The organism is Actinoplanes sp. NPDC049599 (assembly GCF_044465625.1).
Classification (GTDB): Bacteria; Actinomycetota; Actinomycetes; order Mycobacteriales; family Micromonosporaceae; genus Actinoplanes.
Map to the genome: position 1 here is coordinate 476,859 of NZ_JBITLX010000001.1, position 42,387 is coordinate 519,245.

At 72.8% G+C, this 42,387-nt stretch carries 40 protein-coding genes (1 of these 40 cut by a window edge); 22 read left to right on the forward strand and 18 right to left on the reverse strand.

From position 1 onward, the window contains the following. The 6 genes from ACIBQZ_RS02225 to ACIBQZ_RS02250 form a co-directional block, all read right to left on the reverse strand. Nucleotides 1-136, reverse strand: the start of a protein-coding gene (locus ACIBQZ_RS02225) for a discoidin domain-containing protein (protein WP_396086611.1). It extends 809 nt beyond the left edge of the window; 136 of the gene's 945 nt are visible here — the first part of the coding sequence; its start codon is at nt 134-136; the stop codon falls past the left edge of the window. Between the two features lie 74 nt (nt 137-210). Continuing rightward, nucleotides 211-1,155 carry a zinc-binding alcohol dehydrogenase family protein gene (locus tag ACIBQZ_RS02230; RefSeq protein WP_396086612.1) on the reverse strand — a complete coding sequence of 315 codons (945 nt, stop codon included), beginning with the start codon at nt 1,153-1,155 and terminating at the stop codon, nt 211-213. Next, nucleotides 1,155-1,514: a hypothetical protein gene (locus ACIBQZ_RS02235; RefSeq protein WP_396086613.1), complete on the reverse strand. Its 360-nt coding sequence runs from the start codon at nt 1,512-1,514 to the stop codon at nt 1,155-1,157. The genes ACIBQZ_RS02230 and ACIBQZ_RS02235 overlap by 1 nt, the downstream gene beginning before the upstream one ends. Continuing rightward, nucleotides 1,511-2,446, reverse strand: a complete 936-nt coding sequence (locus ACIBQZ_RS02240; protein WP_396086614.1) for an extradiol ring-cleavage dioxygenase — start codon at nt 2,444-2,446, stop codon at nt 1,511-1,513. The genes ACIBQZ_RS02235 and ACIBQZ_RS02240 overlap by 4 nt, the downstream gene beginning before the upstream one ends. 13 nt (nt 2,447-2,459) lie before the next feature. Then, a complete protein-coding gene (locus ACIBQZ_RS02245; RefSeq protein ID WP_396086615.1) occupies nt 2,460-3,239 on the reverse strand; it encodes a citryl-CoA lyase in 780 nt (259 codons plus the stop codon). After that, the gene (locus tag ACIBQZ_RS02250) at nt 3,221-4,345 is read right to left on the reverse strand and encodes a CaiB/BaiF CoA transferase family protein (protein WP_396086616.1); all 1,125 of its coding nucleotides are present in this window, start codon (nt 4,343-4,345) and stop codon (nt 3,221-3,223) included. The genes ACIBQZ_RS02245 and ACIBQZ_RS02250 overlap by 19 nt, the downstream gene beginning before the upstream one ends. A gap of 189 nt (nt 4,346-4,534) precedes the next feature. Between ACIBQZ_RS02250 and ACIBQZ_RS02255 the strand changes: the two genes are divergently transcribed. The 4 genes from ACIBQZ_RS02255 (at nt 4,535) to ACIBQZ_RS02270 (ending at nt 8,578) form a co-directional block, all read left to right on the forward strand. Beyond that, nucleotides 4,535-5,965 (forward strand): amidohydrolase family protein, encoded by a 1,431-nt coding sequence (locus ACIBQZ_RS02255; RefSeq protein WP_396086617.1) that lies wholly within the window; start codon nt 4,535-4,537, stop codon nt 5,963-5,965. 29 nt (nt 5,966-5,994) lie between these two features. Beyond that, nucleotides 5,995-6,792 carry an IclR family transcriptional regulator C-terminal domain-containing protein gene (locus tag ACIBQZ_RS02260; protein WP_396086618.1) on the forward strand — a complete coding sequence of 266 codons (798 nt, stop codon included), beginning with the start codon at nt 5,995-5,997 and terminating at the stop codon, nt 6,790-6,792. 70 nt (nt 6,793-6,862) lie between these two features. After that, complete coding sequence (locus ACIBQZ_RS02265) at nt 6,863-7,474, forward strand: GNAT family N-acetyltransferase (protein ID WP_396086619.1); 612 nt, start codon at nt 6,863-6,865, stop codon at nt 7,472-7,474. 12 nt (nt 7,475-7,486) lie between these two features. Continuing rightward, the gene (locus ACIBQZ_RS02270) at nt 7,487-8,578 is read left to right on the forward strand and encodes a DNA glycosylase AlkZ-like family protein (protein ID WP_396086620.1); all 1,092 of its coding nucleotides are present in this window, start codon (nt 7,487-7,489) and stop codon (nt 8,576-8,578) included. Between the two features lie 23 nt (nt 8,579-8,601). Here ACIBQZ_RS02270 and ACIBQZ_RS02275 read toward each other — a convergent pair whose 3' ends face one another. From ACIBQZ_RS02275 to ACIBQZ_RS02290, 4 genes are all read right to left on the reverse strand, one after another. Beyond that, on the reverse strand, nt 8,602-8,901 hold the full coding sequence (locus ACIBQZ_RS02275) for a DUF3040 domain-containing protein (protein WP_396086621.1): 300 nt from the start codon (nt 8,899-8,901) through the stop codon (nt 8,602-8,604). Nucleotides 8,902-8,989: 88 nt separating this feature from the next. Continuing rightward, the gene (locus tag ACIBQZ_RS02280; RefSeq protein WP_396086622.1) at nt 8,990-10,270 is read right to left on the reverse strand and encodes a glycosyltransferase; all 1,281 of its coding nucleotides are present in this window, start codon (nt 10,268-10,270) and stop codon (nt 8,990-8,992) included. Between the two features lie 116 nt (nt 10,271-10,386). Continuing rightward, nucleotides 10,387-12,543: an ArnT family glycosyltransferase gene (locus ACIBQZ_RS02285; RefSeq protein WP_396086623.1), complete on the reverse strand. Its 2,157-nt coding sequence runs from the start codon at nt 12,541-12,543 to the stop codon at nt 10,387-10,389. Between the two features lie 94 nt (nt 12,544-12,637). Further along, entirely contained in the window at nt 12,638-13,699 is a 1,062-nt protein-coding gene (locus ACIBQZ_RS02290) for a 3-deoxy-7-phosphoheptulonate synthase (RefSeq protein ID WP_396086624.1), read from the reverse strand. A 274-nt stretch (nt 13,700-13,973) separates the two neighbouring features. On the opposite strand from ACIBQZ_RS02290, the gene ACIBQZ_RS02295 reads away from it, so the two are divergent. Further along, nucleotides 13,974-14,384: a hypothetical protein gene (locus ACIBQZ_RS02295; RefSeq protein ID WP_396086625.1), complete on the forward strand. Its 411-nt coding sequence runs from the start codon at nt 13,974-13,976 to the stop codon at nt 14,382-14,384. Here ACIBQZ_RS02295 and ACIBQZ_RS02300 read toward each other — a convergent pair. Then, the gene (locus ACIBQZ_RS02300) at nt 14,350-15,912 is read right to left on the reverse strand and encodes a sensor histidine kinase (protein ID WP_396086626.1); all 1,563 of its coding nucleotides are present in this window, start codon (nt 15,910-15,912) and stop codon (nt 14,350-14,352) included. The two genes, ACIBQZ_RS02295 and ACIBQZ_RS02300, sit on opposite strands and share 35 nt — an antisense overlap. After that, entirely contained in the window at nt 15,890-16,627 is a 738-nt protein-coding gene (locus ACIBQZ_RS02305) for a response regulator transcription factor (protein WP_396086627.1), read from the reverse strand. The genes ACIBQZ_RS02300 and ACIBQZ_RS02305 overlap by 23 nt, the downstream gene beginning before the upstream one ends. Before the next feature lie 130 nt (nt 16,628-16,757). Here ACIBQZ_RS02305 and ACIBQZ_RS02310 point away from each other — a divergent pair, with 130 nt between their 5' ends. After that, nucleotides 16,758-17,018 (forward strand): hypothetical protein, encoded by a 261-nt coding sequence (locus ACIBQZ_RS02310; RefSeq protein ID WP_396086628.1) that lies wholly within the window; start codon nt 16,758-16,760, stop codon nt 17,016-17,018. A 57-nt stretch (nt 17,019-17,075) separates the two neighbouring features. Beyond that, nucleotides 17,076-18,713, forward strand: a complete 1,638-nt coding sequence (locus tag ACIBQZ_RS02315) for a hypothetical protein (RefSeq protein ID WP_396086629.1) — start codon at nt 17,076-17,078, stop codon at nt 18,711-18,713. Here the strand turns inward: ACIBQZ_RS02315 and ACIBQZ_RS02320 are convergent. Further along, nucleotides 18,708-20,861, reverse strand: a complete 2,154-nt coding sequence (locus tag ACIBQZ_RS02320) for a hypothetical protein (RefSeq protein WP_396086630.1) — start codon at nt 20,859-20,861, stop codon at nt 18,708-18,710. The genes ACIBQZ_RS02315 and ACIBQZ_RS02320 overlap by 6 nt on opposite strands. 138 nt (nt 20,862-20,999) lie before the next feature. Between ACIBQZ_RS02320 and ACIBQZ_RS02325 the strand changes: the two genes are divergently transcribed. Together ACIBQZ_RS02325 and ACIBQZ_RS02330 are read left to right on the forward strand one after the other, a co-directional pair. Then, nucleotides 21,000-21,401, forward strand: coding sequence for a tetratricopeptide repeat protein (locus tag ACIBQZ_RS02325; RefSeq protein ID WP_396086631.1), 402 nt, complete (start codon nt 21,000-21,002; stop codon nt 21,399-21,401). After that, nucleotides 21,398-21,682, forward strand: a complete 285-nt coding sequence (locus tag ACIBQZ_RS02330; RefSeq protein ID WP_396086632.1) for a Smr/MutS family protein — start codon at nt 21,398-21,400, stop codon at nt 21,680-21,682. Before ACIBQZ_RS02325 ends, ACIBQZ_RS02330 begins: the two co-directional genes overlap by 4 nt. 6 nt (nt 21,683-21,688) lie before the next feature. Here ACIBQZ_RS02330 and ACIBQZ_RS02335 read toward each other — a convergent pair whose 3' ends face one another. After that, nucleotides 21,689-24,061 (reverse strand): M28 family peptidase, encoded by a 2,373-nt coding sequence (locus tag ACIBQZ_RS02335; protein WP_396086633.1) that lies wholly within the window; start codon nt 24,059-24,061, stop codon nt 21,689-21,691. Between the two features lie 96 nt (nt 24,062-24,157). On the opposite strand from ACIBQZ_RS02335, the gene ACIBQZ_RS02340 reads away from it, so the two are divergent. The 10 genes from ACIBQZ_RS02340 (at nt 24,158) to ACIBQZ_RS02385 (ending at nt 34,493) form a co-directional block, all read left to right on the forward strand. Beyond that, nucleotides 24,158-24,505: a hypothetical protein gene (locus ACIBQZ_RS02340; RefSeq protein WP_396086634.1), complete on the forward strand. Its 348-nt coding sequence runs from the start codon at nt 24,158-24,160 to the stop codon at nt 24,503-24,505. Between the two features lie 147 nt (nt 24,506-24,652). Then, nucleotides 24,653-25,849: a PP2C family protein-serine/threonine phosphatase gene (locus tag ACIBQZ_RS02345; protein ID WP_396086635.1), complete on the forward strand. Its 1,197-nt coding sequence runs from the start codon at nt 24,653-24,655 to the stop codon at nt 25,847-25,849. Next, nucleotides 25,846-27,441, forward strand: a complete 1,596-nt coding sequence (locus ACIBQZ_RS02350) for an ATP-binding protein (RefSeq protein ID WP_396086636.1) — start codon at nt 25,846-25,848, stop codon at nt 27,439-27,441. The genes ACIBQZ_RS02345 and ACIBQZ_RS02350 overlap by 4 nt, the downstream gene beginning before the upstream one ends. Nucleotides 27,442-27,561: 120 nt before the next feature. Then, nucleotides 27,562-28,017 (forward strand): response regulator, encoded by a 456-nt coding sequence (locus ACIBQZ_RS02355; protein WP_360551624.1) that lies wholly within the window; start codon nt 27,562-27,564, stop codon nt 28,015-28,017. Continuing rightward, a complete protein-coding gene (locus ACIBQZ_RS02360) occupies nt 28,010-28,816 on the forward strand; it encodes an inositol monophosphatase family protein (protein ID WP_396086637.1) in 807 nt (268 codons plus the stop codon). Before ACIBQZ_RS02355 ends, ACIBQZ_RS02360 begins: the two co-directional genes overlap by 8 nt. 9 nt (nt 28,817-28,825) lie before the next feature. Further along, the gene (locus tag ACIBQZ_RS02365) at nt 28,826-29,599 is read left to right on the forward strand and encodes an SDR family NAD(P)-dependent oxidoreductase (protein WP_396086638.1); all 774 of its coding nucleotides are present in this window, start codon (nt 28,826-28,828) and stop codon (nt 29,597-29,599) included. A gap of 64 nt (nt 29,600-29,663) precedes the next feature. Beyond that, nucleotides 29,664-30,680: a coiled-coil domain-containing protein gene (locus ACIBQZ_RS02370; protein ID WP_396086639.1), complete on the forward strand. Its 1,017-nt coding sequence runs from the start codon at nt 29,664-29,666 to the stop codon at nt 30,678-30,680. 27 nt (nt 30,681-30,707) lie between these two features. Next, nucleotides 30,708-32,219 (forward strand): fused MFS/spermidine synthase, encoded by a 1,512-nt coding sequence (locus tag ACIBQZ_RS02375; protein ID WP_396086640.1) that lies wholly within the window; start codon nt 30,708-30,710, stop codon nt 32,217-32,219. A 112-nt stretch (nt 32,220-32,331) separates the two neighbouring features. Beyond that, on the forward strand, nt 32,332-34,047 hold the full coding sequence (locus tag ACIBQZ_RS02380; RefSeq protein ID WP_396086641.1) for a serine/threonine-protein kinase: 1,716 nt from the start codon (nt 32,332-32,334) through the stop codon (nt 34,045-34,047). A gap of 17 nt (nt 34,048-34,064) precedes the next feature. Further along, on the forward strand, nt 34,065-34,493 hold the full coding sequence (locus ACIBQZ_RS02385; RefSeq protein ID WP_396086642.1) for a hypothetical protein: 429 nt from the start codon (nt 34,065-34,067) through the stop codon (nt 34,491-34,493). On the opposite strand, the gene ACIBQZ_RS02390 is transcribed toward ACIBQZ_RS02385, so the two are convergent. After that, nucleotides 34,490-35,164, reverse strand: coding sequence for a potassium channel family protein (locus tag ACIBQZ_RS02390; protein ID WP_396086643.1), 675 nt, complete (start codon nt 35,162-35,164; stop codon nt 34,490-34,492). The genes ACIBQZ_RS02385 and ACIBQZ_RS02390 overlap by 4 nt on opposite strands. Then, entirely contained in the window at nt 35,157-36,458 is a 1,302-nt protein-coding gene (locus tag ACIBQZ_RS02395; protein WP_396086797.1) for a TrkH family potassium uptake protein, read from the reverse strand. The genes ACIBQZ_RS02390 and ACIBQZ_RS02395 overlap by 8 nt, the downstream gene beginning before the upstream one ends. A gap of 219 nt (nt 36,459-36,677) precedes the next feature. On the opposite strand from ACIBQZ_RS02395, the gene ACIBQZ_RS02400 reads away from it, so the two are divergent. Next, nucleotides 36,678-37,895, forward strand: a complete 1,218-nt coding sequence (locus tag ACIBQZ_RS02400; RefSeq protein WP_396086644.1) for an MFS transporter — start codon at nt 36,678-36,680, stop codon at nt 37,893-37,895. Between the two features lie 113 nt (nt 37,896-38,008). Then, on the forward strand, nt 38,009-38,734 hold the full coding sequence (locus ACIBQZ_RS02405; RefSeq protein WP_396086645.1) for an SDR family NAD(P)-dependent oxidoreductase: 726 nt from the start codon (nt 38,009-38,011) through the stop codon (nt 38,732-38,734). A 59-nt stretch (nt 38,735-38,793) separates the two neighbouring features. Here the strand turns inward: ACIBQZ_RS02405 and ACIBQZ_RS02410 are convergent, their stop codons facing one another. Further along, a complete protein-coding gene (locus ACIBQZ_RS02410; protein WP_396086646.1) occupies nt 38,794-39,192 on the reverse strand; it encodes a hypothetical protein in 399 nt (132 codons plus the stop codon). Between the two features lie 45 nt (nt 39,193-39,237). After that, nucleotides 39,238-39,966, reverse strand: a complete 729-nt coding sequence (locus tag ACIBQZ_RS02415; RefSeq protein WP_396086647.1) for a hypothetical protein — start codon at nt 39,964-39,966, stop codon at nt 39,238-39,240. A gap of 136 nt (nt 39,967-40,102) precedes the next feature. Between ACIBQZ_RS02415 and ACIBQZ_RS02420 the strand changes: the two genes are divergently transcribed. Next, complete coding sequence (locus ACIBQZ_RS02420) at nt 40,103-42,259, forward strand: DEAD/DEAH box helicase (protein WP_396086798.1); 2,157 nt, start codon at nt 40,103-40,105, stop codon at nt 42,257-42,259. The last annotated feature ends 128 nt before the right edge of the window (nt 42,260-42,387 follow it).

The window sequence follows — 42,387 nt, forward strand, 5'->3', positions numbered from 1 at the left end:
CCTGCGCCGGTGACTCGGTGTGCACGGAAGGCGCCGGCCGGTCCGGCCCGACCGTGCCGGGGTGCGGTCCCGCGAAGGGGATCCTGGTCGGCAGCCCGGTCGCATCGCCGGGTTGCTGCTCGGCAGGGTTCGGCATCGTGGGCTTCCTCCGCGGGGACACGCTCGGTGAGTCCGAGCGACCCACCCTAGTGGAGGGTCATGCCGCCCGGGCTACGGAATCACCACGACGCGGTGGTCGGTGCGGTGCCAGGCGGTGGTGATGTCGGTCAGCCGTACCGTGGTGTGGTCGACCGTCAGGTGGCCGGCCGCCGCGTGGGTGGCGATCAGGGTGAGGGCCGCCGAGCGTGCCGCCGGGGTCAGTTCGTTGTTCGTGTAGCCGAGGATGCGCAGCGAGCCCGCGCGCAGCGGCGCCGATTCCAGCGGCGCGGTCTCGCCCGCCGCGCTGCCCAGGTTGACCAGCCGGCCGCCCGGGCGCAGCGTGCGCAGCGCGGCCGCCGCCGGGATGCCGAAGAGCGGGTCCAGGACCAGGTCCACCGGTCCGCCGGCGGCGGACCGCAGCCGGGACGCCAGCCCGGCGACGTCGTCGCCCTGTTCCAGCGGTACGACCACAGCCGCCCCCGCCCGCGCCGCCCGCTGCTGTCCGGCGGACGACCGGGCTGCCGCGATCACGGAGCCCGCACCGGCCAGCAGGGCCAGCTGGACGGCCGCCTGCCCGACCACCCCGCCCGCACCCAGCACCAGCACGCGCTCGCCCGGCTGGAGCTCGCCGCGCCAGGTCAGGGCCAGCTGGGCGGCCACCGCGGAGAGCCCGAGCGCCGCGATCAGCCGGTGGTCGACGCCGTCCGGCAGTTCCACGGTGTCGGCGGCGCGCACGGCTGCGTACTCGGCCAGGCTGCCGTCGCCGGGGCGCATGCCCGCGCTGGTCGGGAACCACACCGCGGTGCCGTCGTCCCGGACACCGACCCCCTGCACGCCCGGGACGTACGGGGTGGCCGGCGCACCGAAGTAGGAGGTGCCGCTCGCGCACAGCCGGTCCAGCGGGGTGATCGACGCCGCCGTGACCCGGAGCAGCAGCTCGCCCTCCCCGGGCACCGGCACCGCCCGTTCCCCGGCCACCGGCGGGGCGCCGCACGTGTGCACCAGCGCGGCCCGCATCAGGTGGCGATGTCCGGGTACGGCAGCGCGAAGTGCGCGAGCCGCGCGCCGAACGCCTTCTGGTACTCCAGCGGCCCGTGGTCGCGTTCGAACATCGCGATGAACAGGGTCAGGGTCAGGAACGGGTGCGCGCCCAGCGTGAACAGCGCGACGTGGTCGTGGGCGGCCAGCGCCTCGCGTTCGGCGTCGGTGAAGCGCAGCCAGGTGCTGGCCTCACCGGCGTGGCAGTTCAGCACCTTGTTGGCACACTCGGCCTCCCACCAGGTGACCGTGCCCCGCGGGTCCTCGCGGTAGCGCTCGACCAGCTCGGGGTCGCGGTCCACGTAGTACAGGAACTTGTCGAGCAGGTACTTGCTCATCTCTGCCCCCGCTCCGCGGCTCGGCGATCATCCGCCGTCGTGGTCCGGACCGTAGCCTCTCCGCTCCCGCTCATGTCCACCCCGTTCGGGTACCAGGTGAAGTAGGCCTCCATGGTGTGGAACAGGTCCAGGGTGTCCACGTGGTCGGCCTTCTGGCCGGCGCCCGCGACACCCATCATCAGCATGAAGTCCATGAAGCCGTGCGTGGCGTTGCCGGGGGAGTGCAGGCTGTCCAGGGTCACCTCGGCCAGGCAGCGTTCCAGGTCGCCGGTGGCGATCCACTCCACCGCCTTGCGGTCGAACTCCGGGTCCGGGCCGTGCGGGCCGAACTGCCGCGGTCCGCCCAGCTCCAGCGAGAGGTGGCCGGTGCCGATCACCGCGACCCGCAGGTGGCTGGGCCACGACTCGACGATCTCCCGGATGGTCTTGCCGAGCTGCACGAAGCGCTTCGGCTGCGGCAGCGGCGGCGCGAAGATGTTGGTGTAGATCGGCACGATCGGCAGGTCGGCCTCGGGCCGCAGGGTGATGATCGGGCAGGTGATGCTGTGGTCGATCCGCAGTTCGTTGCTGAACGCCAGGTCGAAGCCCTCGTCGAGGCCCGCCCGCAGGATGTGCGCGGACAGGTCTTCCTGGCCCTTGAGCAGCATCCGGGGCAGGCCGAACTCGCGTTCCTCGTTGTAGAAGTTGGCGTCGTAGAACGGCGCCTTGCCGACCAGGAACTGCGGCATGTTGTCCAGCCAGAGCTGGTGGAAGTGGTCGGAGCCGACCATCACCAGCACGTCCGGGCGGGCCCGGGTCAGCGTCTCGCGGAAGGCGGTGATCTTGCTGACCCACTCGTCCGCGAACGGCGGGCGGTCCTCGCCGGTCGCGGTGCTGGCCTTGTAGTAGAAGGGGTGGTGGGTCGAGGCGATCACCGCGACGACGGTGGCCATGCCGGCTCCTCTCTTACTCTTCGTAGACGGCGTTGCGGTCGACGGTCAGGTAGACGTCCATGCCGATCGGGTTGCGGCGCTCCTCGGCCAGGTGTCCGAGCAGCCCGGCCGCGCGGGCCAGCAGCGCGAAGCCGCGCAGCAGGTCGACGGGCAGGCCCAGGTCGGCCAGCGCCGCGCCGCACACCCCGGCGCCGTTCAGCGGCAGGGTCTTGTTGAGCACCTGCGGGTGCACCCGGCCGATGGCCTCGAACAGCCGAAGGTGCGGCCCGCGCAGTCCTTCTTCGTCCGCGATGCGGATCAGGACGGGGGTACGCGGGTCCTGCTTCTTGTGCACCGGATGGCCCAGCCCCGGCACGAACTTCTTCGCGGCGCGCGCCCCGGTGACCACGTCCAGCGCGAGCGCGTCAAAGCCCGCGTCGTCCTCCGGTACGCCGTCGGCCAGCGCCGCCGCCAGGAACCGTCCACAGTCCTCGGTCACACCCAGGAAGCGCGAGCCGCCACCGAGCAACCCGGCGGCCAGCGCGCCCTGCAACGACTCCGGCGCACTCAGGTACGTCAGGCGCGCGGCGATCGCCGTCGGGGTGAAGCCGTGGTCGGCCAGCGCGACCAGCACCGTCTCGAAGACGCGCACCTCGCCCGGGGTGGGCCGGCGGCCGGCCACCAGCCAGTACGCCAGCTCGCCGAAGCCCACCTTGCCCATCAGGTCGGCGGCCAGATCCTGCCCGAGCAGCCGGATCTGCGTCTCGTCGGAGGTGCCGAGCGCGGTCGGGAACCTCAGTCCTTCGTCAGCCACGCGCGAATCTCCTCACCGTGTTCGTCGAGCCCGGGCGGGGGCAGCTCGTAGCTCGCCGGGGTGCCGGAGAACGTGATCGGGTTGCGGATCCCGGGCACCCCGCCGGCCTCCACCACCGGCTGCAGCCCCAGCTCGTCGGCGAGCGCCACGCCGCCGTCGATGGTGTTGATCGGCGCGCACGGCACGCCGGCCGCCAGCAGCTCGCGGAACCACTCGTCCTTGGTGCGCTTGCTGAGCCGTTCCACCAGCAGCGGGCGCAACGCCTCGCGGTTGGCCGTCCGGTCCTGGTTGCGGCCGAAGCGCGGGTCGTCCGGCAGCTCGGGCAGCCCGAGCACCTGGCACAGCTTGCGGAACTGCCCGTCGTTGCCGGCGATGACGATCAGCTCGCCGTCGGCGGTGGGCAGCGGCTCGTACGGGAACAGGCTCGGGTGCGCGTTGCCCATCCGGAACGGCACCGTCCCACCGGCGACGTACGCGCTGGAGTGGTTGACCAGCCCGGACAGCGCGGAGGAGAGCAGGTTGACCTCGACGTGCTGGCCGCTGCCGGTGGCGTCGCGGTGATGCAGCGCGGCCAGGATGCCGATGCTGGCGTGCAGCCCGGCCATCACGTCGAAGACCGAGATGCCGGCCCGGTACGGCGAACCGTCCGGGTCCCCGGTGAGGCTCATCAGGCCGGAGATCGCCTGCACCATCAGGTCGTAGCCGGGGTAGTTGGCGCCCGCGCCGGTGCCGAAGCCGCTGATCGACGCGTACACGATCTTGGTGTTCGCGACCGCGACCGTGTCGTAGTCGAGGCCGAACCGCTGGAGCCCGCCCGGCCGGAAGTTCTCGATCATCACATCGGCGCGGGCGGCCAGCCGCTGCGCCACGTCCAGGTCGTCGGGCTTCTTCAGGTCCAGCGCGATCGACCGCTTGTTGCGGTTGATGCCCAGGTAGTACGTCGACACGTCGTCGCGGACCGGGGGCATCCAGGTGCGGGTGTCGTCGCCCGCCGGGCCCTCGACCTTGATCACCTGGGCGCCGAGATCGGCGAGCAGCATGGTCGCGTACGGGCCCGCGAGGATCCGGGAGAAGTCCGCGACGAGCAGTCCGCTGAGGGGTCCCATGTGCCGCCTTCCGAGCATTGACCGCTAGACGGACGGTTGTCCGCGCTTTTGCCAGTCTCGGCGTAGGGCATTGAGCTGTCAACGGTCATCGCTGCGAAACATGTCCTTGACATGCCTGGTGAGCCGCAACACACTGGCGCCGAGACAGTGACCGCTAGACGGACGCCTGTCCGGAAGGGGCGACGGCGAATGACCGACAGTGTTCTGTTCCGCAACGGCACCGTGCTGACCATGGACGACCGGCACACCGTGCTGCCGAACGCCGACGTGCTGGTGATCGACCAGAAGATCGCCGGGGTCGGCGTCGGGCTCACCGCGCCCGAGGGCGCCACCGTGATCGACGCGACCGGCGGCATCCTGATGCCCGGCATGATCGACACCCACCGGCACATGTGGCAGACGGCGATGCGCGGCTACGGCGCCGACTGGACCCTCACCCAGTACTTCGTCTGGTACTACCTGGAGTCCGGCAAGCTGTTCCGCCCCGAGGACATCCACGCCGGCAACCTGCTGGCCGCCATCGAGGCGATCGACGCCGGGGTCACCACCACCGTGGACTGGTCGCACGGCCTGCAGACGCCGCAGCACGCGGACGCCGCGGTCGACGCGCTCCAGGCGGTGCCCGGGCGGTTCGTGCTGGCGTACGGCAACATCCAGCAGGGCCCGTGGGAGTGGTCGGCCAGCCCGGAGTTCCGCGACTTCGTCAGCCGGCGGATCACCCCCGGCGACGACATGCTCGGCTTCCAGATGGCGTTCGATGTCACCGGCGACCCGGCCTTCCCCGAGCGGGCGGCCTTCGAGGTGGCCCGCGAGCTGGGCGTGCCGGTCACCACGCACGCCGGCGTCTGGGGCGCGACCAACGACGACGGCATCCGGCTCATGCACGAGGCCGGCTTCATGACCCCGCAGACCGTCTACGTGCACTCGGCGACGCTCAACCACGACTCGTACCACCGGATCGCCGCGACCGGCGGCTCGGTCTCGGTCTCCACCGAGAGCGAGCAGAGCGCCGGGCAGGGCTACCCGCCCACCTGGACCCTGCGGGACCACGGCATTCCGGTCTCGCTGTCGATGGACACCAGCGTGTGGTGGAGCGGCGACCTGTTCTCGGCGATGCGGAGCACGCTGGGCGCTGACCGCTCCCGCGAGCACATGGAGGCGCACAGCCGGGCCGAGACGGTCACCCATGTGCACCTGCGCGCCGAGCAGGTCGTCGACTGGGCCACCCGCGGCGGCAGCAGGGCGCTCGGGCTGGACTCGGTCGTCGGCAGCCTGGAGGCGGGCAAGAAGGCCGACATCGTGCTGCTCAAGAACGACGACTCGCCGGTGATGTTCCCGATCCTGCACCCGTACGGCCACGTGGCCTTCCAGGCGCAGCGCGGGGACGTCGACACGGTGCTGGTCAACGGCAAGATCGTCAAGCGGGACCACAAGCTGGTCGGGGTGGACCTGGCTGCGGCCCGCGAGCAGGTCGGCCGGACCATCGAGCACCTGCGCTCGACCATGGGCGAGGAGGCCTGGCTGCGCGGGATGAACCCGGACGTGCCCGAGACCAAGGTGCGGGACAACCCGTACACCTACACCGAGTGGGACGCCGGCTCGGCGCAGTGGAAGCATTAGCCGGTCCGACGATCACGAAGGGGGGCTCGATGGCACGGGAGACCGGACCTGACTTCATCGAGGCCCTCGCCCGCGGGCTGGACGTGGTGCGCAGCTTCCGGCCGGGCCGCCGGGTGTCGACGCTGAGCGAGATCGCCGCCGACACCGGGCTGGCCCGGCCGACCGTACGCCGGATCCTGCTCACGCTCACCGAGCTGGGTTACGTGCGGGCGGTCGAGCGCGGGTACAGGCTGACCCCGCGGGTGCTCGAGCTGGGCATGGCGTACGTGAACTCGCTGGACATGTGGGACGTGGCGCGGCCGCACATGGAGTGGCTGGTCGCCCACACCGGCGAGTCCACGTCGATGGCCCAGCTCGACGGCTCGGACATCGTGTACGTGGCGCGGGTGGCCGTACCGAAGATCGTCACGCTCGCTGTGTCGATCGGCACCCGCTTTCCCGCCGCGCCCACCTCGATGGGCAAGGTGCTGCTGGCCGCCCTCGACCCCGCGCAGCTGGAGGCCGTGCTCGCCGAGCCCGGCCGCTCCGGGATCAACGCCCGCTGGCGGCCCGACCGCCCGGCCCTGGAGGCGGCCCTGCGCGAGGTCCGGGCCAAGGGCTGGGCGCTGGCCGACCAGGATCTCGCGCTGGGCATCCGGTCGATCGCCGCGGGCGTGCGCAACGGCGACGGCAAGGTGGTCGCCGCGCTCAACGTCACGGTGCACGCGGCGGAGACGTCTGTCGATAAATTGACAGGCGAGTATCTGCCGTTGCTGCTGCGTGCGGCCGCAGACATAAGCCACGACTGGTCATTGCTCGATACCGCGCCGATGGTGGTCCGGGGCTGAGACCGGTCACCCGGCTTTCTTAAGGCTCCCCTACTGGCCGGAACCGGGTGGTTACCGGCAGGATCGGCGCATGACGACCGCCGGCCGCCTGCCCTATCCGATCGCGCTGACCGGAGACGGCGTCTCGCTCCGGGAGTGGCGGGACGAGGATCTCGAGGATCTGGTGGAGCTGCTCGACGAGCCCGACATCGCCCGCTGGACGCCGATGCCGTCGCCGTTTGATCTCGAGGCGGGTGTCGCGTACCTGAAACGGGCCCGGCAGACCCGCGCCACCGGCCAGCGGATCCAGCTCGCGATCACCCTGGACGGCGGCAAGCCGGTCGGCGAGACGCTGCTCTTCGGGGTCGACGCCGGCCTGCGGGAGGCCGAGCTGGGCTACCTGGTGGGTGCCCCGCACCGCCGGCGCGGCCTGGCGTCGGCGGCGCTGTCGCTGCTGTCCGGCTACGCCCGCGGCCCGCTGGGCCTGCAACGGCTGCTGCTGCGCATCGACGCGGCGAACACGGCGAGCTGTGCCGTGGCCCGTCGCTGCGGCTACCGGCTCACCGGCGAACCACCCATCCTCCAGGAGGGCCCGTACGGCCCGAGCAGCCTGGACACCTGGGAACTCGTCTCGCCCGGCGGCGGCACCCGGCTCGAACGGCTGAGAAATGTCGCAGCCCGGCGCTACGGTCGTCGCGGGTGAAAGGTGGGTCCCATGGACGTGGACCGGGCACAGGTGATGGCATACCGGCTGGCCGCCCTCGGCCTGGCCACCCGGAGCAGGGCACGCCCCGGTGACCTGCCCGTGCTCGACCTGGGCGTGCAGGAATACACGCCGGGTTCGGTGCGGGTGGCGCTGGCGGCCCGCACCGACGCGGAGCTCGACGACGACCGCCTGCTGATGGTCTGGGCGACCCGGGGCGCGCCCCACCTGCACCGGCGCAAAGACCTCAAGACGCTGGTCAAGGCGCTCTGGCCGGTCAGCGACGCGGACGCGGCGGCCCGGATCAAGAGCGGCCAGACCCCCGACGCCGGCAAGCTGGGCATCCGGGCGTTCACCCTCACCGCGCAGGCGTTCCGCGAGGTCGTGCGCTCCTCGATGCCCCGCGGCGAGGTCAGCACCCAGGTCAGCGCGCGGGTCCCGAAGGAGCTGACCTACGACTGCCGCAGCTGCGCCGCCCAGCACATCGCCGGCAACGTCTGGCAGCACTCCGGGCTGGCCGGCGGCATCCAGGTCGAGTCCCGCGGCCGCGACGCCACGCTGGGCCCGATCCGCCCCGCCCCGCCGCAGCCGGCCGAGAACGAGGGCATCGCCGGGCTGATCACGGCGTACCTCCGGCTGCTCGGCCCGGCCACCCCGGCCGAGCTGGGCAGATACCTCGGCAGCTCGACCGCGGAGCTGAAGAAGGTCTGGCCCGCCGACCTCGCCGAGGTGCGGATCGACGGCCGCAGGGCCTGGCTGCCGGCGGCGGCGGTGGGGGAGCTGTCCTCGGCCGAGGCGGCGCCGGGTGTGCGGCTGGTGCCGGCGATGGACCCGCTGCTCCAGGCCCGCGACCGCGACGTGCTGGTGCCGGAGAAGGCACGGCAGAAGGAGATCTGGAAGCTGCTGGGCAACCCGGGGGTGCTGCTGGTGGACGGCGAGATCGCGGGGGTGTGGCGGGCGAAGCTGGCCGGCAAGCACCGGGTCGACCTGACGGTGACGCCGTTCGAGGGGCTGACCGCGAAGGCCCGCAAGGCGGTGGAAGCGGAAGCGGCGGTGGTCGCCCGAGCCCGCGACGCGGTCGACGCGACCGTCACCTTCGCCTGAGCAGGGGCTCGCGGAGCCCGCGGCTACCAGGTCGGGGGGAACGGGTCCGGGTTGGACTCGTCGCGGCCCGGGCGGCGGCGATAGCCCAGGGCGGCCACGATCACCGTGCCCCAGACCGCCGCGACGGCGGCCGCGCCCCACCAGCCGAAGATTCCCAGGATCAGGGCCGCGGCCCAGATCACCACCGCGGTCAGCAGCAGGGAGATCGGCCTGCGCCGGCGGACGGGCAGGTCGCCGGCCATCCGCGCGCAGAAGTCCGGGTCCTCGCGGCGGAGCTGGCGTTCCAGCTGGGCCAGTCTGCGGCTGTCTTCTTGGCTGAGCATGTCGCCACCTCCGGCGGGGCCCGGACTCAAAGGCACATCGACCGGGGCCCGTGACGCGGCCCCGATCCCTGCCATTGTTACCCGCCGGTCACCGATTTCCTACAGCCGGAGCACTTGCGTTCACACCGGCTTCATGCAAGACCGGACGTGCGGTATGGGTGGCGCGGAAGACCCAGATCCGCATCAGCAGGAAACGCACCCCGGTGGCGACCAGGTTCGCGACGACCAGCACGGCCAGCTCCACCATGGTCGGTGGCTCGGTCAGCGCGTGCAGCAGCGCCAGCGAGCCGCTGGTCAGGCCCAGTCCGACGGCGAAGACGACCAGCCCCTGGGCCTGGTGCCGCCAGGCGCCGTCGGTGCCGCGTACCCGGAAGGTGACCCGGCGGTTGACCGCCGTGTTCGCCACCGCCGTGACCAGCAGGGCGACCAGGTTGGCCCACTGCGGGCCGGCGCCGGTGCGCAGCAGCGCGTAGAGCAGCAGGTAGGCCAGCGTGCTGGCGACCCCGACGCCGGCGAAGCGCAGCAGCTGGCCGGTCAGCCCGGCCGGCACCCCGGCGACCGGCAGCGGGTTGCGGCCCAGCTGCTCGCGCAGGGCGGCCAGCGGCAGCCGCCCGGTGCCCAGCGCCCGGGTCAGCCGGGCGATGCCGCGCAGGTCGGCCAGCGCGGTGGCCACGATGTCCACCCGGCTGTCCGGGTCGTCCACCCAGTCCACCGGCACCTCGTGGATGCGCAGCCCGGCCCGCTCAGCCAGCACCAGCAGCTCTGTGTCGAAGAACCAGCCGGTGTCCTCGACCATCGGCAGCAGCCGGCCGGCCACGTCCGCGCGGATCGCCTTGAAGCCGCACTGGGCGTCGGAGAAGCGGGCCGACAGGGCGCCGCGCAGGATCAGGTTGTAGGTGCGGGAGATGAACTCGCGCTTGGCGCCGCGGACCACCCGCGAGCCGCGGGCGAGCCGGGAGCCGATGGCCAGGTCCGAGTGGCCGGAGATCAGCGGGGCGACCAGCGGCAGCAGCGCGCCGAGGTCGGTGGAGAGGTCCACGTCCATGTAGGCGAGCACGGTCGCGTCGGAGTGCGTCCACACGAACTTCAGCGCCCGGCCGCGGCCCTTCTCGGCCAGGTGCACCGCCCGGACCTCGGTCAGCTCCCCGGCCAGCCGGTCCGCCACCTCGGCGGTCGCGTCGGTGCTCGCGTTGTCCGCGATGGTGATCCGGAACCGGTACGGGAACTCGGCCCGCAGATAGGAGTGCAACCGGCGCACGCACGGCTCGAGGTCGATCTCCTCGTTGTACACCGGCACGACCACGTCCAGCACCGGGGCAACGACCCGCACCTGCTCGGCAGCGTGCGAGGGCAGCGTGGAAAGGCTCATGCCACCAAGGTCGGCTTCGCGGCTTTGCCCGGATTGTGGCGAGGCTGTGGCAGGGCTGTGAAAGCCCGCGGGGCGGCCCTCGGCATCGAGGACCGCCCGCGGCGCAGGTGGGGTTTCTATTGCGCGGTCAGGTCGTAGAGGGTGACACCGTCCACGGTCTGGGCGGTGTAGTTCGCGGTGACCCACTCGGAGATCTGCGAGCTGTAGTTGCTGCCGCCCGAGCCGGCGCCGCCACGGCCGCCACCGCCGGTGCCGCCGCCGATGAAGTAGTGGATCTTTCCGTCGGCCACGTACTGCTGGAACTGGGCGAGCGTCGGGGACGGGTCGCTGCCGTTGAAGCCGCCGATCGCCATCACCGGGTCGCCGGTGGCGAGCTGGTAGCCCGAGGCGTTCTGCGAGCCGACCGCCGCGGCCACCCAGGTGTAGCGTTCCGCGTCCGCGTCCAGCAGGGACTTCATCTCGTCGCTGACCGTGGCCGCGTTGAGCAGCCCGCCCATGCCGCCACCGCCGCGCATCCCGCCACCCTGAGCAGCACCGCCGGTCGTGCCCCCGGTCGTGCCGCCGGGCGCGGTGCCGGTGGCGCCGCCCGGGGCCGTGCCGGTCGTGCCGCCGCCGGGCATCGCGCCGGGCATCGCGCCGCCGGGGAAGCCGCCGCCGGGGAAGGCGCCGCCGGGGAAGGCGCCGCGCTGACCCCGGCCGCCGCCACCGCCGGGACCGCCCCGCCCGCCGAAGCCGCCGCCCTGCGAGGCCGGGCCGGCCGACGGGATCGATCCGGTGTGCGGTTCGGCGGCCGTCTGCACCGCGTACGCGGCGGGGCCGGCGAGCACGGCGGCCACGGCGAGACCGGCCGTGGCAAGCGCGATCCGGGCCGGCAGCCGCAACGTGGCGAGCACGCCGAGCGCCGCCAGCGCGCCGCCGATCAGCACCACCCAGCGCAGCCACGGCAGGAAGTCGGCGCTGCGGCCGAGCAGGTGGAACGACCACCAGGCGCTCACCGCGATGGTCGCCGCCAGGGTCAGCGCCGCGAAGACGTTACGCCGGTGCCGCCACAACAGCACCGAGCCCATGCCGACCACCGCGCCGATCGCCGGGGCCAGCGCCACCGTGTAGTACGCGTGGAAGATGCCCTGCATGAAGCTGAACACCGCGGTGGTGACGACCAGCCACGAGCCCCACAGGATCAGCCCGGCGCGCAGCCGGTCGGTGCGGGCCGCCCGCAGCGTCAGCACCAGCCCGGCGACCAGCGTGATCAGCGCGGCCGGCAGCAGCCAGGAGACCTGACCGCCCTGCGAGCTGTCGAACATCCGCAGGAAGCCGGACTCGCCCCACATCCCGCCACCCGCGGCGCCGCCACCGCCGCCGATGCTGCCGGTCTCCTCGCCGTTGAGCCGGCCCAGGCCGTTGTAGCCCAGGGTCAGCTCCAGCAGGCTGTTGTTCTGCGAGCCGCCGATGTACGGCCGCATCGACGCCGGCACCAGCTCCACGATGGCGATGTACCAGCCGGCCGCGACCACCACCGCCAGCCCGGCGAGCAGCAGCTGCCAGATGCGCTTGCCCAGCTTCGGCGGGCCGGCGAACAGGTACGCCAGCGCGTACGCGGGCACCACCAGCAGCGCCTGGAGCATCTTGGTGAGGAAGCCGAAGCCGACGAACACCCCGGCCAGCACCAGCCACTTCGTCGAGCCGTTCTCGATGGCCCGCACGGTCGCGTACGCGCCGGCGACCATCAGCAGCACCAGCAGCGCGTCCGGGTTGTTGAAGCGGAACATCAGCACCGCGACCGGGGTCAGCGCCGACACGGCACCGGCGAGCAGGCCGGCGGCGGGGCCGTACCAGCGGCGGACCGTGGTGAACAGCAGGCCGACCGTGGCGACGCCCATCAGGGCCTGCGGGACGAGGATGCTCCAGGAGCTGAGGCCGAAGACACGGACCGACAGGGCCATGATCCACAGGGAGCCGGGGGTCTTGTCGACCGTGATCGAGTTCGCCGCGTCGGACGAGCCGTAGAAGAACGCCTTCCAGCTCTCCGAGCCGGCCTGCACGGCCGCCGAGTAGAACGCGTTGCCCCAGCCGGACGCGCCGAGCCCCCAGAGGTAGAGGACGCCGGTGAGGATCAGCAGGGCGAGCAGGGCGGGCCGTACCCAGGCGGCGTCGTCCGCCCGGCCGCGGAAGAACGCCGACCAGCGGGACCGGGGACGGTCCACCGGTGGCGGCGTGACCGGTGGCGGGCCGGCCGGCGACACCATCGGCGGTACGGGCAACGTCGAGGTCATCGAGGTTCCTTAGGGCAGGCGGAAGCACTGACCTCGTTACTGTCTTCCGCCTGCCTGTCGGCCCGTTATGCCGTTACTGTGCGCCGCCTGTGAGTCAGGCCGATCGCCGTTTCGCCGCCGCGGTCGCGAGCCGGTCCAGCACGCCGACGGTCGGGTCCCAGCCCATGCAGGCGTCGGTGACGCTCTGCCCGTACGCCAGCTCGCCGCCCAGGTCCTGCCGGCCCGCGATCAGGAAGCTCTCCAGCATCACGCCCTTGATGCCCTGCTGCCCGGCCTCCAGCTGGCCCGCGACATCGTCGGCCACGATCGGCTGGCGCAGGTGGTCCTTGTTGCTGTTGCCGTGCGAGCAGTCGACGATGATCCGCTCCGGCAGGCCGGCCTGGCGCAGCAGCTCCAGCGCCGCGTTGACGTCGGCGGCGCTGTAGTTCGGGCCCTTGCCGCCGCGCAGCACGAGGTGGCAGTCCGGGTTGCCGGTGGTGTGCATGATCGCCGGGGTGCCGGAGACGTCGATGCCGGGGAAGACGTGCGGCGCCGCGGCGGCGTTGATCGCGTCGATGGCGGTGGTGATGCTGCCGTCGGGCCGGTTCTTCATCCCGATCGGCATCGACAGGCCGGAGGCGAGCTGGCGGTGCACCTGCGACTCGACGGTCCGGGCGCCGATCGCGCCCCAGGCGACCGTGTCCGCGATGTACTGCGGGGTGATCGGGTCCAGGAACTCGACGCCGACCGGCAGGCCCCGGCCCAGCACCTCGAGCAGCAGCGCCCGGGCCACCCGCAGGCCCTTGCCGACCTCGCCGGTGCCGTCCAGGCCGGGGTCGTTGATGAGTCCCTTCCAGCCCACGGTCGAGCGCGGCTTCTCGAAGTACACCCGCATCACGATCAGCAGGTCGTCGGCGAGCCGGGCGGCCTCGACCCGGAGCCGGTCGGCGTACTCGGCGGCGGCGACCGGGTCGTGCACGGAACACGGCCCGACGACCACGAGCAGGCGGGGATCTCGGCCGTCGAGCACGGCCTCCACCTGCCGGCGGCTGTCCAGCACGGTCGCCGACAGCTCGTGGGTCAGCGGCAGCTCGTGATGGAGCAGCGCGGGGCTCATCAGCGGCACGACGGTCTCGATGCGCTGGTCGCTGACCCGCTGCACCTCGGGGATGGTCACGGCTGTCTTCTCCTCCGCCGGTGCCCGGGGCCGGCGGCCCGGGTGAGGCCGGCTGTTTTGCGCAAACGAAAAGGCAGCGACGACTGTCGCTGCCTCGGCCGGCCCTACGGAAGGTGTCTCAGGTCATGGGATCATGGCCGAGGCACCGGCGGGAGCCGGCCTCGTAAACCACTGATACCAGAAGGACACGCGGTGAGCTTAGCCCATCGGTGCACGAGAGTGTCCGTCAGCCGGGGTATGGGCACGTGCAAGTTGCTGTGCTGCCATTGAACACATGAACAACGCGAGCGCGCCGTACCTGCTGGACGGCCTGGCCGAGCTCCCGCCGGCCCGGCGGAGACAGGCCGTCGCCGCGGTCGTGCTCCGGGTCTGGGAAACGCCGTCCGTCCTGCTGGGTGAGATACCGGCGACGCAGGCATTGATCGCGATCGCGGCTATCGCGGCCGGCCTGCCCGGCGCGGCGAACCGGCCCTGGCTGGACGACCGCCTGCTGGCCGCGGCCTGCCCGGAGGTGACCAGCGAGCTGGCCGGCCGGGCGCTGTGCGCGCTGGACGTGCTGGTGGGCCGGGACCGCGAGTCGGTGCCGTTGGAGCTGCACGTCACCGACGGCGAGGCGGCCGGCGCGCTGCTGGACGACCTGCGCGACGTGCTCATGGACGCGCTGCGACAGGGGAACCGAGCGTAGGGACCGCCGGCAGCGCCGCGGTCATCGGCAGCCGGACGGTGAACTCGGTGCGGCCCGGCCCGCTGCGCACCGCGACCGTGCCGCCGTGCGCCGTCACCACCGCGTGCACAATCGACAGACCCAGGCCGGTGCTGCCGGCCGCCCGGGACCGGGAACTGTCCCCGCGGGCGAACCGTTCGAAGATGTGCGGCTGGAGATCGGCGGGGATGCCGGGGCCGGCGTCGGTCACGGTCAGCACCGCGGCGCCGCCGCTCTCGCTCACCCCGACCGTCACCGTGGTGCCCTCCGGCGTGTGCGTCCGGGCGTTGCCCAGCAGATTCGCCAGCACCTGGTGCAGCCGCTGCGGATCGCCGGTCACGGTCACCGGCTCGTCCGGCAGGTCGAGCTGCCAGTCGTGCCGCGGGCCGGCGGCGTGCGCGTCGCTCACCGCGTCCACGATCAGCATGGTCAGGTCCACCGGGTCCTGGGCCAGCGGCCGGCCGGCGTCCAGCCGGGCCAGCAGCAGCAGGTCCTCGACCAGCGCGGTCATCCGGGTGGCCTCCGACTCGACCCGGCGCAGCACGTGGCCGATCTCGTCCGGCACCGGCCGGCGGCTGCGCCGGCTCAGCTCGGCGTAGCCGCGGATCGCGGCCAGCGGGGTGCGCAGCTCGTGGCTGGCGTCGGCGACGAACTGGCGTACCTGCATCTCGCTGGCGTGCCGGGCCTCCAGCGCGTTGCCGACGTGGTCGAGCAGCCGGTTCAGCGCCGCGCCGACGGCGCCGACCTCGGTGCGCGGGTCGGTGTCCGCGGCCGGCACCCGCTGGGCCAGATCAACTTCGCCGCGGTCGAGCTCCAGCTCGGAGACCCTGGTCGCGGTGGCCGCGACCCGGTGCAACGGCTGCAGGGTACGGCGGATGATCACCGCGCCCGCCCAGCCGGCCACGACCAGCGTCACCAGCACCGCCCCGCCGGTGACCAGGGCCATCGCCAGCAGTGTCTCCTGGGTGTCGGCCAGCGGCAGGGCGGCGACCACCACGCCGCCGTCGTTGGTGAGCCGGGAGACCACCCGGTAGTCGCCGAGCGTGCCGAGGTCGACGTCCACCGGCTGGTTGTTCGGGGCGACCGCGCTCAGCTGGGCGACCGTGGCGGCCGTGAGGCTCTCGAACTCGTTGTCGTAGATGCCGTTCGCGTCGGGGCTGAGGGCGACGATGCCGCCGCCGCTCACCTCGCCCGTTTCGGTCAGGTTGAGGAAGATGGAGTCGGTCTGGGCGCCGGGTGGGGGCTTCTGCAGGAAGTCGCCGCCGCGGAACTGGCCGTCGCCGGGGAAGTCGCGGCCGGGCCGGTTCTGCGCCCGGTTGGCGGTCTCCTGGACCTGCGAGTCGAGCCGCTGATAGAGCGTGTTGTGCAGGTACACCTCGGCGGTGGCGCCGACGACCAGCCCGAGCAGCGCCAGCAGCACGATCATGATGGCGATCAGCCGGGTGCGCAGCGGCCAGCCGACCGGGTTCCACCGGCCCGGCCGTGCCTCAGTCAGCGGGCTTGAGGACATAACCCGCTCCGCGCATGGTGTGGATCATCGGGTTCCGGCCCGCGTCGATCTTCTTGCGCAGGTACGAGATGTACAGCTCCACCACGTTCGCCTGGCCGCCGAAGTCGTAGTTCCACACCCGGTCCAGGATCTGGGCCTTGCTCAGCACCCGGCGCGGGTTGCGCATCAGGTAGCGCAGCAGCTCGAACTCCGTCGCGGTCAGCGTGACCAGGTCGCCGCCCCGGCGCACCTCGTGGCTGTCCTCGTCCAGGCTCAGGTCGCCGACGATGAGCTGGGAGTCCGTCCGCATCGGGGAGTGGCCCATCCGGCGCATCAGGCCGCGCAGCCGGGCCACGACCTCCTCCAGGCTGAACGGCTTGGTGACGTAGTCGTCGCCGCCGGCGGTGAGCCCGGTGATCCGGTCCTCCACCGAGTCCTTGGCGGTCAGGAACAGCACCGGCACGTCGGGAGTCTCGCCGCGCAGCCGGCGCAGCACCTCGAGGCCGTCGATGTCGGGCAGCATCATGTCGAGCACCACGGCGTCGGGGCGGAAGTCGCGGGCGGTCCGGACGGCGGTGTGCCCGTCGCCGGCGCTGCGGACGTCCCAGCCCTCGTATCGCAGGGCCATCGAGAGCAGCTCGGCCAGGGTGGGCTCGTCGTCCACCACGAGCACCCGGACGGGGCTGCCGTCGGGGCGCCGGAGCTCCGTGCTGCTGTCCGCGTTCGCCATCGTCATGCCCCTACTCTCGCGGGCCACGCTTTGCGCCACCTTTCCGCTCCCTGTGTAGCACCTGTGCGTCCCGGACACAGCCTGACCATGGTTTTCGCACAGCGTCGTGACACCGGCGGCGGACACAGTCGGCGGCATGACGAACCTGACGATCTCCCGGACCGCCTTCCCGACGAGCCGGGCGCGGTGGCGCCGGCGGACCACCGGCGCGGCGCTGGTCGCGACCCTGGCGCTGGCCGCCGTGCTGGGGCCGCCGCTGGCCCCGGCGACCCGGCTCGGCGCCGGTGAGCTGGTCGGCTTCTCGACGGTGAGCGCGGCGGACACGATCATCAGCAGCGGCGTGCTCGCCGACGTGCCCGCCGCGGGCCGGGGGCGCAGCGTGTCGGAATCGGACTAAATGCCGGAAACTCCGCATAATGTCCCGCGTTGTGTCGGCGGGTGAGCGGAGGAACGGGTGCGGCTTGGTCGTCTCGGAGGTGTCCTCGCGGCACTCGCCCTGGTGGTGCTGCCGGCGGTGCCGGCCGCCGCGCAGGGGCCGTACCCGCCCGGCATCAACGCCGACACGATCCGGACCGCGGCCCTGACCGCGACCGTCGCGGCGGGCGGCGCCCACTCGTGCGCGCTGACCAGCGTCGGCGAGCTCTTCTGCTGGGGCGACGACTCGTCCGGGCAGCTCGGCGACGGCGCCGCGGCGCACGCCTTCGGGCAGCCGGTGCTCGCGCTGCGCGACGCGGTCCAGGTCGACGCGGGCAAGGCGCACACCTGCGCGATCGACGTCCGGGGCGCCGCGCACTGCTGGGGCGACGACTCCGCCGGCCAGCTGGGCGACGGCGGGTACGCCGACCGGGACGCCGCGGTCGCGGTGACCCCGCCGGCCGCCCGGCATCTCGTGAAGATCACCACCGGCGCCCGGCACACCTGTGCCGTGGACGACGTGGGCAGCGCCTGGTGCTGGGGCGACGGCTCGCACGGCCAGCTGGGCGTGCCGGGGCTGCGGGGCTCGGCGGTGCCGGTCCGGGTGGGCACGCACAGCGGGATGCGCGGGGTGGTCGTCGACATCGCCGCCGGGCGCGACACCACGTGTGCGGTGACCGCCGCCGGCGCCGCTTTCTGCTGGGGCTCCGACGCGTACGAGCAGCTCGGGACCGGTGGGCACGGGGACCGGGACGAACCGGTGGCGGTCGCGACGACCGGGCCGATGCGCGGCAAGGTCCGCGAGGTGACGGTCGGCGGGACGCAGGCCTGCGCGCTCGGGGTCGAGGGGCCGGCGTACTGCTGGGGTGCCCGGGGGCTCGGGGCCGGGACCCGGGCGACCCGGACGGAGCCGGTCGGCGTGGAGCTGGGCGCGGCGCTGGCCGAGGTGACCGCCGGCGGTGAGCACACCTGTGGGCTGGACCGTGGTGGCCGGGCGTCCTGCTGGGGCGAGGGAGCGGACGGGCGGCTCGGCAACGGCCGTTCCGCCGCCGGCCCGGTGCCGGTCGGCGTCAGCGCCGGGGGCACGCTGCGCGATGTGGACGCCGGCGAGGAGCACAGCTGCGCCTCCGACACCCGGGGGTACGCGTACTGCTGGGGTGCCGGCGCCGACGGGCAGCTGGGGGCGGGGCGGAGCGCGGCGAGTGCGGTGCCCGTACCGGTGGTGGGGTTGCCCCGGCCACCCGGTGCCGTGACCGGTGTGCGGGCCCGGGCCCTCGACGGCGGCCTCCGGATCGACTGGCGGCCGCCCACGGACCTCGGCTCCGGCGCGTTCACCTACTACTGGGCGACGACCGCCGGCTACGAGTCCGGCTGCACGCTGACCGACGCCACCGCCGACGGCTGCGAGCTGACCGGGCTGCGCAACGACCGGGAGTACGACGTCGCGGTGGTCGCGCGCACCCGGGACGGCATCACCGTCAGCAGCTTCGTCACCGCCACGCCCGCCGCCGCGGCGCCCCTGCCGTCCGGCACCCCGGCGCCGCGCCCGTGGAGCGCCTCGGTCCTGCCCGGCGCGAGCGACCTGCCGGTCACCGGGCTCAGCCCGATCGCGCTGGTCGCGCTCGGCACGCTGCTGCTCGGCGGCGGCCTGACCGCGCTGCTGGTCCGGCGCTCATGAGCCGCCCGTCGCCAGGGCGGCGTCGCGGAACTGCTCGGCGCCCTGCTTGAGGCGCTCGGTGGAGTAGGTGCGGTTCCAGTTCACCCAGGTCACCGGTCCGGCGACCTGATCGGTGCCGGTCGCGGAGACGGTGACCCCCACCCCGGGGGACGCGCGCAGGGTCAGCGTGCCGCCGGCCGGCACGCCGACCATGTGCTTCGACGGGTCCGCGTAGCCCAGCAGCGCCCACGGCACCCGGACCAGCAGGTCGTCGCCGTCGCGGTGCCACAGGGCCCGGCTGTCCGCGGCCGGGTCGCCGTACCGGAGCAGACCCGCGTTCTGCAGCTCGGCCGGCAGCTTCTCGCCGGTCGTCGGCACCGTCCGGGCCCGGTCCACCAGCAGCTCGAACCGCTGCCAGCCGATCGCCGCCGGCCCGCGGGCGGCGGCCGGCACGGCCAGGTCCAGCGGCAGCGGGTCGAGCTCGGCGCGCAGGTACGCCTGCCCGGTGCGGGCCACCGTGTCGAGGAAGAACGCGGCGTCCGCGGCGCGGTTCGCGGTGCCGGGCGCGGGCGGGCCGGTCAGCCCGGGCAGCACGTCGAAGCCGAGCGTGAGCGTGCTCGGCGCCGGCGTGCCGAGCCCGATCCGCAGCCGCAGGTACGCCTCGTCGACCCGCGCGGTGACCCGCTTCGCCGGCCAGCCCCGCTCGTCGTCCAGCAGGTACTCGGTGGTCGCGTCCGGGGAGCCGGCGGCGTCGGTCGCGATCAGTCCGAAGTGCTGCTCGGCGGTGAGCGGGTCGTGCCAGAGCTGGCGGCGCTCCGGATTCTGGTGCCGCCGGGTGTTCCAGGAGCCCTTGAACCACTCGTCCGCCCAGGCGGAGAGGAAGCCGCCGGCCAGGCCCTCGTCCCGGAGCAGCCGCAGCAGCTCGGCGTTGATCCGCAGCGCCTCGCGTTCACTGTGGTCACCCTGGCCGCGGCCGAGCGGCCCGCTGTGCGCGGAGCCGATCGCCGACGGCACGCCGAACTCGGTGATCAGCGTCGGCAGGTCACCGTGGTGCCGCTTCAGCGCGGCGACGTAGCCCGCGTACGGGTCGGCCCGCCCGGCGTGCCGGTGCGCCAGCAGCGCCGGCTCATGCCGCTGGAAGTCGGGATAGTACGGATACGCGTGATAGCTGGCGAAGGTCCCGGCCGGCCAGGCCGCGGTCGCCACCACGTGGTTGGCGTCGAGCCGGACCAGGTCCTCCTCTCCTGACGGCTCCTCGGGGTGCCGCAACGGATCGGTGGTCGGCCAGTTCACGAACGCGATCGGCTGGCTCAGCCCGGCCGCCGCCTGCAGGGTGGCCAGCTCGTCCATCCGCCGGGCGTACCACCGCTCGGTCGGTGACGCGTCCGGAGTGCTCCGGAAGTACCGGCCGCGGGCGGCGGGGGCGGCGGCGTTGCGGGACTCGGCGCGGTCGGTGGTGACCGGGTCCAGCTCCGCCCCGATGATCCAGCCCACCAGCCAGGGCGTCACGTCGGTGGACCAGGTGCCGTCGGCCCGGCCCGGCCGCGGTGCCCGGGTCAGCTCGCCGCGGACGGCCTTGTCGGCATCCGTCAGTTCCTGCCGGAAGGCGGCGGTGGCGGACGCCGCGGAGAGATCGCGCGACTCGTCCGGGGGACGGACGCCCTGCATGAGGTAGAGCGGCCGGTCCGCGCTCGCCCGGTTGACGGCCGCCAGTTCCCGGTAGAAGGCGGGCGGGTGGATGGTGTAGATCCGCACCACCCGGATGCCGAGCCAGGCCATCGCCGCGAACCAGGTCCGGTACTGCCCGGCGGTGACGGACAGCTCGCCCGGCTGGTGCCCCGGTGTCGTGCCGCCCAGGTTCACCCCGGGCAGGAAGGTGACGTCCCCACCCGCCGTGTGCAGGGCGAACGTGCCCTTGCCGGCGGTCGCCAGGCTGCGCAGGCCGCCGGTGCCGGCCGGCGCCGGCGCCCAGGACCGGCCCAGCGGCGGCGAGCCGATCGCGGTCATGCCCGGGATCGCGAAGGCCGCCGAGCGCAGCGCGGGCCGCGCCGCCGCGCCGGCCAGGAACAGGCACATGGCCAGCGTGACCACGCCGATCAGCAGCGTCCTGGCGCGCCCGGAAGCCGGACGCGGAGGCGCCTGGACCAGATGGAGCGGGAAGTCCCCCACGCAGGCATTCTGTGTCGCGCAGGTTGCGGAATCGGGTGAATTGTCGGGAAGCTTGGGACGGTGGAACACTCGCCGTCCGACCGATGTTGTGCTTCCGTTGGTCTTCTGGCGCCGGCGCGAGCGTGTGGGGAGCGGGTCGTGGATCTTCTGGAGGAGTACCGCAGGGCCACCTTCTTCTTCGAGTCCGGCGACCCGCTCGGGGCGGCCCGGCTGCTGGAGCCGATCGTCGAGGCCGAGCCGCAGAACGCGGCTGTCCGCCAGTTACTGGCCCGGGCCTACTTCAACTCCGCGCAGCTCAACGGGGCTGAGGCGCAACTGCGGGCGCTGATCGACCACGATCCCTCCGATCACTACGCGCACCACGTCCTCGGCCGGACCCTCGAACGGGCCGGCCGTTTTCGTGAGGCCCTGCCGCACCTGCGCCTGGCCGCCGCGATGCACCGGCACGGCGACTACACCGAGGCGCTGCGGCGGGTCGAGACGTGGCTGGGCAAGAACGGCGGGGGCGGCGGCGACGGCGGTTTAGGATCGCAGGCGTGAAGATCAAGCTGGACCTGCACGACATCTTCAACAAGGGCACCCAGATCGACAAGGCCCTGCGGGATGTCATCGACGAGGCCATCCAGAAGAAGGCCACCCTCGTCGAGATCATCCCGGGCAAGGGCTCGGGCGCCCTGAAGAAGAAGGTCATCCGCTTCCTGGAGCAGAAGGACATCAAGCAGCTCTACCACCGGGTCGAGAAGGACGGCGACAACTGGGGGCGGCTGTTCGTGCACTTCAAGTTCGAGTCCTCGCAGGGCAAGGGCAGGCGCGGCCGCTAGCCCGGTTCACAGGGTGTCGGTGCGCGCCACGGCCAGCATCTCCGAGCTGTGTGAACCCATCACCCCCACGTCCGCCGGCCGCGCCCGGAAGCCCGGTACGGCGCCGAGCCCGTCGCTGGCGTCCATCACCCGCAGCCGGAGCGGGGTCTTCGCGGGCACGGTCAGCGTGACCTCGACGCCGTCCGGCGGCGGGGCGTGGAACCCGAAGCCGAAGCCCCAGGGGCCACCCGCCCGCCGGTCCGTGGGGACCTCACGGCCGGCCACCCGGGCCGCGGTGACCGTCGCCTCGACGTTCACGTGCAGGGTCAGCAGGCGTACCGGGCGTTGCGGGGTGAGCCGGAAGGTGACCGTCCGCAGCTCGCCGGTCGTGGTGTCGGCGGTCTTGGCCACGGTCGGGGCCGCCAGCGCGGCGGCCGGGGCCGGACCGGTGAGCAGTTCCGCCGGGCCGAAGGCGGGCAGCGTGTCGACCACCGTGGTGGGTTCGCCCGAGACGTACTGTCCGGTCCACTGCTGCGGCTTGTTCTCCTCGCTCAGCCAGCGGGCCTGACCGGTGTCCGCGTCCAGGGCGTACATGAGGTGGGTGGGTGCCGGGTGCGCCGCGTCGAAGCGGTCCACGGCCAGGCCCGTCGCCACGCAGGCGACCGCGGTCAGCAGCGCCGCCAGCGTCGGCAGCCCACCCAGCCGGCGGGCCCGGGCCGCCACCAGCCCGCGCTGGCCGCCGGCCTCCGGGTGCAGCAGGTCGACGACCGGGAGCAGGGCCAGCGCCAGCAGCGTCGTGATTCCGGCGCCGGCGCCGGCCAGCGCCAGCCCCAGGGCGGGCAGGAACAGGACCACCAGCGGCAGCAGCAGCACCACCGCGACGGCCCCGCCCGCAGTCACCGCGAGCACGGCCCACCAGCCGCGCAGCAGCACCGCCACGATGCCGGCCAGCGCCCCGGCCAGCGCGGGCAGCGCCGCGAGGTAGGAGCCGCCGGGCGCGAAGGCGGCCAGCAGGAGACCGAGCACCGCCAGCCAGCCGAGGCCGCCGACGGCCAGGGCGGCGGGGGTCAGCCGGCGGCGCAGCAGCACGTACCAGGCGCAGACGATCGTCGCGGCCAGCGCCACGATCGCCAGCCGGTACCAGAACGGGCGGTACGGGTCGATCAGCTGAGCGGCGTACCCCGGGCGGACGATTTTCAGCAGCGCCCAGAGCAGTTGGGCCGACCCGGGCACCAGGATGATCGGCGCCAGCGCCACGGCGAAGCCGCCCGCCAGCCGGCCGCCGGAGGTGAGCCCGCGGCGCCGGGTCAGCCAGGCCAGCACCAGCACCGCCACCAGCGCCAGCCCGGCCAGCGGCCAGGTCAGGCCGCCCGAGTAGACCGCCAGGCCGCCCGGCACCGGGAAGTAGGTGGCGTCGCCGGTCGAGCGCAGCGCGGGCAGGTCACGGCCGCCGAGCTCCCGGGTCAACTTCAGGGCGTTGGCGCCGAGGTGCTGCAGGCTGTCCCGGTCCATCGTCGCGGGCGTGTCGGTCGGCGCGTGATAGACCGCCGCACCGTCGATGTACGCGCTGTTGAACCCGGTGAAACCCGCCTGAAGGAACGGGGTGAAGTCCGTGTCGTTGGGCAGCAGCCGGTAGACCTCCACCGCGACCGAGGTGCCCACCGGCTTGGGCGCGGTGGCGAACACCCCGGTCAGGCCCGCGTTGTCGGCCGCGGTCTCGAACATGATCGCCGGACCGGAGCTGCCGCGCGCCTCCAGGTTGAGCACCACGCCGCCGTCGCGGGCCAGCGGGTGCTGGTCCACGAACGCCTGCGCCCCGCACAGGCACGCCTCCTCGGCGTCGGTGAGCACGAGCACCACGTCGTTGCGCAGGCGCGGCCCGCCGGCCAGCGCCCGGGCCAGCTCCAGGATCGTCGCCGTGCCCGCCCCGTCGTCGTTGCCACCGGGGGAGACCTGCGCCGAGTCGTAGTGGGCGACCAGGAAGATCCGGCCGGTCGGCGCGGTGCCCGGCAGCAGCGTCACCACGTTGCGCACCCGGGCCAGGCTGATCCCGCCCGCGCTCGACGACAGGTCGCCGCCCTGCACCGAGGCGGTGTCCTGCACCTGCGGGTCGAGGCCCAGGCCGCGCAGGGTGGCCAGGAGGTGGTCGCGGACCCGGTCGGCCGCCGCGCTGCCGGCTACGTGCGGTTCGGTGGCGATGGCTCGTACCTGCTCGAACGCCCGGCCGGCGCTGAACTCCGTGGCCGGCGCGGTGGCGCCCAGGGCCGCCGGCGAGCGGACGGACTGCAGCGCCGCCACCGCGACGACCAGCAGCACCACGATCGCGGCCGATGCCGCGCCCACCCGGTGGGAGGGCCGGGCCAGCGCCCGTGCCGCGGCCTCGATCGGTGGTACGTCCACGTGAACCTCCTACGACGGTGTGGAGGACAGCTAACCCGTTGCGGCCCCGGACGGGTACCCCGTGGATCTTCCCGGCCGGTGGCATAACTTTGTCCGGTGACCGCCCCGCTCGACCCCCCTGCCGTTTTCGCCGAGTTCATCGATCGGGTCGCCTGCTACGACCCGACGCCCGAGGCCGGCCCCGCCGCCGTGCTCGGCCTGCGCACCGCGCTCGGGGAGGCGACGTTCCAGGTCAGCGATCATGTCGTGCGGGCGATGTGCCGGGCGCTGGAGGGCTACCGCGATCCCGCCGACCGGGGCACCTGCATCGGCTGCGGCAGCCGCCGGCTGGACGAGAACCTGCACTGCGCCGACTGCGGGCGGCTGCACGGCATCCTCGGCGAGGTGATCGCCGAGCACGCCCGGCGGGTGGCCGAGGACCGGTCGTACGGGCCGCCCGGGTGAGACGTACCGCTGCCGTGGTCTCTGGTGTTGTGCGTCCGCAGCCCGTGGTGGACTATCAGCGGGTCACGCCCGAAGGAGTCGAGCCATCAACCGTTCCCACCGCGCCGGAGCCGCCGTTGCGCGCACCCCGTCGTGCGGGGTGGCGTGGTGAGTGAACGTGCCCTCGCAGCGCCACCGCCGGCGCTGAAGGCTCCCGAACGGCTGCGCATCCTGCTCGTCGAGGACGACGAGGGTGACGCCTTCCTCGTCAAGGAGCTGCTCGCCGAGGCGGGTGCGCTGTTCGACCTGCGGGTGGCGACCAGCCTGCGCGAGGCCCGGCCGATGATGCGCGGCGTGCAGTGCGTGCTGCTCGACCTGGGCCTGCCGGACGCCGAAGGCATCGACGGGCTGCGCAAGCTGCTCGCGGTGGCAGGCAGCGCCGCGGTCTGCGTGCTCACCGGCCGCTCCGACGAGCACCTGGGGGTCGCGGCGGTCGCCGAGGGCGCCCAGGACTACCTGGTCAAGGGCCAGGTCGATGGCGTCCTGCTGGTCCGGGCGCTGCGCTACGCGGTGGAGCGCAAGCGGGCCGACGAGAACACCCAGCGGCTGCGCGAGGTGGAGCTGCGGCAGGCCGAGTCGGCCCGGCTCGAGCGCGGCCTGCTGCCCCAGCCGCTGATGCAGACCACCGAGGTCGCGGTGCACACGTTCTATCGCTCCGGGCGGGCGATGGGCCTGCTCGGCGGCGACTTCTTCGACGTGGTGCAGGTCGGGCCCGACCGGCTGCACGTCATCGTCGGCGACGTCTGCGGGCACAGCGTCGACGAGGCCGCCCTGGGCGTCGAGCTGCGGGTGGCCTGGCGGGCGCTGGTGCTGGCGGGCGTGCCCGAGGACAAGGTGCTCGGCGCGCTCGAACAGGTGCTGATGAGCGAGCGGCGGGCCCGCGAGGTCTTCGCCACGGTCGCGGCGGTCGTGCTCGACCTGAGCGCCAACCGGGCGACCGTCCGGCTGGCCGGGCACCCGCCGCCGGTCCTGCTCAAGGACGGCCGGGCGGAGCCGGTCGCCGCGCGTCGCGGCATCGTGCTGGGCGTCCGGCCGACCCCCACCCCGGCGACCGACGTGGAGCTCACCGGCGATGACTGGTCCCTGCTGATGTACACCGACGGACTGATCGAGGGGCACAGCGGCGTGGGCGACGAACGGCTGGACGTGGACGGGCTGTGCGGGGTGCTCGCCGAGCCGGCCGCCAAGGAGGTGCCGCTGGCCGCGCTCCCGGCCTGGCTGGTGGGCCGGGCCGAGCAGGGCAACGGCGGCCCGCTCGCGGACGACGTGGCGATGCTGCTGATCTCCCGGGGCGGTGGCCGATGAGCCTGCTGAGCCTGCGCTCCTGGACGTTGCGGCGCCGGGTGGTCGCCCTGTCCACGACCGTCGCGCTGGTGCTGACGATCATCGGCGTCTTCGCCGCGATCACGGCGGCCAGCAGCAACGAGCACATCGACATCATCCTGAACAAGACCGGCCCGATGCGGGCGGCCGGCGAGAGCCTCAACACCGCCGTGGTCAACCAGGAGACCGGCGTCCGCGGGTATGCGATCAGCGGCAACCTGGACAACCTGAAGCCGTACAACGACGGGCTCGCGGCGCAGAACCAGCTGCTCGCCCAGATCGGCGACCTCAACGGCCCCGACGGCGACCCGGCCGTCCGCGCCGCCCTGCAGGTGGTGCAGCAGCGGGCGGACGCCTGGCGGGCCGCGGTCGCGGATCCGGTGATCAAGGCCGTCCAGGCCGACGGCCCGGAGGCCGGGCAGGCGCTGATCGACGCGGCCGACACCGCCGAGTTCGACGCGTTGCGGGCCTCGATCGCCGGGCTGCAGGACGACATCTGGGTGGTCCGCGCGGCCGCCGCGGCGGCCGCCAAGCGCACCGGCACGGTCCTGGTGGCGCTGGAGATCTTCGCCGCGGTGGTGGTCATCCTGGCCGGGGCGGCGCTGTTCCTGCTGCTCGACCGGCTGGTCAGCCGGCCGGTGACCGAGCTGGCCGAGCAGGTCCGCGAGGTGGCCGACGGCGCCTACGACAAGCGCATCACCAGCACCGGGTCGCCCGAGCTGAGAACCCTGGCCGCGGACGTCGACGGGATGCGCCGGCAGATCGCCGCCGAGCTGACCGAGGTCCGCGAGGCGCGCGAGCAGATCGAATGGGTCAACGACCAGCTCAAGCTGCAGGCCGAGGAGCTGACCCGGTCCAACCGCGACCTCGAGCAGTTCGCCTACGTGGCCTCGCACGACCTGCAGGAGCCGCTGCGCAAGGTGGCCAGCTTCTGCCAGCTGCTGCAGCGCCGCTACGCGGGCCAGATGGACGAGCGGGCCGACCAGTACATCGCGTTCGCGGTCGACGGCGCCCAGCGGATGCAACGCCTGATCAACGACCTGCTGGCGTTCTCCCGGATCGGCCGGCTCACCGCGGGCTTCACCGACGTGGACCTCAACCGGGTGCTGACCGAGGTGAAGTCGCAGCTGGAGGCGCGGGCCGGGGACGACGCCGAGATCATCTGGGCCGACCTGCCGACGGTCGAGGGCGAGGAGCCGCTGCTCACCACGCTCTTTGTCAACCTGGTCGGCAACTCGCTGAAGTTCCGCCGCCCGGACGTGCCCCCGGTCATCCAGATCACCGCCGAACGCGGTGCCGAGGAATGGCAGATCAACGTGCGGGACAACGGCATCGGCATCGAGGCCGAGTTCGCCGACAAGGTCTTCGTGATCTTCCAGCGGCTGCACGCGCGGGATGCGTACGAGGGCACCGGGATCGGGCTGGCGATCGTCAAGAAGATCGTCGAATACCATGGCGGGCGGATCTGGCTCGACCTGGACGTCGCCGAGGGTACGTCGATCTACTTCACGTTGCCCCTGCTGGCCGGCGTACCGGTGGCGGAGCCGCGGAAACAGGATGAGGTCGCGGCGTGATGCCAGGCGACGTGCCAAAGGAGGCTCAGCTATGACCGATTGCACCGAGCGTCGCCGGCCGGCGGCTGGCGGCGACCGTGACCGCGAGGGCCATGAGGGCATGGCCAAGGAGGCTCGGCCATGACGGGTGCGGTGCGGCAGGATGGCACGCCCATCGAGGTGCTGCTGGTCGAGGACGACCCGGGCGACGTGCTCATGACGCAGGAGGCGTTCGAGGAGCACAAGGTCCGCAACCGGCTGACCGTGGTGTCCGACGGCGCGGAGGCGCTGGCGTACCTGCGGCGCGAGGGCGCGTACGAGGGTGCGCTGCGCCCGGACCTGATCCTGCTCGACCTCAACCTGCCCCGCCGCGACGGCCGGGAGGTGCTGGAGGAGATCAAGAAGGACGACGATCTCTGCCGGATCCCGGTGGTGGTGCTGACCACCTCGGCCGCCGACGAGGACATCCTGCGCAGCTACCAGCTGCACGCCAACGCCTACGTGACCAAGCCGGTCGACTTCGACCGGTTCATCTCGGTGATCCGGCAGATCGACGAGTTCTTCGTCAGCGTCGTGAAGCTGCCGCCGCGTGCGTGACGACCTGATCGACGAGGTCACGGCGCTGGTCCGGGAGGTGGCGCAGACCATCGTGCTGCCCCGGTGGCGCAACCTGAGCGGCGCCGAGATCCACCAGAAGTCCCCCGGCGACCTGGTCACGATCGCCGACCAGGAGTCCGAGCGGGCGCTGGCCGCCGGGCTGACCGCGCTGCTGCCCGGCTCGCAGGTGGTGGGCGAGGAGGCGGTGGCCGCGGACCCGGGCGTGCTGGGCCGGGTCGGCGACGCGGGTGCGGTCTGGATCGTCGATCCGGTCGACGGCACCAACAACTTCGCCGCCGGCAAGACCCCGTTCGCGGTGATGGTGGCGCTGCTGCGCGACGGTGAGACGGCCGCGGGGTGGATCCTCGACGTGGTGGCCGACCGGATGACGGTCGCGGAGGCGGGCAGCGGCGCGTTCATCGACGGGCTGCGGGTCAAGACCCGCACCGACGACCCGGGCGCGGCCGGGCTGACCGGCTCGCTGTCCCGCACGTACTTTCCCGACGGCCTGCGCGAGCGGATCGAGGCGCGGATCGGCGCCGTGGGCGCGGTGACCGGCGGCCGGCACTGCGCGGGCTACGAGTATCCGGCGATCGTCTCCGACGAGCAGCAGTTCGCGACCTTCTGGCGGATCCTGCCGTGGGATCATGTGCCGGGGTCCCTGATCGTCCAGGAGGCCGGCGGCACGGTCCGGCACCTGGACGGCTCGGCGTACCGGCCGACCGACGCCGACCTGGGCCTGCTGGTGGCCGCCAACGAGGACATCTGGCGGAGCGTGCACACCGCCCTCTACGCCTGAGGCTGGACCATGTCTGCGTACCTGTCTGAGCTTTTTGGTCTGGCCGGCCGGACCGCGATCGTGACCGGCGGCAGTTCCGGGATCGGCCGCGCGATGGCCGGCGCGCTCGGCCGGGCCGGCGCGCGCGTCGTGCTGGTGGCCCGGCGCTCGGAGCCGCTGGCCGAGACCGTCCGCGAGCTGACCGCCGCCGGCGTCGAGGCCGGCGCGGTCTCCGTCGATCTCGCCGACCGGTCCGCGCTCGCGGCCGCGGCCGACACCATCTTTTCCCGGTACGGCGCCGCGGACGTGCTGGTCAACGCCGCGGCGGTGAACCGGCGCCCGCCCCTGGACGCGCTGACCGAGCAGGACTGGGATGTGACGCTGGCGGCGAACCTGACCGCGCCCTTCCTGCTCGGGCAGCGGTTCGGCCCGGCGATGGCGGCCCGGGGCTGGGGCCGGATCATCAACGTCGTCTCCCAGCAGGCCTTCCGCGCGTACGGCAACAGCGGCGCCTACGGTGTCGCCAAGGCCGGCCTGGTGGCCCTGACCCGCTCGCAGGCCGAGGCGTGGTCGGCGCGCGGCGTCTGCTGCAACGCGGTCGCGCCCGGGGTGGTGCACACCCCGCTGACCGAGCCGGTCTTCGCCGATCCGGAGACGGTCGCGGCGCACGCCCGGCGGACGATGATCGGCCGCAACGGGGTCCCGGGGGATTTCGCCGGATGCGCGGTTTTTCTGGCGAGTGCTGCTAGCGCTGCGGTGACCGGCCAGACACTCTTCGTCGACGGTGGATATTCATCAACGTGAGCGCGCTGCCGTTCTGGCGTGCGGCGCGGTAGAGTCACCGCGCTCACGACTTGGGAGGTAGACCGTGGCGGCGACTCTCCTGCGCCGGCTTCAGCCTGTCCTGGCGATCCTCATCGCCCTCGCGGTGCTGCTCGTGGCCGCACCGGCCGCGCACGCGGACCCGGATTCCGAGGGCGGCACGAAGAGCCTGCGGACGGCGCTCGAGTCCGCCGCCAAGGGCCACATCGAAGCCAAGAACAAGCTCGAGAATTCCAAGAAGCGGCAGAAGCAGCTCACGGCCACGCTGGCCGAGGCGAAGCAGAAGGCCGCCTCGCTGGAGACCCGGGTCGGCGAGGTCGCCAGCCGGTCCTACCGGCAGGGCCGCTTCAACACCATGACGCTGCTGCTGAACAGCTCCTCCCCGGACGCCTTCATGGAACGCGCGCTGCGGCTGGACCAGATGGCCCAGGTCGACGGCAAGGTGCTGACCGGCTACCAGGAGGCGGTGGTCACCACCGAGCAGGCCAAGAAGGCCATCGACCTGGAGATCAAGGAGCAGCAGAAGCAGGTCACGGTGATGGCCAAGAAGAAGCAGCAGGCCGAGCAGGCGCTGGCCATCGCCGGCGGCGGCGCGGCGCGCAGTGGCTTCATCAACGCCAACTCGCCGCTGGCCAAGCCGGCCCCGCGCAACTCCGACGGCTCCTGGCCGAAGGAGTCCTGCTCGGTCAACGACCCCTCCCCGGGCGGCGGCGGGTGCATCACGCCGCGGACGCTGCACGCGTACCAGCAGGCTCGGGCGTCGGGCTTCAAGCGGTACACGGGTTGCTTCAGCCAGCGTTCCTCCGGTGAGCATCCGAAGGGCCGGGCCTGTGACTTCTCCGCGGCCTCCGGCGGCTTCGAGAACGTCAACGCCTCCGGCGGCGACCGTACGTACGGCGACAACCTGGCCGCGTACTTCGTGAAGAACGCCGACCGTCTCGGCGTGCTGTACGTGATCTGGTACCGGCAGATCTGGCAACCGGGCCTCGGCTGGAAGTCCTACAGCGGCTCCGGCGGCCCGAGCGCCACCCACACCAACCACGTGCACCTATCAGTCATCTGACAGGCGCGCGCCGGTAGCATCCGCGCGATGGAGAACTCCGCACCGCGTGCCCTGCCCTCCGGACTGGCCACCGCGCTGGTGTTCTTCGCCAGCGGCGCCGTGCTGGTCCTGGAGATCGTGGCGCTGCGGCTGGTCGGCCCGTACGTGGGCGTGACCCTGCAGGTCAGCAGCTCGGTCATCGGGATCTCGCTGGCCGCCATCGCGTACGGCACCTGGCTCGGCGGCCGGCTCGCCGACCGGTACGACCCGCGGCTGCTGCTGGCACCGGCGCTGCTGCTGTCGGCGATCTTCACGGCGATCACCCTGCCGCTGGTCCGCTGGGGCGGGGAGGTGCTGCGCGGCGGGTCGGCACCGGCCGTGCTGCTGCTCGCCGCGCTGGCCGTCTTCCTGCCCGCGTTCCTGCTGGCCTCGATCACCCCGCTGACCGTGAAGCTGCAGCTGGGCGACCTGCGCCGCACCGGCGAGGTGGTGGGCCGGCTGTCCAGCTTCGGCACGCTGGGCGCGATCACCGCGACGCTGGGCACCGGCTTTGTCTTCGTCGCCGCGATGCCCAGCAGCTGGATCGTGCTGACCCTGGCCGCGGTGCTGGCCCTGGCCGGCTTCGGGCTCGGCTGGTGGCTGCACCGCAAGGACCCGTCGCTGCGGTTGCCGGGCAAGGCACGGACCCGGGCGGTGGTGGTAACCGTCGGGCTGTTCGGGGCGGGGCTGGGTGCTACCGCGCCGACCCCGTGCGACATCGAGACGGCGTACCACTGCGCGCGGGTCGACAACGATCCGGCCCGGTCGGGTGGGCGGACGCTGATCCTCAACTCGGCGCGGCACTCGTACGTCGACCTGAACGACCCGACCCACCTGGAGTTCGCGTACGTGCAGTGGCTCGGCGCCGTGGTCGACGTCGCCAAGGCCGGCGGCGCCCCGCTGAACGCGCTGCACCTGGGCGGCGGCGGCTTCACCGTCCCGGAGTACGTGGCGCGCACCCGGCCCGGCAGCGACCAGCTCGTCCTGGAGCTCGACGGCGGGCTGGTCGACCTGGACAAGCGGGAGCTCGGCCTGCGTACCGGTCCGAACCTGCGGGTCCGGGTCGGCGACGCCCGGGTCGGGCTGGCCGGGCAGCGCGGCGCGGGGTACGACCTGGTGGTCGGCGACGCGTTCGGCCACCTGGTGGTCCCGTGGCACCTCGCCACCCGGGAGATGGCCGCCGACATCGCCCGCGTGCTGCGCCCCGACGGCGTGTACGCCCAGAACGTCATCGACTACCCGCCGGACCGGTTCATCCGGGCCGAGCTGGCCACGGTCGCCGCCGTCTTCCCGCACGTCGCACTGGTCGCGCCGCAGGCCGCCCTGAACGGCGAGACCGGCTCGAACTTCCTCATCGTGGCCTCGAAGTCGCCGCTGGCCCTGGACGAGCTCCGTAACCACCTCGACCTGGTCGACGAGCCGGTGCAGCTGGTCTCGGGCGCCCGGCTGACCGCCTTCATCAACGGCGCCCGGGTGCTGACCGACGACTTCGCGCCGGTGGATCAGCTCCTGGCCGGGTGATCAGCGGGTTATTCCGGACAAAGAGCGATGTGCTGGTCAGACCACCGATGACGGCCCCCGCGATTTCCGGGACCCGCGGTGGGCGGGGTGTCCCTCGGGCCACAATCGGCACATGGGTTGGCTGGCGACCGGGGGACAGAACGGCCTCGTCGGCGACCGGTACCGACTGCTCGAGCGGCTCGGCAGCGGCGGCATGTCCGTCGTCTGGCGCGCCCACGATCAGGTGCTGGGCCGGGCCGTCGCGGTCAAGATGCTGTCGCCGCAACTCGCCGGCGACGACACGTTCCGCGACCGGTTGCGGCAGGAGGCGCTGGCCGCCGCGCGGCTGTGCCACCCGCACATCACCGGCATCTTCGACTTCGGGGAATCCCCGCTGGACGAGCACCGCACGGTCCCGTACGTGGTGATGGAGCTCAACGACGGTGAGTCGGTCGCCGCGCGGCTCAGCCGCAGGGGTCCGCTGCCCTGGCGCGACGCCGTGCTGATCGTGGCCGAGGTCGCCTCGGCGCTGGCCACCGCGCACGCCCGCGGCGTGGTGCACCGCGACGTGACCCCGGCCAACGTGATGCTCACGGCGACCGGTGCCAAGGTTGTCGACTTCGGCATCTCCGCGCTCGTCGGGCAACGGGACGCGGCGCCGGACGGCAGCCTGCTGGGCACGCCGGCGTACCTCGCGCCGGAGCGGCTCGGCGGCGGCCCGGTGGCGCCGGCGACCGACGTGTACGCCCTCGGCCTGCTGCTCTATCGCACGCTCACCGGGCGGCTGCCGTGGCCTGCCGGGAACACCACGCAGGCGTTGCGGGCGCATCTGTTCGTGGATCCGGAGCCCGTACCGTCGCTGCCCGGCCTGCCGGCGCAGGTGGCCGACCTCTGCCTGCGCTGCCTGGCCAAGCAGCCGGAGGACCGGCCGGGCGCGGCCACGGTCGCCGAGGTGCTGGCCGCGCTCGTCGGCTTCCAGCCGATCATCCCGCCGGTCGCCGCGGACCTGGTGCCGCGCCGGCGTCCGTCGCCGCATCCGCGGCCCCGCCCGGTCCGTGCCCCCGGGCTGCGGGTGCGCACCGGCCTGCGGGTGGCCCGGGCGCTGCGGCTCGGCGGCGCGCAACCGCTGGGCGACGGGCTGTTCCGCGCCGGTGGGCTGCTGCGCGACCTGCTGCCCGGCGGCCGGCTCGGCGCGGCGGTGCTGGCCGGCCGGCACCGCTACCAGGCCGGGGTCGCCACGGTCGTGCTGATCGCCTCGATCGGCCTGGCCTGGTCGTCGACCCGCGAACCCGCCGACGTCGGCACGGCGCAGGCGGCCGCGGCCGGCGCCGGCCCGGGCGCGGTGGTGCCGCACGGCGCGGGGTGCAAGGTCCGCTACCGGGTGCAGCGCGACTCCGGCTCGGACTTCGGCGCCCAGGTCACCGTGATCAACACCGGTGCGCACGCGCTGTCGGCATGGTCGCTGGAGTTCGCGTTCACCGGCGGCCAGCGGCTGACCGACGCGCCGAAACGGCTCACCCAGCGGGGCCGCAAGCTGGTCCTGCGTGCCAAGGACGACACGGAGCTGCGGCCCGGCCGGTCGGCCAGCGTGACGCTCAGCGGCAGCTACCGGATCAGCAACCCGCTGCCGGTGGCCTTCGCGCTGAACGGGCACGCCTGCCGGGCCGAGGTGATCGGTGCGGTGGGCGCGGCGGCGACCGAGGCGGCCGTCCCGGGCGGCACCCCGGCTGCGGACGTACGGAAGAAGCCCGCACCCCGCAAGACGACGCCACCCCCGTCACCGGCTCCGGCTCCGGCGGACTCCGGCCCGCCCACGGACAAGAAACCGGGCTTCTCCGTGACGGTGTGACGCCTTAGGGTGTCGGAGTGATCAGGCTCGCACCTCTCGCCCTGCTGTGCTCCGCCGTCCTGCTCGCCGGCTGCACGTCCGAGCCCGAGCCCGCCCCCGCCGCCGACGCCGTCCGCAGCACGAAGAGCGCGCCGATCGAACGGATGGAGCACCTCGGCGTGGTCGAGGAGGGCTACTGGCTCGACGAGCGGTCCAAGGACCTCACCACCGGCGACGAGCCGGCCGGCCGCTGGGTGCAGGGCGTGGCCCGGCTGTCGCAGGCCGACTTCGACCGGCTGTTCGCCAGCCGGCAGTGGCAGCCGTTCAGCACCGAACCGATCATGCCGGCCGCCCTCAAGGGCAAGCTGGCGGCCGGTGACACCTGGTACCTGGGCGAGAACGAGGACGGCGTCTACTACCTGGAGACCGACACCCGGTTGGTGCTGTTCATGGTCTGGCCCGGCTAGGTCACCGCCGCGAACTGCTCCACTTTGGTGGTGTCGCCGGCCACGATCAGGATGCAGCCCTGCGGCACGACGGTTCCCGGGCGCGCGTACGTGAAGTCCTTGCCGGGCAGCTTGATGCCCACCACCGTCACGCCCCACTTGCTGCGCAGGCCGATGTCGGCCAGCGTGCGGCCGGCCGCCTCCCGCGGCGCCCGGACCTTCGCGATGGCGAAGCCGTCGTCGAACTCGATGTAGTCCAGCATCTGCCCGGTGATCAGGTGCGCGACCCGCTCGCCCATCTCCGCCTCCGGGTAGACCACGTGCCGGGCGCCGACCGAGGACAGGATCTTGCCGTGCTTGGTGCTGATCGCCTTGGCCCAGACCTCCGGCACGCCGACCTCCGTGAGGGTCAGCACGGTCAGCACGCTGGCCTCAAGATTCGTGCCGATGCCGACCACCGCGCGGGCGAACTCCTGCACGCCGAGCTGGCGCAGCGCGTCGGTGTCGGTGGCGTCCGCCTCGACGACGTGGGTGAGCCGGTCGGACCAGTCCTGCACGATGCGCGGGTCGGAGTCGATGCCGAGCACCTCGTGACCGAGGTTGACCAGTGAGGCGGCGACCTGCCCGCCGAACCGGCCCAGCCCGACGACAACAACGTTGTCCGGGCTCGCGGTGAGCTTCTTGTCAGCCAACGAGGGGTCGCTCCTCCGGGTAGCGGTAGAGCCGGCTGCGGGTGTTCAACGCGATCGCCGTTCCCACGGCGATCGTGCCGACCCGGCCGACATACATCAGGATGACCAGTACGACCTGCGCGGACGGCGGCAGGGTAGGGGTGATGCCGGTGCTGAGCCCGACGGTGGCGAACGCCGAGGTCACCTCGAACAACGCCCGGTCGAACGGGATGTCCTCGGTCAACATGATCAGCGCGACGGTGCCCGTGGCCACCAGGGCCACCCCGAGCAGCGCGACGGTGACCGCCTGGCGCTGCGTCTCCTCGGCGATCCGGCGCTTGCGGATGACCACGTCCGGCTCACCCCGGATCTCGGCCCAGATCACGTACGCGAGCAGCAGGAACGTGGTGATCTTGATGCCGCCGGCGGTGCTCGCGCTGCCACCGCCGATGAACATCATCCCGTTGGTGACGGCGATCGTCTCGGTGTTCATCCCGCCCAGGCTGATGCTGTTGAAGCCGCCCGAGCGGGTCATCACGTCCTGGGTGAACGCGGCCAGGATCTTGGTCGGCGTGCCCAGCGGGCCGAGGGTCTGCGGGTTGCTCCACTCGAAGGTCAGAAAGACCAGGAAACCGACCCCGCTGAGCAGCAGGCTGCCCCACACGGTCAGGCGCGTGTGGGTGGACCAGAAGCCCGGCGAACGCCACTCCCGGGCCAGCTCGAACAGCACCGGGAAGCCGATCGAGCCGGCCATCACGCCCAGCGACAGCGGCACGCAGATCCACCAGTCGCCGACGAACCGGACCAGGCTGTCCGGGTAGAGCGCGAAGCCGGCGTTGTTGAAGGCCTGCACGGCGTGGAAGACGGCCTCCCACACGGCCCGGCCGAACGGATAGTCGTACGCCAGCCAGAACCGCAGCGTGAGCACCACGCTGATGACGGCCTCGGAGGCGAACATGACGATCGCGACCCGGATGAGCACCCCGCCGACATTGCCGCCGAGCAGCCCGGAACTCTCGGCCTGCGCCATGAGCCGGCTGCGCAACCCGAGCCGCCGCGACACCAGCAGGCTGAGCAGCGTGGCGAGCGTCATGATGCCGAACCCGCCGATCTGCGACAGCACGGTGATCAGCACCTCGCCGAAACCGGACCAGTAGGTCGGCGTATCGACCACACCCAGCCCGGTGACGCAGACCGCGCTGGTCGCGGTGAACAGCGCGGTCACGAACGGCGCGTGCCCGGGCTCGGCCCGCGCGGCGGGCAGCATCATCAGCGCGGTCCCGATGCCGATCGCGCCGAGAAAAGCGATCGGCACGATCCGCGCGGGATACCGCCACGGTGAACGACCCCGCACCCGCACCTCCTCATTTCGATCTAGAGTTCATCATCAAACGATGCGGAAGGGGTGCGTGATGCAACTCGACATGGCAACGGTCTTCGCCCCGACGCGAGGACGCGCCGCTTAGTCTCCCGCGGCCCGGGTCTCCTCGCACGGGGCGGTCGTCGACCGTTTCCCCCGGCTCGAGGAGCAATCGTGCGTGCCCTTTTCCCGCGCCTCGGCGCGGACTTCAGCAAACTCTGGACCGCGAGCGCGGTCTCCAACATCGGCGACGGCATCACCATGGCGGCCGGTCCGCTGCTGGTCGCCTCGATCACCACCGACCCGGCGGCGGTGGCCGGCGCGGTCTTCGCCCAGCAACTGCCCTGGCTGCTGTTCGCCCTGATCAGCGGCGCGTGGGCAGACCGGCTGGACCGCCGCCGCCTGGTGGTGACGGTCAACCTGATCCGCGCGGCGGCCCTGATCACGCTGGTCGCGGCGGTCTCCTGCGACCTGGTCACCGTGCCGCTGATCTACGCGGTCTTCTTCGTGCTGGGCACAGGCGAGACGCTGGCGGACACGGCGTCGTCGGCCTTCGTCCCGGCCCTGGTCCCACCGGACCGCCTGCCGACGGCAAACGCCTGGCTCGGCGCAACCTTCACGGTGCTGCACCAGTTCGCGGCAAAACCGCTGGGTGCCTGGCTGTTCGTGGTGGCCGCGGCGGCGCCGTTCGGGGCAAACGCCCTGTCGTACGCGGCATCGGCAGCGCTGATCGCCGGCATCGGCACCCTCCCGCCGCCCGAACCCCGGCCCCACCGCTCGCTCCGGACGGACATCGCGGAAGGCGTCCGCTGGCTGTGGGGCCACCGCCTGCTACGAACGCTGGCGGTGACGATGGCCTTCGGCAACATGATCTTCTGCGCGGCCTTCGCCATCTTCGTGCTGTACGCCTTCGAGCGGCTGGGCCTGGGCCGGGTCGGCTACGGGCTGTTGCTGACGGCGTTCGCGTTGGGTGGCTTGGCGGGCTCGGTGGCAGCGCCGGCTCTGCTCCGAACGGTCAGCGCGACGGTGCTGCTCCGGGGCGGGCTGGCGGTGGAGGTGGCGCTGCACGCGACCCTGGCAGCGACGCGGACGGTGTGGGTCGCCGCGGCGATGATCGTGGTCTTCAGCATCCACGCGACGGTGTGGGGGAACGCGGTGATGACGCTGCGGCAGCGATCGGTGCCGTCGGCTGTGTACGGGCGGGTGAGCAGTGTGTATGCGCTGCTGGACCTGGGCGGGGCGGCGGTCGGGTCGCTGCTGGGCGGGGCGGTGGCGCAGGCGTATGGGCTCACCGCGACGTTCTGGACGGCTGCGGGTGGGATGGGGGTGGTGTTGGTGCTGGCTTGGCGTCCGTTGTCTTCGGCGCGAGCGGCCTTCCTGCAGAGGGTGTAGCTCGACTCGTCCCGCTCTTGCCCCGCTGCTGTCACCCGGGCATCCGGGGTCGTCGGGTGGCAGTGGCGGCGGCTGGTCCGGGGTCGGCGGGCGGCTCCTCTAGAGTCGGTGGCATGTCAAGGCTTGCGGTGGTCAGCGGGGGCGGCACGGGGATCGGCCGGGCGACGGCGGGGATGCTGGCGGGAGAGGGCTACGACGTCATCATCGTCGGGCGCCGCCCCGACGTGCTGGCCGCCGCGGTGAAGTGGATCGGCCCGCAGGCGACGGCGGTCACCGCCGACCTGGCGGTGCCCGGCCAGACCGCGGCGGTGGTCGAGGCCGTCGGTGGCCGCCCGGTCGACGTGCTGGTCAACAACGCCGGCGCCTACCTGACCGGCGACGACTCCACCCCGGAAGGCCTGGCGGCGCACTGGCGGGCGAACCTCGACTCGAACGTGCTGACGGCGGTGCTGCTCACCGACGCGCTGCTGCCGTTGCTGCGCCGGCCGGGCGGACGGATCATCCTGACCAGCTCGATCGCGGCTCAGCGGGGCGGCGGCGGCCCGTACTCGGCGGCGAAGGCGGCGCTGCACGGCTATGCGCTGGACCTGGCCACCCAGCTGGGCGCCGAGGGCATCACCGCGAACGTGATCGCCCCCGGCTACGTGACGGACAGCGAGTTCTTCGACGGCCGGATGACCGAGGAAGGCCACGCGAGGCGGGTGGCGGCGACGCTGGTGAAGCGGGCAGGCGTGCCGGACGACATCGCGGAATCGGTCCGCTGGCTGGTCGGGCCGGGCGGCGGCTTCGTGACCGGCCAGATCATCAACGTGAACGGCGGGAGCGTGCTGGGCCGCTGAGCCCTTTGGCGGCGGCTGGTCGCTTGCTGCGTCCGGTCGCCGGCCGGCCCCCGCGGCCGCTACTTGGCGCCGCCGGCGAAGCGGCCCTCGCCCGGTTTGTTCGCCCGGAACCGCAGCGCCGACCAGCGGCCGTCGATCGCCACCTGCCCGTTGGGGCGCATGTCGAAGTCGGCCACGATCGGCCACAACGTGTCGCGGTTGATGTCCGCCTTGTTCCCCTTCGGATAGGCGATCCAGACCACCGCGGGCTTGGCGAGGTCTGCGGCATGCTCCTCGAGCAGCTTGCGGACCTCGGCGGCGCTGTCCGCGAACAGCACCGCGGTGCTCGCCGTTGCCGGGTTCTCGCTCTCCCGCACTCCCTCGGGCATGGGGGTCAGCAGCGGCAGGTATCCCGCGTGTGACAGCCACACCGTGGTGTGCGGCTTGATCTGCAGCTTCTCCGCAATCGTCTTCGTCATGCGGACCACGCTGCCACCGACAAATTTATTTGTCAAGGAACCGGATCAGGGCCCGTCCACCACGGCGAGGCCGGGCAGCACCGGTCCGGCCGCCGAGCTCACCCGGAACGTCCCGCCGACCCTGTCGGGCGTCCAGCCGGCCGTCAGACCCCAGGCCACGAGCTGGAGCACGATGGCGGCGCTCGGGTAGGCGTACGTCGTCTCCTCCGCCGGTGCGTGCGCGTGGTCTCCTCCGCCGGTGCGCGTCGTCTCCTCCGCCGGTGCGCGCGCTGGCGGAGGATGATCGGTGGCTGGTGAATCGCCGTGTCGGCCTCGATGGGACGGTCCTGCCCGGCTGACCGCCCGGCGGGCCTGGTCGGTCGCCGCTGGGTAGTCGTGCTGGTTCTGTTCGGGCGGCGGCTCTGCCGGGTCGGCTACCCGCTGGGTCTTGTCGGTGGCGGGTGGGTAGTCGTGCTGGCTCTGTTCGGGCGGCTGCTCCGCAGGGTCAGCTACCCGCTGAGTCTGATCGGTTGTCGCTGGGCCGTCGGGCCGGCCCCGATCGGACGGCTCTGCCAGGTCGGTGTGCCGCTGAGTCTGATCGGTGCTCGCGTGCTGCCCCGGAGCAGGCGCTTCCATCAGGTCGGCCTGCAGCACGCAGCCGGTCTTGCCCGCTCCCCAGACGCGGACCCGGATGAACCGGCGCCGCCTGCCGTCGGTGCCCGGCGCGGCTCGGATGTCTGCCTTCCACGTGAACTCCCGCCCCTCGAAGTGCAGCTTGCGTAGCCTGTCCCGCATGCGTTCATGGTGTCAGCGAAGGCCGCCCGGCCGCGCGGGCAATCTGCCGACCTGTGGATAACGAGCCCGGCCGACCCGGCCTGTGGATAACCCGGGTCTTGTCGGTCCCGGCTGGTAGACATGCTGCGTGGTCGAGATGAAGCGGGCAGCAGTGAGCGAAGCCGAGCGGGACGCGGTGCGGGAGTGCGCCGAGGAAGTGCTGCGCCGGCTCGCCGGTGAGCACGCCGTGCTCCGTGAGGATCAGTGGCGGGCGATCGAGGCTCTTGTCGTGGATCGCCGGCGGGTGCTCTGCGTGCAGCGCACCGGTTGGGGCAAGTCGGCGGTCTACTTCGTGGCCACCGCCCTGCTGCGCGACGGCATGACCGCCGAGCCCGGTGATCCTCCGGCCGGGCCGACCGTCATCGTCTCGCCGCTGCTCGCGCTCATGCGCAACCAGGTCGAGGCCGCCGCGCGGGCCGGCATCCGCGCCCGCACGATCAACTCGGCCAACCTCGACGAGTGGAGCGAGATCACCGCCGAGATCCGGGCCGGCGAGGTCGACGTCCTGCTGATCAGCCCCGAACGGCTCAACAACCCCGACTTCCGCGACAACGTGCTGCCCGGGCTCGCCGCCAGCACCGGCCTGCTGGTGGTCGACGAGGCACACTGCGTCTCCGACTGGGGTCACGACTTCCGCCCCGACTACCGGCGGCTGCGCACCTTCCTGGCCGGGCTGCCCGGTCTGACGCCCGTCCTCGCCACCACGGCCACGGCCAATTCCCGGGTCACCGCCGACGTCGCCGAGCAGCTCGGCGACGCGCTCGTGCTGCGCGGTTCGCTGGAGCGGGATTCGCTGCGGCTGGCCACCCTCGATCTGCCCAACCCGGCGCACCGGCTGGCCTGGCTCGCCGACCACCTCGACCGGCTGGCCGGTTCCGGCATCATCTACACGCTGACGGTCGCCGCGGCCACCGAGACCGCCGAGTTCTTGCGGTCACGGGGCTTCCCGGTCGCGTCATACACGGGACAGGTCGAAGACTCCGCCCGCCGCGCCGCCGAGCAGGATCTGCTGGACAACAAGATCAAGGCACTGGTGGCGACGTCCGCGCTGGGCATGGGCTTCGACAAGCCCGACCTCGGTTTTGTCGTGCACCTCGGTGCGCCGCCCTCGCCGATCGCGTACTACCAGCAGGTCGGCCGCGCCGGGCGGGCCGTGGAGCACGCCGAGGTGATCCTGCTGCCCGGCCCCGAGGACATCGCGATCTGGCGCTACTTCGCATCCCTCGCGTTCCCGCCCGAGGAGCAGGTGCGCACGGTGCTGTCCGCCCTGTCGCCCGACCGCCCACTGTCGACACCGGCGTTGGAGCCGATCGTCGACCTCCGCCGCACCCGCCTGGAACTGATGCTCAAGGTCCTCGACGTGGACGGCGCGGTCCGCCGCACCCGCGGCGGCTGGCTGGCCACCGGCGAGCCGTGGACCTATGACACCGCGCGCCTGCGCCGGGTCGCGGAGGCCCGGACCGCAGAGCAGAAAACCATGATCGAGTATGCGGCCACGACGGCGTGCCGCATGGAGTTCCTGCGCCGCTGCCTCGACGACCCCGAGGCGAAGCCGTGCGGTCGCTGCGACAACTGTGCCGAACCGCTCTTCGACGCCGAAGTGTCGACGGAGGCGCTGGCCGCGGCCCAGACCTTCCTCGGCCACGCGGGCGTGGAGATCTCCCCGAAGAAGCTCTGGCCCACCGGCCTCGCCGCGGTCGGTGTCCCGCTGAAGGGCAAGATCGGCCCGAGCGAGCAGATCCTGCCGGGCCGTGCCGTGGGACGGCTGTCCGACCTCGGCTGGGGTGACAGGTTGCGCGCGCTGGTGGCTCCGGAGGCCCCCGACGTCCCGATCCCGGACGAGATGGTGGCAGCCGTGATCGAGGTCCTGAAGGGCTGGGCCCACGGCGACGACGCCTGGGCGCAGCGCCCGGCCGCGGTCGTCTCGGTCGGTTCCCATCGCCGCCCCAAGCTGGTGGACAGCCTCGCGGAACGCATCGCGGCCGTGGGCAGACTGCCCCTGCTCGGAACGCTCACCTCCACCCACACGGGCGACGACGGGCCGAGGGGAAACAGCGCGCAGCGGGTCCTCGCGCTGCACGACGCCTTCACGGTCTCACCGGAGATGGCTGAGTCCCTCAAGGACATTCAAGGCCCGGTGCTGCTGGTGGACGACATGGCGGACTCCGGCTGGACGATGGTGCTCGCGGGCAGGGCGCTCCGCCAGGCCGGTGCGCCGGGCGTGCTGCCGCTCACCCTGGCGGTGGCAGGCTGACCGCCCGGCTTCAGCGACCGACGGAGCGGTGATTGGTGATGGGCTGATAACGCGGCGGCCCGCGGTGGGAGTGTGGGCTCGGCGGGCCTGCCGGAGGAGCATTGGCCCCGCCCGTGGTGGCCCAGCTG

Coding starts and splice junctions, on each gene's coding strand:
- ACIBQZ_RS02230 (WP_396086612.1), bottom strand. CDS start 1,155: ATGCGGGCCGCGCTGGTGCACACGTGCGGCGCCCCGCCGGTGGCCGGG.
- ACIBQZ_RS02235 (WP_396086613.1), bottom strand. CDS start 1,514: ATGAGCAAGTACCTGCTCGACAAGTTCCTGTACTACGTGGACCGCGAC.
- ACIBQZ_RS02240 (WP_396086614.1), bottom strand. CDS start 2,446: ATGGCCACCGTCGTCGCGGTGATCGCCTCGACCCACCACCCCTTCTAC.
- ACIBQZ_RS02250 (WP_396086616.1), bottom strand. CDS start 4,345: ATGGGACCCCTCAGCGGACTGCTCGTCGCGGACTTCTCCCGGATCCTC.
- ACIBQZ_RS02255 (WP_396086617.1), top strand. CDS start 4,535: ATGACCGACAGTGTTCTGTTCCGCAACGGCACCGTGCTGACCATGGAC.
- ACIBQZ_RS02260 (WP_396086618.1), top strand. CDS start 5,995: ATGGCACGGGAGACCGGACCTGACTTCATCGAGGCCCTCGCCCGCGGG.
- ACIBQZ_RS02265 (WP_396086619.1), top strand. CDS start 6,863: ATGACGACCGCCGGCCGCCTGCCCTATCCGATCGCGCTGACCGGAGAC.
- ACIBQZ_RS02270 (WP_396086620.1), top strand. CDS start 7,487: ATGGACGTGGACCGGGCACAGGTGATGGCATACCGGCTGGCCGCCCTC.
- ACIBQZ_RS02275 (WP_396086621.1), bottom strand. CDS start 8,901: ATGCTCAGCCAAGAAGACAGCCGCAGACTGGCCCAGCTGGAACGCCAG.
- ACIBQZ_RS02280 (WP_396086622.1), bottom strand. CDS start 10,270: ATGAGCCTTTCCACGCTGCCCTCGCACGCTGCCGAGCAGGTGCGGGTC.
- ACIBQZ_RS02285 (WP_396086623.1), bottom strand. CDS start 12,543: ATGACCTCGACGTTGCCCGTACCGCCGATGGTGTCGCCGGCCGGCCCG.
- ACIBQZ_RS02295 (WP_396086625.1), top strand. CDS start 13,974: ATGAACAACGCGAGCGCGCCGTACCTGCTGGACGGCCTGGCCGAGCTC.
- ACIBQZ_RS02300 (WP_396086626.1), bottom strand. CDS start 15,912: ATGTCCTCAAGCCCGCTGACTGAGGCACGGCCGGGCCGGTGGAACCCG.
- ACIBQZ_RS02305 (WP_396086627.1), bottom strand. CDS start 16,627: ATGACGATGGCGAACGCGGACAGCAGCACGGAGCTCCGGCGCCCCGAC.
- ACIBQZ_RS02310 (WP_396086628.1), top strand. CDS start 16,758: ATGACGAACCTGACGATCTCCCGGACCGCCTTCCCGACGAGCCGGGCG.
- ACIBQZ_RS02350 (WP_396086636.1), top strand. CDS start 25,846: ATGAGCCTGCTGAGCCTGCGCTCCTGGACGTTGCGGCGCCGGGTGGTC.
- ACIBQZ_RS02355 (WP_360551624.1), top strand. CDS start 27,562: ATGACGGGTGCGGTGCGGCAGGATGGCACGCCCATCGAGGTGCTGCTG.
- ACIBQZ_RS02365 (WP_396086638.1), top strand. CDS start 28,826: ATGTCTGCGTACCTGTCTGAGCTTTTTGGTCTGGCCGGCCGGACCGCG.
- ACIBQZ_RS02375 (WP_396086640.1), top strand. CDS start 30,708: ATGGAGAACTCCGCACCGCGTGCCCTGCCCTCCGGACTGGCCACCGCG.
- ACIBQZ_RS02380 (WP_396086641.1), top strand. CDS start 32,332: ATGGGTTGGCTGGCGACCGGGGGACAGAACGGCCTCGTCGGCGACCGG.
- ACIBQZ_RS02405 (WP_396086645.1), top strand. CDS start 38,009: ATGTCAAGGCTTGCGGTGGTCAGCGGGGGCGGCACGGGGATCGGCCGG.
- ACIBQZ_RS02410 (WP_396086646.1), bottom strand. CDS start 39,192: ATGACGAAGACGATTGCGGAGAAGCTGCAGATCAAGCCGCACACCACG.
- ACIBQZ_RS02415 (WP_396086647.1), bottom strand. CDS start 39,966: ATGCGGGACAGGCTACGCAAGCTGCACTTCGAGGGGCGGGAGTTCACG.
- ACIBQZ_RS02420 (WP_396086798.1), top strand. CDS start 40,103: ATGAAGCGGGCAGCAGTGAGCGAAGCCGAGCGGGACGCGGTGCGGGAG.